Origin of the sequence: Pedobacter sp. SAFR-022, from assembly GCF_051965375.1 — a bacterium.
In the GTDB taxonomy this organism is placed as follows: Bacteria; Bacteroidota; Bacteroidia; order Sphingobacteriales; family Sphingobacteriaceae; genus Pedobacter.
The window spans coordinates 115,343-173,013 of record NZ_JBQCME010000002.1 but is presented as its reverse complement, the minus strand read 5'-3'; the positions used below and the strand labels follow the sequence as shown (position 1 = coordinate 173,013).

The 57,671-nt window shown below is 43.4% G+C and carries 55 protein-coding genes and 1 tRNA gene (2 of these 56 running past the window's edge); 14 read left to right on the top strand and 42 right to left on the bottom strand.

From position 1 onward, the window contains the following. The 5 genes from ACTHQF_RS06585 to ACTHQF_RS06565 all read right to left on the bottom strand — a co-directional run. A protein-coding gene (locus tag ACTHQF_RS06585) for a tyrosine-type recombinase/integrase (protein ID WP_440429197.1) crosses the window boundary here: on the bottom strand, positions 1 to 348 show its start. 1,008 nt of this gene lie to the left of the window's left edge; only the first 348 of its 1,356 coding nucleotides appear in the window; its start codon is at positions 346 to 348; its stop codon lies beyond the left edge, outside the window. 238 nt (positions 349 to 586) lie between these two features. Then, positions 587 to 1,405, bottom strand: coding sequence for an SDR family oxidoreductase (locus tag ACTHQF_RS06580; RefSeq protein WP_440429196.1), 819 nt, complete (start codon positions 1,403 to 1,405; stop codon positions 587 to 589). Between the two features lie 21 nt (positions 1,406 to 1,426). After that, entirely contained in the window at positions 1,427 to 2,110 is a 684-nt protein-coding gene (gene rpiA / locus ACTHQF_RS06575; RefSeq protein ID WP_440429195.1) for a ribose-5-phosphate isomerase RpiA, read from the bottom strand. Positions 2,111 to 2,172: 62 nt separating this feature from the next. After that, positions 2,173 to 3,327 carry a PAS domain S-box protein gene (locus tag ACTHQF_RS06570; protein ID WP_440429194.1) on the bottom strand — a complete coding sequence of 385 codons (1,155 nt, stop codon included), beginning with the start codon at positions 3,325 to 3,327 and terminating at the stop codon, positions 2,173 to 2,175. 129 nt (positions 3,328 to 3,456) lie between these two features. Beyond that, a complete protein-coding gene (locus ACTHQF_RS06565) occupies positions 3,457 to 3,636 on the bottom strand; it encodes a histone H1 (RefSeq protein ID WP_188626020.1) in 180 nt (59 codons plus the stop codon). A gap of 176 nt (positions 3,637 to 3,812) precedes the next feature. Here ACTHQF_RS06565 and ACTHQF_RS06560 point away from each other — a divergent pair, with 176 nt between their 5' ends. Further along, complete coding sequence (locus tag ACTHQF_RS06560) at positions 3,813 to 4,094, top strand: hypothetical protein (protein WP_440429193.1); 282 nt, start codon at positions 3,813 to 3,815, stop codon at positions 4,092 to 4,094. Here ACTHQF_RS06560 and ACTHQF_RS06555 read toward each other — a convergent pair. Then, positions 4,091 to 5,116, bottom strand: a complete 1,026-nt coding sequence (locus ACTHQF_RS06555) for a S66 peptidase family protein (protein WP_440429192.1) — start codon at positions 5,114 to 5,116, stop codon at positions 4,091 to 4,093. The two genes, ACTHQF_RS06560 and ACTHQF_RS06555, sit on opposite strands and share 4 nt — an antisense overlap. Before the next feature lie 30 nt (positions 5,117 to 5,146). After that, positions 5,147 to 5,824: an arylesterase gene (locus tag ACTHQF_RS06550; RefSeq protein WP_440429191.1), complete on the bottom strand. Its 678-nt coding sequence runs from the start codon at positions 5,822 to 5,824 to the stop codon at positions 5,147 to 5,149. A gap of 76 nt (positions 5,825 to 5,900) precedes the next feature. Here ACTHQF_RS06550 and ACTHQF_RS06545 point away from each other — a divergent pair, with 76 nt between their 5' ends. Both ACTHQF_RS06545 and ACTHQF_RS06540 read left to right on the top strand, forming a co-directional pair. After that, complete coding sequence (locus ACTHQF_RS06545; RefSeq protein WP_440429190.1) at positions 5,901 to 6,578, top strand: ABC transporter ATP-binding protein; 678 nt, start codon at positions 5,901 to 5,903, stop codon at positions 6,576 to 6,578. Positions 6,579 to 6,580: 2 nt separating this feature from the next. Further along, on the top strand, positions 6,581 to 9,130 hold the full coding sequence (locus tag ACTHQF_RS06540; protein WP_440429189.1) for an ABC transporter permease: 2,550 nt from the start codon (positions 6,581 to 6,583) through the stop codon (positions 9,128 to 9,130). A 224-nt stretch (positions 9,131 to 9,354) separates the two neighbouring features. Here the strand turns inward: ACTHQF_RS06540 and ACTHQF_RS06535 are convergent, their stop codons facing one another. The 4 genes from ACTHQF_RS06535 to ACTHQF_RS06520 all read right to left on the bottom strand — a co-directional run bounded on the left by ACTHQF_RS06535 (position 9,355) and on the right by ACTHQF_RS06520 (position 13,259). Beyond that, positions 9,355 to 10,089, bottom strand: coding sequence for a hypothetical protein (locus ACTHQF_RS06535; RefSeq protein WP_440429188.1), 735 nt, complete (start codon positions 10,087 to 10,089; stop codon positions 9,355 to 9,357). Between the two features lie 480 nt (positions 10,090 to 10,569). Next, a tRNA-Ser gene (locus ACTHQF_RS06530) sits at positions 10,570 to 10,656 on the bottom strand. Between the two features lie 66 nt (positions 10,657 to 10,722). Continuing rightward, on the bottom strand, positions 10,723 to 12,798 hold the full coding sequence (locus ACTHQF_RS06525) for an HD family phosphohydrolase (protein ID WP_440429187.1): 2,076 nt from the start codon (positions 12,796 to 12,798) through the stop codon (positions 10,723 to 10,725). Between the two features lie 149 nt (positions 12,799 to 12,947). Further along, positions 12,948 to 13,259: a hypothetical protein gene (locus tag ACTHQF_RS06520; RefSeq protein WP_440429186.1), complete on the bottom strand. Its 312-nt coding sequence runs from the start codon at positions 13,257 to 13,259 to the stop codon at positions 12,948 to 12,950. 292 nt (positions 13,260 to 13,551) lie between these two features. On the opposite strand from ACTHQF_RS06520, the gene ACTHQF_RS06515 reads away from it, so the two are divergent. The 3 genes from ACTHQF_RS06515 to ACTHQF_RS06505 are packed head-to-tail and all read left to right on the top strand — an operon-like array spanning position 13,552 to position 19,021. Then, the gene (locus tag ACTHQF_RS06515; RefSeq protein ID WP_440429184.1) at positions 13,552 to 14,283 is read left to right on the top strand and encodes an ImuA family protein; all 732 of its coding nucleotides are present in this window, start codon (positions 13,552 to 13,554) and stop codon (positions 14,281 to 14,283) included. A 2-nt stretch (positions 14,284 to 14,285) separates the two neighbouring features. Further along, entirely contained in the window at positions 14,286 to 15,785 is a 1,500-nt protein-coding gene (locus ACTHQF_RS06510; protein ID WP_440429182.1) for a Y-family DNA polymerase, read from the top strand. Between the two features lie 5 nt (positions 15,786 to 15,790). After that, positions 15,791 to 19,021: an error-prone DNA polymerase gene (locus ACTHQF_RS06505; protein WP_440429180.1), complete on the top strand. Its 3,231-nt coding sequence runs from the start codon at positions 15,791 to 15,793 to the stop codon at positions 19,019 to 19,021. Positions 19,022 to 19,104: 83 nt separating this feature from the next. Here ACTHQF_RS06505 and ACTHQF_RS06500 read toward each other — a convergent pair whose 3' ends face one another. The 4 genes from ACTHQF_RS06500 to ACTHQF_RS06485 all read right to left on the bottom strand — a co-directional run bounded on the left by ACTHQF_RS06500 (position 19,105) and on the right by ACTHQF_RS06485 (position 21,569). Then, positions 19,105 to 19,671, bottom strand: coding sequence for a YdeI/OmpD-associated family protein (locus ACTHQF_RS06500; protein WP_440429178.1), 567 nt, complete (start codon positions 19,669 to 19,671; stop codon positions 19,105 to 19,107). Continuing rightward, the gene (locus ACTHQF_RS06495) at positions 19,655 to 20,173 is read right to left on the bottom strand and encodes a DinB family protein (RefSeq protein WP_440429176.1); all 519 of its coding nucleotides are present in this window, start codon (positions 20,171 to 20,173) and stop codon (positions 19,655 to 19,657) included. The genes ACTHQF_RS06500 and ACTHQF_RS06495 overlap by 17 nt, the downstream gene beginning before the upstream one ends. 150 nt (positions 20,174 to 20,323) lie before the next feature. Continuing rightward, the gene (locus ACTHQF_RS06490; protein ID WP_440429174.1) at positions 20,324 to 20,731 is read right to left on the bottom strand and encodes a response regulator transcription factor; all 408 of its coding nucleotides are present in this window, start codon (positions 20,729 to 20,731) and stop codon (positions 20,324 to 20,326) included. A 100-nt stretch (positions 20,732 to 20,831) separates the two neighbouring features. Continuing rightward, entirely contained in the window at positions 20,832 to 21,569 is a 738-nt protein-coding gene (locus ACTHQF_RS06485) for a phosphatase PAP2 family protein (RefSeq protein WP_440429172.1), read from the bottom strand. Positions 21,570 to 21,697: 128 nt separating this feature from the next. On the opposite strand from ACTHQF_RS06485, the gene ACTHQF_RS06480 reads away from it, so the two are divergent. Then, positions 21,698 to 22,279 (top strand): YceI family protein, encoded by a 582-nt coding sequence (locus ACTHQF_RS06480; RefSeq protein WP_440429170.1) that lies wholly within the window; start codon positions 21,698 to 21,700, stop codon positions 22,277 to 22,279. A 78-nt stretch (positions 22,280 to 22,357) separates the two neighbouring features. On the opposite strand, the gene xseB is transcribed toward ACTHQF_RS06480, so the two are convergent. From xseB to spt, 10 genes are all read right to left on the bottom strand, one after another. Beyond that, on the bottom strand, positions 22,358 to 22,561 hold the full coding sequence (gene xseB, locus ACTHQF_RS06475; protein WP_440429168.1) for an exodeoxyribonuclease VII small subunit: 204 nt from the start codon (positions 22,559 to 22,561) through the stop codon (positions 22,358 to 22,360). Further along, the gene (xseA, locus tag ACTHQF_RS06470; protein ID WP_440429166.1) at positions 22,561 to 23,907 is read right to left on the bottom strand and encodes an exodeoxyribonuclease VII large subunit; all 1,347 of its coding nucleotides are present in this window, start codon (positions 23,905 to 23,907) and stop codon (positions 22,561 to 22,563) included. Before xseA ends, xseB begins: the two co-directional genes overlap by 1 nt. Positions 23,908 to 24,016: 109 nt before the next feature. Beyond that, positions 24,017 to 24,955 (bottom strand): phosphatase PAP2 family protein, encoded by a 939-nt coding sequence (locus ACTHQF_RS06465; RefSeq protein ID WP_440429163.1) that lies wholly within the window; start codon positions 24,953 to 24,955, stop codon positions 24,017 to 24,019. After that, the gene (locus ACTHQF_RS06460; protein ID WP_440429161.1) at positions 24,955 to 25,533 is read right to left on the bottom strand and encodes a sterol desaturase family protein; all 579 of its coding nucleotides are present in this window, start codon (positions 25,531 to 25,533) and stop codon (positions 24,955 to 24,957) included. The genes ACTHQF_RS06465 and ACTHQF_RS06460 overlap by 1 nt, the downstream gene beginning before the upstream one ends. A 48-nt stretch (positions 25,534 to 25,581) precedes the next feature. Then, positions 25,582 to 26,871, bottom strand: a complete 1,290-nt coding sequence (locus ACTHQF_RS06455) for a DUF4833 domain-containing protein (protein WP_440429159.1) — start codon at positions 26,869 to 26,871, stop codon at positions 25,582 to 25,584. A gap of 13 nt (positions 26,872 to 26,884) precedes the next feature. Next, the gene (locus tag ACTHQF_RS06450; RefSeq protein WP_440429157.1) at positions 26,885 to 29,437 is read right to left on the bottom strand and encodes a DUF5686 family protein; all 2,553 of its coding nucleotides are present in this window, start codon (positions 29,435 to 29,437) and stop codon (positions 26,885 to 26,887) included. 1 nt (position 29,438) lies between these two features. Then, positions 29,439 to 29,813, bottom strand: a complete 375-nt coding sequence (locus ACTHQF_RS06445) for a GtrA family protein (protein ID WP_440429155.1) — start codon at positions 29,811 to 29,813, stop codon at positions 29,439 to 29,441. 6 nt (positions 29,814 to 29,819) lie between these two features. Further along, positions 29,820 to 30,269: a phosphatidylglycerophosphatase A family protein gene (locus ACTHQF_RS06440; RefSeq protein WP_440429153.1), complete on the bottom strand. Its 450-nt coding sequence runs from the start codon at positions 30,267 to 30,269 to the stop codon at positions 29,820 to 29,822. Between the two features lie 9 nt (positions 30,270 to 30,278). Next, positions 30,279 to 31,262 carry an NAD-dependent epimerase/dehydratase family protein gene (locus ACTHQF_RS06435; protein WP_440429151.1) on the bottom strand — a complete coding sequence of 328 codons (984 nt, stop codon included), beginning with the start codon at positions 31,260 to 31,262 and terminating at the stop codon, positions 30,279 to 30,281. A 35-nt stretch (positions 31,263 to 31,297) separates the two neighbouring features. Beyond that, on the bottom strand, positions 31,298 to 32,503 hold the full coding sequence (spt, locus tag ACTHQF_RS06430) for a serine palmitoyltransferase (protein WP_440429149.1): 1,206 nt from the start codon (positions 32,501 to 32,503) through the stop codon (positions 31,298 to 31,300). Positions 32,504 to 32,761: 258 nt separating this feature from the next. On the opposite strand from spt, the gene ACTHQF_RS06425 reads away from it, so the two are divergent. Further along, positions 32,762 to 33,448, top strand: a complete 687-nt coding sequence (locus ACTHQF_RS06425; protein WP_440429147.1) for a DUF4397 domain-containing protein — start codon at positions 32,762 to 32,764, stop codon at positions 33,446 to 33,448. Positions 33,449 to 33,695: 247 nt separating this feature from the next. Here ACTHQF_RS06425 and ACTHQF_RS06420 read toward each other — a convergent pair whose 3' ends face one another. The 3 genes from ACTHQF_RS06420 to cls form a co-directional block, all read right to left on the bottom strand. After that, positions 33,696 to 34,985 (bottom strand): NAD(P)/FAD-dependent oxidoreductase, encoded by a 1,290-nt coding sequence (locus ACTHQF_RS06420; protein ID WP_440429145.1) that lies wholly within the window; start codon positions 34,983 to 34,985, stop codon positions 33,696 to 33,698. Between the two features lie 61 nt (positions 34,986 to 35,046). Beyond that, a complete protein-coding gene (locus ACTHQF_RS06415; protein WP_440429143.1) occupies positions 35,047 to 35,673 on the bottom strand; it encodes an HAD family hydrolase in 627 nt (208 codons plus the stop codon). 101 nt (positions 35,674 to 35,774) lie between these two features. Continuing rightward, positions 35,775 to 37,229 carry a cardiolipin synthase gene (gene cls, locus ACTHQF_RS06410; protein ID WP_440429141.1) on the bottom strand — a complete coding sequence of 485 codons (1,455 nt, stop codon included), beginning with the start codon at positions 37,227 to 37,229 and terminating at the stop codon, positions 35,775 to 35,777. A gap of 137 nt (positions 37,230 to 37,366) precedes the next feature. On the opposite strand from cls, the gene ACTHQF_RS06405 reads away from it, so the two are divergent. Beyond that, positions 37,367 to 38,614, top strand: a complete 1,248-nt coding sequence (locus ACTHQF_RS06405; protein ID WP_440429139.1) for a dicarboxylate/amino acid:cation symporter — start codon at positions 37,367 to 37,369, stop codon at positions 38,612 to 38,614. 241 nt (positions 38,615 to 38,855) lie between these two features. Here the strand turns inward: ACTHQF_RS06405 and ACTHQF_RS06400 are convergent, their stop codons facing one another. The 3 genes from ACTHQF_RS06400 to ACTHQF_RS06390 form a co-directional block, all read right to left on the bottom strand. Then, positions 38,856 to 39,059, bottom strand: a complete 204-nt coding sequence (locus ACTHQF_RS06400; protein WP_440429137.1) for a cold-shock protein — start codon at positions 39,057 to 39,059, stop codon at positions 38,856 to 38,858. Between the two features lie 116 nt (positions 39,060 to 39,175). Beyond that, the gene (locus ACTHQF_RS06395) at positions 39,176 to 39,559 is read right to left on the bottom strand and encodes a DUF3037 domain-containing protein (RefSeq protein ID WP_440429135.1); all 384 of its coding nucleotides are present in this window, start codon (positions 39,557 to 39,559) and stop codon (positions 39,176 to 39,178) included. Beyond that, positions 39,537 to 40,334, bottom strand: coding sequence for a HipA family kinase (locus ACTHQF_RS06390; RefSeq protein ID WP_440429133.1), 798 nt, complete (start codon positions 40,332 to 40,334; stop codon positions 39,537 to 39,539). The genes ACTHQF_RS06395 and ACTHQF_RS06390 overlap by 23 nt, the downstream gene beginning before the upstream one ends. Before the next feature lie 286 nt (positions 40,335 to 40,620). Here ACTHQF_RS06390 and ACTHQF_RS06385 point away from each other — a divergent pair, with 286 nt between their 5' ends. Next, on the top strand, positions 40,621 to 41,826 hold the full coding sequence (locus ACTHQF_RS06385) for an inositol-3-phosphate synthase (protein ID WP_440429131.1): 1,206 nt from the start codon (positions 40,621 to 40,623) through the stop codon (positions 41,824 to 41,826). A gap of 90 nt (positions 41,827 to 41,916) precedes the next feature. Here the strand turns inward: ACTHQF_RS06385 and ACTHQF_RS06380 are convergent, their stop codons facing one another. Then, a complete protein-coding gene (locus ACTHQF_RS06380; RefSeq protein ID WP_440429129.1) occupies positions 41,917 to 42,960 on the bottom strand; it encodes an NAD(P)-dependent alcohol dehydrogenase in 1,044 nt (347 codons plus the stop codon). Between the two features lie 120 nt (positions 42,961 to 43,080). Between ACTHQF_RS06380 and ACTHQF_RS06375 the strand changes: the two genes are divergently transcribed. After that, a complete protein-coding gene (locus tag ACTHQF_RS06375; protein WP_440429127.1) occupies positions 43,081 to 44,928 on the top strand; it encodes a glycoside hydrolase family 2 protein in 1,848 nt (615 codons plus the stop codon). A gap of 13 nt (positions 44,929 to 44,941) precedes the next feature. Here ACTHQF_RS06375 and ACTHQF_RS06370 read toward each other — a convergent pair whose 3' ends face one another. The 6 genes from ACTHQF_RS06370 to ACTHQF_RS06345 all read right to left on the bottom strand — a co-directional run bounded on the left by ACTHQF_RS06370 (position 44,942) and on the right by ACTHQF_RS06345 (position 49,979). Continuing rightward, the gene (locus ACTHQF_RS06370; protein WP_440429125.1) at positions 44,942 to 45,193 is read right to left on the bottom strand and encodes a hypothetical protein; all 252 of its coding nucleotides are present in this window, start codon (positions 45,191 to 45,193) and stop codon (positions 44,942 to 44,944) included. A gap of 28 nt (positions 45,194 to 45,221) precedes the next feature. After that, the gene (locus ACTHQF_RS06365) at positions 45,222 to 45,755 is read right to left on the bottom strand and encodes a DUF4142 domain-containing protein (RefSeq protein WP_440429123.1); all 534 of its coding nucleotides are present in this window, start codon (positions 45,753 to 45,755) and stop codon (positions 45,222 to 45,224) included. Positions 45,756 to 45,906: 151 nt separating this feature from the next. Further along, positions 45,907 to 47,793 carry a PAS domain S-box protein gene (locus tag ACTHQF_RS06360; protein ID WP_440429121.1) on the bottom strand — a complete coding sequence of 629 codons (1,887 nt, stop codon included), beginning with the start codon at positions 47,791 to 47,793 and terminating at the stop codon, positions 45,907 to 45,909. Positions 47,794 to 47,887: 94 nt separating this feature from the next. Then, a complete protein-coding gene (locus tag ACTHQF_RS06355; RefSeq protein ID WP_440429119.1) occupies positions 47,888 to 48,250 on the bottom strand; it encodes a helix-turn-helix domain-containing protein in 363 nt (120 codons plus the stop codon). 367 nt (positions 48,251 to 48,617) lie between these two features. Further along, positions 48,618 to 48,815, bottom strand: a complete 198-nt coding sequence (locus tag ACTHQF_RS06350; RefSeq protein ID WP_440429117.1) for a hypothetical protein — start codon at positions 48,813 to 48,815, stop codon at positions 48,618 to 48,620. Between the two features lie 66 nt (positions 48,816 to 48,881). Continuing rightward, positions 48,882 to 49,979 carry an AI-2E family transporter gene (locus ACTHQF_RS06345; protein WP_440429115.1) on the bottom strand — a complete coding sequence of 366 codons (1,098 nt, stop codon included), beginning with the start codon at positions 49,977 to 49,979 and terminating at the stop codon, positions 48,882 to 48,884. Positions 49,980 to 50,147: 168 nt separating this feature from the next. On the opposite strand from ACTHQF_RS06345, the gene ACTHQF_RS06340 reads away from it, so the two are divergent. Beyond that, positions 50,148 to 52,058: an AAA domain-containing protein gene (locus ACTHQF_RS06340; RefSeq protein WP_440429113.1), complete on the top strand. Its 1,911-nt coding sequence runs from the start codon at positions 50,148 to 50,150 to the stop codon at positions 52,056 to 52,058. Here the strand turns inward: ACTHQF_RS06340 and ACTHQF_RS06335 are convergent. After that, a complete protein-coding gene (locus tag ACTHQF_RS06335; RefSeq protein ID WP_440429111.1) occupies positions 52,055 to 53,110 on the bottom strand; it encodes a helix-turn-helix transcriptional regulator in 1,056 nt (351 codons plus the stop codon). The two genes, ACTHQF_RS06340 and ACTHQF_RS06335, sit on opposite strands and share 4 nt — an antisense overlap. 250 nt (positions 53,111 to 53,360) lie before the next feature. On the opposite strand from ACTHQF_RS06335, the gene ACTHQF_RS06330 reads away from it, so the two are divergent. Beyond that, on the top strand, positions 53,361 to 53,966 hold the full coding sequence (locus tag ACTHQF_RS06330) for a PAS domain-containing protein (RefSeq protein WP_440429109.1): 606 nt from the start codon (positions 53,361 to 53,363) through the stop codon (positions 53,964 to 53,966). Between the two features lie 78 nt (positions 53,967 to 54,044). Beyond that, positions 54,045 to 54,452, top strand: a complete 408-nt coding sequence (locus ACTHQF_RS06325; protein ID WP_440429107.1) for a Dabb family protein — start codon at positions 54,045 to 54,047, stop codon at positions 54,450 to 54,452. A gap of 30 nt (positions 54,453 to 54,482) precedes the next feature. Here the strand turns inward: ACTHQF_RS06325 and ACTHQF_RS06320 are convergent, their stop codons facing one another. The 3 genes in view from ACTHQF_RS06320 to ACTHQF_RS06310 are tightly spaced (at most 30 nt apart) and all read right to left on the bottom strand, a layout consistent with a single transcriptional unit that may run on beyond the window. Beyond that, positions 54,483 to 55,406, bottom strand: coding sequence for a hypothetical protein (locus tag ACTHQF_RS06320; RefSeq protein ID WP_440429105.1), 924 nt, complete (start codon positions 55,404 to 55,406; stop codon positions 54,483 to 54,485). Then, positions 55,403 to 56,602 (bottom strand): hypothetical protein, encoded by a 1,200-nt coding sequence (locus ACTHQF_RS06315; protein WP_440429103.1) that lies wholly within the window; start codon positions 56,600 to 56,602, stop codon positions 55,403 to 55,405. Before ACTHQF_RS06315 ends, ACTHQF_RS06320 begins: the two co-directional genes overlap by 4 nt. Positions 56,603 to 56,632: 30 nt before the next feature. Further along, positions 56,633 to 57,671, bottom strand: the 3' portion of a protein-coding gene (locus ACTHQF_RS06310) for an endonuclease (RefSeq protein ID WP_440429101.1). It continues 893 nt past the right edge of the window; only the last 1,039 of its 1,932 coding nucleotides appear in the window; the start codon falls outside the window, past its right edge — the gene reads right to left on this strand; the stop codon is at positions 56,633 to 56,635.

The window sequence follows — 57,671 nt, the reverse complement described above, 5'->3', positions numbered from 1 at the left end:
TACCTCGACTTTATGCTTGTGAATCTTATCAAGTTCAGTTCTGAGGTATTCTTTAGTTACTGGAATCTTGTTTGTCTTTGCGGTGTTGGCAATGTTCTGAGCATCAAGAGCGATTTGTTTAAGATTGGCTCTGATCGCAGATGCATATGGTGCGCTCTCACTGATCAGTTTATTTACATCGCTTTTATCAGTTGGCTTCTCTTTGGTCCCAGCTTTATAAAATTTAGGTTCTATCCGAATGCCAGTATAATACTGCAATCTTTGACCGTAAAACGAATAAAACATATTGATCGCGAGTTTTCCGCTCCCGGTTGCCCTAGGTTCTAAATAAAATTTCGGTAATGCCATAACTGTATGTAAGTATTCAAATATACATACAGTTTTACTGTAATCCTAAATATATTTAACGATACAAATCAATATCTAATTAGCTATAACGCGTTAATTAACAATGATTATCAAGGTTTTTGTGAGATGGTTGTAACTTGTAAAAAGTGTATGCATATCTAAATTATACACCTGTTGGGTGTACGAATACTTAGTTAGAACCCCTGCAATTTAGTTTGCAGGGGTTTCTTTTTACCCTTTATTCCAAACCGGTACCAGACCGTAGCCAAATCTCCCAATTGTTCACCCGGTATGTATAGCCGATATCTTCATTGTACCTGCTTCTCACAATCTTCCAATGCAGCTTTTCAGGAATGAATTCCGGGACTGCTAGGCCCTGCATCTCCGCTGCAAGCATATAGAACGCTGCCCTTGATGGATGATCAGGGCCAACAGCATTCAGACATCCTGGGAGCTGCTCCATGTGCAGCAAACGTTTTGTAACACCGATACAATCATCAAGATGGATAAGATTAACTGGAGCTAAGCCATTCGCTACACCTTTTTTTCCGGCAAAAAACCTTCCTGGGTGTCGCCCTGGGCCAACAAGTCCACCGAAGCGTAATGCAGTTGACCGGCCATCGGGCAATTGCTGTAGTAGAGACTCCATTTGTAGCAAAATTTCTCCAGAGCCAGTCTCCGGATTACAGCTTGAACTTTCATCCACAGACTGCCCGGTATCTCCAAAAACACTTGTGGAACTTATAAGAATCGTCTTCTTTATGTTCTTAGACAGAATAATTTCAATTACCTGTTTTAGGCCGTCAATGTAGCTTGTATTCGCAACCAGCCTCACGTTAGAAGCGATGACTAAAGCATCACAGACCCAGAAATCCGCCGCAGGGTCGAGTGGTTCAGGGCCACCGAGTTTGATTACGCTAGCTTGTATGCCAGCCTTATGAAGTGCTTCAAACTTTTGTTCAGTGGTTACCGAACCATGAACTTCAAGCCCATCTTCTAACAACGACGTACCTAAGGCACTGCCAAACCAGCCATAGCCGAGAATACTAATTTTCATCTAATCTAATTTGCTGTGCCCTTAGAAATATACAACCCAGTCACCATCCCCCATGATCACCTTAGCAGCCAAATCTAGGAAAATACCATGTACCAGCAGCCCCTCAATGTTGTTTAGGGCTGCCGACAAACTTTCAGGGTCCTCGATTAAGCCAAAATCAGCATCAATGATGTAATTCCCATTGTCAGTGATATACAAATGCCCGCTCTTTTTTCGCAGCACCGGACTTCCATGCAGTAGCTTTACTTCTTTCATGACATGATTCACCGCGAGCGGAACAACCTCCATCGGTACGGTAAAAGCACCCAACTGGTCTACCAGCTTTGATGAATCTGCAATAATGATCTCCTGTTTAGTCATTGAAGCCACAATTTTCTCCCGGAACAGCGCTCCGCCCCCACCTTTGATGAGCTTGAGATCTGAGGTGAATTCATCAGCCCCATCAATGGTGATATCGATGGAGTGTACTTCATCAAAGCCCAGCAGTGGTATGCCAAGACTTTCTGCAAGGCTGGCGGTGTTTTCAGATGTTGCAACAGCTTCAATCTGCAGACCCTGCCTTACAAGTTCTGCGATCTGCTGAATGGCATAGTACGCTGAAGAACCTGTACCTAAGCCTACAATGCTTCCGGGTTGCACAAACTTAACCGCCTCGAGTGCTGCTATTCTTTTTTCCTTTTCTTTGTCAGATAATTGCTGTTCCAAGTTGTACGGGTTTAATTATAAAATACCAAGATTGTGCCACATCTAAAATGGCCTTTCAGGTTTTATATCTTTGACGCCTCCTTATTAATTTCATGCAATAAATTATCCAGCTCGCTGGTACATTTCTGCATTCGTTCTATGATCTGGGCACTTTCAACGCTGTCTGTACTTGTTTTTAGCAGTTCAACAAGTGAAATGATAGAAGCCACGGGTTTTCTGATTTCATGAGAATTTAACCAGGATACCTTCTTGAGCTGTTCATTCTGCCGGATGATCTCTGCTTCCCTTTCCTTCCGATCAGTGATGTCTGTGAAGTATACGGCGATACCATCTTGAGTTGGATAGCAGGCAACGTGCAACCATTTCTTCAACTTCCCATAGTAAGCCTCAATCTTTGTTGGCAGCCTTTCTTCCATTGCACGAGTGCCTGCCTGAAAGATCACCGATTCCTGCGCATCGGGAAAAACACTCTTTACACTTTTACCAATTACTTCAGCTGTTGTACCTGTCCTTTCATAAAAATTGCTGTTTGCACTGGTGATCTCCCAATCCCGGTTTACAGTGAAATAGCTGTCTGATATACTGCTTAATGTACTTTCAAGATTGATCTGGCTTCTTACAAGATCCTGTTCGAACACCACGTTTTCAGTAATATCAATTACAAACACCATTATTGCTGGTTTTTCGTCCAATATGGTGAGCAGGGAACTGATGTTCACATAGATCTGTTCACCATTCTTTTTCAGGTGACTCCATTTCCCGAATTCATAACCCGCATCATTAGATTTCGAAAAGAAATGCTTCACTGCCGAAATCTCCTGATCCTGATGAATGTCGAATATGGTCATGTCTAGAAACTCCTTCCTACTATAGCCATAATAGAAACAAGCAGCGTCATTCACCGAAATGAACTTAAATGACTCCGGTTCGAGAAACCATATTGGATAGGGATTGGAAAGGTACATATTCCTGTACTGCCTTTCACTGCTGACAAGGTTATGCTCGAACTTGGAGATCAGCATACCTAAAAGTAAGGCGGTTACAAAGACATAAGTGATGCCTTTGGCAGAGTTCAACAAGGTAAACAGGTGACCCTCTGCATTCAGCTCCATTGACGTTAGTACGCGATCACTTGCTAAAATCCATGCTATTCCGAAGATCATGTAAATAATCGGAATAGCAAAGCGTCCGCTTTTTAGTTTAAAGAATGATTGCATAATCTGGGTCAGTCTAGCAGCAGTTCCGCTGAAGGAATATGTACTTAAATATAAGAATTACAACGCATTTGCTTACGTCTATAAACAAAAAAGGCCCGCAGTTGCGGGCCTTTTCCTATTAAAAGCAGATTACTTATCGCTATTTTTTTTCTCAGTTACTTCAGTACGAATCTCTTGCGCCAGGTTTTTCAATTCCTGCATTGCTTTACGTACACGTGTACCAGCAGCGCCGTTACCTGAGTTATAAAATTTGTCCGCGTCAGCTTCAACTCCGGCAACAAGTTCTTTTAATTTTGAAAATTTTTCCATGCTCTTTTGAAATTAGTTATTTGATTATGTTTTAAAGTTAATAATTATTGGATTTCCTGCAAATCAATTATTCATCAATTGAAGGTTTTTACAACGCCTTTTGGATATTAAAACCATTTACTACTGATTTTGTTAAGTTCCTAAAGTAATAATTTTAACTAGAAAAGCTTAATCCTATGGTAACCAACGATAAAAATCCAAAAGAAAATGCACCCGGTGGAGAGAACTATGACATCAACCACCCACAGAACCTTACCACCCCAGACTACAACAGTACCACAGAACACCGCGATACTGATGACCTTCCGGGCGTCGAAAACCTTAACCAATCCAACAATGGCGATCAACCAATGCCTGACAATGATGGATCTCTAACTGGCACCCCATCTAAAACGGATCTCGGAAATTCTCAGAAGCCCGAAGAAGATAAAGCTGATGATGGCTTAATCGCCACTTAAGCCAGGGACTTCAAGCTTGTCCCACCTGCAAAAACGCTCAATTCATGTATAATACCACATTTAAGCGCAAAGTTACTCCGCTGATGACCCACAGGAAAGTCAAAACAAACCGGGAAGGAATACCCCTTCACTTTTTCCAAAACAATATCATAGATTGTTCTGCCAAAAGCTTCTCCTGGGTCATCAGCTTTAGTTTTGATGTTGCCAATGATCAATCCTTCAAGTCCGTCAAGCATTCCGGAGCGCTTTAGGTTCCAAAACATTCTATCCACCCTATAGAGGTATTCGCCCGTATCTTCTAAAAACAAGATCTTTCCTCGGGTCTGTAATGCAGATTTGCTCCCAGACAAGGTTTCGAGAATACTTAGATTACCACCCACCAACTGACCACGCGCAGTACCCATCCTATTATATGGTTGATATTCGGCCCGATAATTCATCTGCCTTCCCATCAGTGCATCTTTTATAGATAAGATTGTCTCAATTTGTATCGGTTCAGCCTGCTCCCATACATCAGGGAAGCTGTTACACATCTTGGAATGGATCGAGGGCATGTTCAACAGCCTATTTAGATGACTATGGATTACGGTAACATCACTGAATCCAATAATCCATTTAGGTCTTTTTCGAAGAATCGCGAAATTCAAGTCATCGATGATCCGAACCATGCCATAGCCGCCTCTTGCACACATCACAGCATGAATCCCAGGATCATCAAGCATCGACTGCAAGTCAATCCTTCGCTCTTCATCAGTACCTCCAAAGCTGAAATCCCGTTTCCCAATGGTGCTACCTACGAGCACCTTAAAGCCCCATTGCTCCATTTGCAATCTTGCAGGTTGAATCGCCTCCAGGCTGATGTATCCGGCTGGACTGGTGATTCCGATAGTATCCCCAGGCTTCAAATAAGGGGGAATGATATGCTTTCCAGCACTATTCTCAATTTCAGCAGCAAACCCTTGGACGGCAGAGCCGGCTGTCAATACACTTATGGCAGAAAGAAATGTTTTCCTGTCCATCATTATAATCTCGAATTCATGGCTGACAAGAGCTTAGAGCACATCCTTTAACACGGTCCAGACGTTGTCCGCGAGGATCTTGTGCCCTTCTACCGTTGGGTGTATGCCATCACCCTGGTTCAATTCAGGGACACCACCCACGCCTTCCAGTAGAAAAGGAATGAAGGCAGCGTTATTCTTTTTAGCCAGCCTTGGGAATATTCCTTTAAAAGCATCCGCATATTTAGCGCCCATACTCGGCGGAACCATCATACCAGTGATGACAAGCTTCGTTTCCGGGAACTTGGCATGCACCTGATCAATTATAGACTGTAGGTTCTTTTCGGTTTCCTTTACATCCAGACCTCTGAGGCCATCATTTGCACCAAGTTCAAGTACGAAAACATCCATTTGCTGTTTTAGCAACCAATCAATCCGGTTTTTACCGCCAGCCGAAGTCTCGCCGCTCAGACCAGCACTCACCACTTTGTATGGCAGGTTCAAAGAATCTATTTTTTGCTCAATCAGGTAAGGAAAAGCAGCTTCAGGGTCTTCCAAGCCATAACCTGCTGTAAGACTATCCCCAAAAAATAAAACCGTCTTTCTTTTTTCCTCCTGTTTTTTTTCTACTTTAACAGCTTGCGAATCAGCGGTGTTGTTATTACTATTTCCACATGCAACGAGAAAAGTCAGCAACAGGAACCATAGTCTTGAAAATCTGTGTAGTGTCATGATCGCAAAGTAACTGGAAATACCAAAACATATCCAATAGATTTAGGTTTTAAATTTTAAAATTATTAAACGATCTGTGACTGAAATCTTAAGCGTACGCAATCTTAGCAAGAACTACCCTGCTCAGGGCAAATCATTAGGTGTATTAAAAGACATAAACTTCGAAATTCAACAAGGTTCTACCGTCTCCATAGTTGGTCCTTCCGGCAGTGGAAAGACGACATTATTGGGACTTTGTGCAGGACTAGATCGCGCAAGCAGCGGATCCGTGATCCTGAATGGAATAGAGCTGGATCACTTAAACGAAGATGAACGTGCCCGGGTAAGAAACCAGCACGTGGGCTTTATATTTCAAAACTTTCAGCTGCTGCCTACGCTTACCGCACTGGAAAACGTTATGGTACCACTTGAACTAAGGGGCGAAAAGAACGTCAGTGACAGGGCTTTAAGCCTGCTAGATAAAGTAGGACTTGCAAACAGAGGTCATCATTACCCATCACAACTATCCGGAGGCGAGCAGCAAAGAGTTTCCCTGGCAAGAGCATTTTCAAACAGTCCAAAAATCCTGTTCGCCGATGAACCTACCGGTAACCTGGATACGGAAACTGGCCAGAAGGTAGAAAAGCTCCTTTTCGAATTGAATAGAGATGCAGGTACCACGCTAATCCTGGTCACCCATGATCTTGAACTGGCTTCAAAAACAAGCAGGATTATACGATTAAAAGGTGGAACCATATTAAATGACGGCTTATAGCTATGGAAAATAACACCATTAACTTTCCCTGGCTGCTGAAGATGGCATGGCGGGATAGCCGTAAAAACAAAGCGCGCTTGTTTCTTTTCATCTCCTCGATGGTGCTTGGAATTGCGGCCCTGGTCGCCATTTATGCTATTGGCGACAACCTGACCCAGGATATTGACCGCCAGGCTGCGACGCTGATTGGCGCAGACTTAGATGTAAGAACTAACAAGTCGCCGGATGCAGCAGCTCGTAAGTTTACCGACTCACTCAAAAAGCAGGCAGTTTCTTATAGCGAAGAGCAGAGCTTTCCATCAATGATCCTGTTTATAAAAGGCGGCGGCACCAGGCTTGTACAGATCCGGGCACTAAGTGGCGATTTCCCCTTTTATGGAGAGATAGAAACCACACCGCAAACTGCAGCAAAAAGCTTCCGTGGTCAACAGGATGTTCTGGTAGATAAAACATTGATGCTGCAATACAAAGCCAGCGTTGGTGATTCCGTGCAGATCGGCAAAGTAAACTTCCGGATTGCAGGTATTTTAAACCAGGCACCCGGACAAACCGGTTTTTCCAGCACCATTGCCCCTTCGGTATTCATGCCAATGAAATACTTAAAGGCAACGAACCTTGCACAAAAAGGTAGCAGGATAAATTATAACTTTTACTATAAGTTCCAGCAAGGACATGATGTCGAGAAAATGGTTACCCAGCTTACACCTGCTTTTGAAAAGCATGATCTCGACCAGGATACCATTAAATCCAAAAAGGAAAGCACCGGTAAGTCCTTTTCTGATGTCACCAAGTTTCTCTCCCTTGTAGGTTTTATTGCCCTGCTACTTGGTTGTATTGGGGTAGCAAGTGCCGTCCACATCTATGTTAAAGAAAAGATGCAAAGCATTGCGATTCTAAGGTGTATGGGGTTAAGTTCCAGACATGCCTTTTTAATATTCCTCATCCAGATCACCGCTATTGGGTTTATTGGCGCAGTAGCCGGAGCCATATTAGGGTCGATCATTCAACAGGTACTACCTGCAGTTTTTAAAGATTTTCTGCCTTTGGAGTTACAAGTAACCATATCCTGGAAAGCCATTCTTCAAGGCATTCTACTGGGTGTAATCATTTCGATACTGTTTTCATTGTTACCGCTGATATCCATCCGGAAGGTATCTCCTTTAAACACCATCAGAGTATCAGATCAACCGGAAGAAACCGGGAATGATCCTTGGCGCTGGTTCGTTTACTTGTTGATATTTGGATTTATCACCTGTTTTGCGAGGCTACAGCTTGATCGCTGGCGGGATACACTGGTATTCTCTGCGAGTATTGTAATCGGCTTTATTGTACTTTATGCAGTAGCAGCATTGAGCATCTGGCTAATAAGAAGGTTCTTCCCCTCGTCCTGGAGCTACATTTGGCGACAGGGTTTATCCAACCTGTACCGACCAAATAACCAGACCACAATCCTGGTATTATCAATAGGACTTGGAACAGCTTTCATATGTACCTTATTCTTTGTACAATCCATTCTATTAGACCGCATCACCCTTTCCACGAGTGAAAACCAGCCAAATATGGTGATCTTTGATATTCAGTCTAAGCAACGCGAAGCTTTAACGGCGCTGACGAAGGCTGAAGGTCTACCACTGATCCAGGAAGTGCCGATCGTGACTATGCGGTTGCAGGAGATAAATGGCGTAAATGCGGTTGAAAACAAGAATGATTCCACGAGAAAATACTCCAACCGGGCTTATAATAGAGAGCTACGCGTTACCTTCCGTGATAGCCTTACTTCTACGGAAAGCCTGATTGAAGGCAAATGGCAGGGCCAGGTTCAGGGACAGGATACCGCCCGCATTTCGCTCGAGCAAGGTTATGCCAGATCTTCGCACCTCAGCATCGGCGACCGCTTGTTATTTAATGTGCAGGGCGTGATGGTGCCAGCCATTGTTGGTAGCATTCGAGAAGTCGATTGGAATCGTGTTCAAACGAACTTCAGACTGGTCTTTCCGAAGGGTGTAATTGATGACGCCCCGCAATTTCACGTGCTGGTAACCCGCGTTCCTGATGCAGCAGCTTCTGCAGCATTTCAGCAAAAAGTAGTATCCAAATATCCAAATGTATCCATTATAGATCTAGCACTGATCTTAACCGTCTTAGATGAGATTTTAAACAAGATTGGCTTTGTGATACGCTTTATGGCTGCCTTTAGCATCATTACTGGCTTAATTGTACTGATATCCTCTGTATTGATCAGTAAATATCAACGTATGCAGGAAAGTGTACTGCTCAGAACAATTGGTGCAAGCAGTGTACAGGTCTTTATGATTACGGCACTGGAATACTTTTTTCTCGGCGCCATCGCTGCCTTTACTGGTATAATGCTCGCTTTAATTGGAAACTGGGCGCTGGCAAGATTTAGCTTTGAGGTGCCTTTCTCTCCAGACTGGCTAACAGTACTGGGCATATTCTTTAGTATTTCTCTTTTAACAACCATTATTGGGGTGTTAAACAGCAGATCTGCGTTGAACAGACCTCCACTGGAGATATTAAGACGAAACGCGTAGTGGCGGTGTTATAACGAAGCTTTAATCTCAATGAAAATGCCCCTTCAATGGGGCATTTTCATTGAGATTAAAGCTAGACAAATTTAAATTTTAGCTGGTTGTAGGTCCTTGTTATATAGCGTTAAATAGCAAGTAGGTGCTGATAATTCCATCTGAATAGTTGAATATGTCATCTAAGCTACTAATTACTGTCTGCATGTTGATCCTGTCAGTAAATTCGAATCCTACTCCGCCAGCTTATACCTAAAATTGGCAAGTATAATATCGAACGGCCCCGGAAGCGGCTGAGTAGTGGTACTATTACCTATAGTTTTAATTATGATCTCATCAAATGGTAGTTTACTTTCTTTTCCGTACAAAAGAGCTCCCCCAGGCATTCCAAAGGGTGGTCGATTAGTAGGTAGGTTGCCTGTATAACTTACCAGAACTGGAGATATGGTTTTGTTCAGCTGGGAGTTTCTAGCAGTTGTTTGTATTGCCCGCTTTGCCCCTGTGAAAGGAGAGTTGATTTCATAACCAAAGGCGGTCACCATCTTAGATAATCTGATGATTAATGTGCTACCGACGGTAAAAGTGATTACCGGAGGGTGATCTTCAACTACCCATGGTTTATCTCCCCAATAGGCCCATTTGTTGTGACTCTTGCGGCCCTTGGTATCAAATCTTACCGCTATATCGTGATTGCAGATAGAATCCAGCTGCTCACCATTCTTGTACTTCTCTAAATTCAGCGGTTTAAAAGACAAATATTTTGTACCGGCCTGGCCGAAAATTGACACGGAGTCCTCTATAAAGTAGACTTCGCCTTCCGGGAGGAAAGTCAGTCCATCACCATCTGGGTCTTCGGTATTTTGCAAACTGGTTACCGGCTTCGTGTCTGCTAGTTCCTCTTTAGAGCAGGAACCTAAAGTCGCAAGCAAGCCAGTTGCAACTAAGGAGATAATAAAGATCTTTTTCATGTTAGATAGTTTTTGATTATCTAATTTACCTGATTATCAGTCCACTATGCGTCCGCTGCGAACTGTTGTTACTCCAAATCAACGTTATGGTTAAACATGGGAAATAGTGAGAAGTCGGAATGAATGATGCGTTTGCCTCTCAGAAATAAAGTGACATAAAAATGCCCCTCATTTCTGAGAGGCTTTGTTAATCGTTTACGTCTTACTTAGCTAATACATACCTAAGTCCGGTAACATATACCTCTAATGGTCCGACAGGTGTTGGAGCTTGATCTGGATTATACTCAAATCTTATCCTAAGAGATGTGCCAATCCTGATAACATTTCTTCTTAGATTTTATTCCTTATAGCAACAAAAGGAATGATTAAAGGAATCTTTCTGTTTCACTAAAACACCTCTTAAAAAGTATCCCTTTTTACTATTTGTACATAAAAAAAGCCTCTAGCGATATGCTAAAGGCTATATTCTCATTTTTGATGCGGAGAGGGCGGGATTCGAACCCGCGGTACCGTTGCCAGTACGACAGTTTAGCAAACTGTTCCTTTCGGCCACTCAGGCACCTCTCCAATCGTCTTCGCTGTATTCTGAAGAGGTTGCAAATATAGTAATTCAAACATGTTTGCAAAAAAAAATTACACTGTTTGTGGATAATCTATACGCACATGATAGATGCTCATCAGCATCGTCTTGAATATCAGCTTAATAGTTTCCAGGTCTTTTAGCGTTAAATCGCAATTGTCCAGCTGTTTTTGTTCAAGTTTGTAGTCAATGATCCGTTCAACCAGGTCATTTATCCTTTGCGCATCCGGATTTTTCAGACTTCTTGAAGCCGCTTCCACCGAATCTGCCAGCATAAGCACACCAGTTTCTTTAGAAAAAGGGATTGGACCAGGGTATCTGAAAATGTTCTCATCAACAAACTTCTCTGGTGAATTCTTCAAAAAAGACTGGTAAAAGAAATCGACACGTGTATTTCCATGATGCGTTTTAATGAAGTCGATTACGCTTTCCGGGATCTGGTGCTTCCTGGCGATTTCTATGCCTTTATGGACATGTTTAATGATGATCTGAGCACTCTGCTCGTAAGGAAGCTTGTCGTGCGGACTCACGCCTGTATTGTTCTCAATAAAGTATTGAGGATTCTCGATTTTACCAATGTCATGATACAACGCACCCGCACGAACCAGCAAGGCATTGCCTCCGATCTTAAAGATTGCTGCCTCGGCAAGATTTGCAACCTGTAAAGAATGCTGGAAGGTTCCTGGCGCTTTAAAGGCAAGTTCCCGAAGTAGTTTGTTATTGGTATTGGTGACTTCAATAAGCGCCACATCCGATGTTATTCCAAACACCCGTTCAAATGCGTAGATCACTGGATAAGCAATCAGTGACAACAATACACTCACCACAAAAGGTGCAAAGTTAATCCACTCGATTTCATCAAACGTCCCCTCTCTTAATAAGGCCACGCCAACATAACAGATAAAATAAGCAGAAAGGATAAATAAAGCAGAAAGCAAAAGTTGTTCACGCTTTACCAGATTACGAATACTGTAAATGGCCACCATCCCTGCTGTGGTTTGAAAAAATACAAACTCAAAACTATTTGGAACAAAAAAGCCAGCAATCAGAATCACCAGTAAATGCAGGTAAAGCGCCAATCGGGTATCAAAAAGAATCCGGATAATGATGGGTACAATACAGAAGGGAATGTAATATAAACTGGGCAGATCAATTTTAATCGCCCAGGTTAGGGCCAGTAGCATACAGATGATCACCAGCAGAATCAGCGAAAGTTGCCGGTTATCTGCAAAAATGTCCTTACGGAACATGTATAAGAATACCATCAGTAAACTTACAATAAAGCCTACCAGGATGATCTGCCCTAAAAATACCAGCTTGCTATCACCAATGGTCTTGGTTTGCACTTCGTAGGTCTCTTTAAAAGATTGCAGCTTTTGGAATGTCTCATCGTCAACTACGTTTCCGTTTGCTACGATCAACTCTCCTTTCTGTACCATCCCCCGGGTAGTCGACAAGCTGTTAATGGTGTTTGTCTGTACCACAGCTGTCATTTTCTCATCAAACAGAATGTTCGGCTGCAGATGATCCTCCACCAGATTTATCACCAGATCCTTAATCCTGAGGTCTGTAGCTTTAAAATTGTCTGTAAAATATTGAAGTGCTGTTTGAACAGTAAATACGTCCTGACTACTTACGACTTTAGAAACATTGTTATTCAATAATGAAAAGTCGTAATATTTAGCGCCTTTCTGGTGTTTTGGCTGTGGCGCAAGAATACCTTTCTGATAAATATACTTTAATAGATTTACTGCACTTTGGCGAACCTGCTCCCGGTCAGTTTCTTCAAAGGTTGCACCACGCCATTTAACCTCAAATTCATTTAAAAACGCATCTTCAACAACATTGATCAGATCAGCATTGTATCTGTAAATCGGCAGCAAGTTTTCCAGCGCATCCCGCTTATCTGTACTTACCTCTGGCTCTGTCTTTAAAATAGCAAAGCTGAATGGGGAGATCAAATCCTTGTTCATCCAAACCTTACCTTTTTCAAACTCATAGCGAAACCTGGGTTGTTTTGGCAAGAAAAAAGCAATAAACATCACCGTAAGGAACATCATAATATATTTGATGTTATACGAGTATTTACGGTACAGGACTTTGTGTGAGTTCTTTTTGATTTTAGCCAAAACGATTGAATTTGATTTATTCAAAATTAACACATTATAATCAATAATGATTTATAATCGTGCAACCAGGCAATAAAGCAAATCCCGTTTGTCTAATTCAGCTTTGTGGTATGCCATACGATTTTATGCATACCCTATGCTCTTTGATGTTATTTTGCCGAAATCTCTAACACCTCGATCAACTCCGGCCCAGCTTCCAATGGATATCCTGATACCTTTGTTCCTTTAATCGTAACAGGCTTTTCTGTATAATCGTTCAGATTTATCTTGCTACTTTTCAAGGCATAAGTCTTAGCTTCTGTTTTGATCTTATGAGTTCCATATTGATAGCTCGTCATTCCTGCTTCTTCAATTGTGCCGGTTAATGTCACCATTTCAGCCGTAGTTTTATTTTTCATTGTACTGCAGCCGGACATACCTACTACAAAAACGGACAATACAAGTAAAAGTGTCTTTTTCATATCGTTTAAACGAGCTGCGTTGCAACAATGCTACAAATGATAAAAATATTAGTAAGAAGATCTTGTAATTAGCCTTGTAATGAAGCAAAGGTTCACAAGACCTTGACAAGGGGTTAACAGGGGGTTGACAAGGGGTTGACAGGGCCAGTTACCTTGTTAACCCCTTGTCAATGCCAGGTGTACCCCTTGTATACCCCAACAATAAATCAAACCAAACCCTGTGTTGATAACTATTTTAGCATTTAATTATGTTAGCTAAATATTTTAGCATTAATTTTGTTGCAAGTAGTTTATGGAACAGGAGAAGTCGAAGAAGGATGTCATTGCCAAATTGCAAAAGGAAATACTTTTGCTACAAGGTTTTAAGCCAGCATCAGTTGCTGAACAAAGCATTGGATTGGGTGCTATTGAAACTGCTTTCCCCAATGCAGTATTCCCTACTGGGGCCATACACGAGTTTTTGTGCGTTAAACCTGAGTGTACGGCCGCCAGTCAGGGTTTTATTGCTGGCTTATTGAATGTATTGATGCAAAAGGATGGAATATGCCTGTACATCAGCAGATCCAGAAACTTATTTCCTACTGCTTTATATGCCTATGGCGTAGAACCCCATCAGATCATCTTCATAGACCTTGACCGTGAAAGGGATGTCTTATGGGCAATGGAAGAAGCACTTAAATGCAAGGAACTTGCCGCAGTGATCGCTGAAATACGCGACATCAGCTTTGCGCAATCCCGTCGCCTGCAGCTTGCGCTGGAAAAAAGTCAGGTTACCGGCTTTATACTCCGTACTGCTGCAGACCGGATAACCTCAACCGCCTGTGTAGCGCGCTGGCAAATCACACCTGTAGAAAGTGAATCTAAAGATGGCATGCCTGGTCTTGGCTTCCCCCGCTGGCAAGTAGAACTGCTCCGGGTCCGGAATGGTAATCCCGGCACATGGCAAATAGAATGGGCAGCCAGCAAATTTGAAGTAATTCCCGAAGCTGCTCCGCAGGAGCTGCCTAAACGTAAAATCGGATAATCATGAGGCGTTATTTATCCATATGGTTCCGGTATCTGCTTACCGACTGGCAAACCATCCGAAGACCGGATCTGGCGGGTAAACCTTTTGCCTTTGCCGTACCTGAACGCGGAAGAAAGATCATTAGCGCCATCAATCCGGCAGCGGAATCTGAAGGTGTTCTCACAGGAATGAATGTGGCGGATGCAAAAGCCATCTTCCCGGGCCTGGAGATCATTGATGCTAAACCTGGCCGGGAAGCAAAACTGCTGAAAGGTTTAGGCGAATGGTGCATCCGCTATGCGCCTATTGTTGCGGCCGACCAGCCCTATGGCTTAATCCTAGACATCACCGGCTGTGCACATCTCTGGGCTGGGGAAGCCGCGTACCTTAAAGAGATTGTTACCCGATTGGAAAGTAAGGGCTATTATGCAAGGGCTGCTATTGCAGACACCATCGGTACGGCATGGGCTATTGCACGTTTTGGAAGAACGAAGCCCATTATTGAAAGTGGAGCAGAAGCTGATGCCTTGCTAAACCTTCCCCCGATAGCGCTCCGGCTGGAAATGCCCGTACTGGAACGGCTGCATAAGTTAGGCTTAACTACAATTCAAAGCTTTATAGGCATGCCACGACAAGCTTTACGCCGCAGATTTGGTGAAGGGCTGCTTCAAAGGCTTAGCCAGGCATTGGGTCAGGAAGTTGAGTATATCCAAGCCATACAGCCACCTGAGCCTTTCCAGGAGCGACTGCCTTGCCTCGAACCCATTCGTACCGCTGCCGGAATTGAAGTGGCCATCAGCCGCCTGCTTGACCCTCTTTGTGAACGATTGCAAAAAGAAGGCAAAGGATTGCGCAAAGCGGTATTAAAATGTTTCCGGGTAGATGGAAAGATGGAACAGGTTTGCATTGGAACCAGCAAAGCTTCCAATCATGCACAACATCTGTACAAGCTTTTCGAACTTCATATCTCCAGCATCAGGCCTGCCTTTGGCATCGAACTTTTCCTGCTCGAGGCTACACAGGTGGAAGATGCACCATTAACGCAAGAAGCATTATGGGCAGGTAAGCAGGGGCTCAAAAAACAGGAACTTGCAGAACTGCTGGACCGGCTGGCGGGTAAAGTTGGCGCAAATGCCATTCACCGTTACCTGCCCGCTGAACACTATTGGCCGGAGCGCTCCATTAAGCTGGCTACATCGCTGGAGGAAAGACCTGCAACTAAATGGATTAAAGATCGTCCCCGACCTACCCTGCTGTTAAAACAGCCTGTTTTAATCGAAGTTACCGCCCCCGTACCTGATTATCCGCCCATGTCATTCCGGTATCAGGATAAGGTGCATTATATTGAAAAATCTGACGGCCCGGAACGGATTGAACGGGAATGGTGGGCAGACAAAGGCGAACACCGGGATTATTACCAGGTAGAAGATAAACTTGGGCAACGTTACTGGCTCTTCAGATTGGGGCATTATGGAAGTGATACCCCTTCACAGTGGTTCTTACACGGATTTTTTGCTTAATATTTATGAGCTACTCAGAATTACAGATCACATCGAACTTCAGCTTTCTAAGAGGTGCCTCCCACCCCGAAGAACTGGTGGAACAGGCTGCCGCTTATGGTTATAAAAAGATTGCAATTACCGACCGCAATACCCTTGCGGGGATTGTCCGCGCACATGCTGCAGCAAAGGGCAAAGATATCAGCATCATTCCCGCTTGCCGCCTTGATCTGCTGGACGGCCCTTCCCTGCTGGCTTATCCAACCCATAAAGCCGCATACAGCAGACTTTCTGCCTTACTTTCCACCGGCAATCTCCGCACTGAAAAAGGTTCCTGCCATCTATATAAAAACGACGTGTTTGAACATGCAGCAGGCATCAAGTTTATTGTTATCCCCCCGGATACGCTGAATGAGCAGTTCGACTTTGAACCTGAATTTGAACAGCAGCTCCGGGTTTATAAAGAGGTATTGGACAAGGAGCTATATCTTGCTGCAAGTCGTACCTATCAGGGTGATGATCATAAAAAACTGTTCCGGCTTGCCCAGCTTGCTGACAAGTTAAATATCCCTTTGGTTGCAACTAATGATGTACATTACCATGTCCCTGAACGCCGGGAGCTGCAGGATATCCTTACCTGTGTGCGGGAAAAGTGTACCATCCATACGGCAGGCTTCAGGCTGCACCCCAATGCAGAGCGGTACTTGAAGCCTATTGAAGAGATGATCCGTTTGTTTGCTCAATATCCAGCGGCCATAAAACGCAGTGAGGAGATTGCAGCAGCATGTACATTCTCCCTTTCAGAGTTGAAGTACGTGTACCCGGATGAGATTACAACGGAAGGTCGTCCGGCGCAGGAAGAACTTGAGCTGCTTACCTGGGAAGGTGCTAAAGAACGTTTTAAAGACCATGGCGAAATACCTGAACAGATTATCCATGCCATTCATCATGAAATGGAATTTATTAAGGAAATGGATTACGCACCCTATTTTCTTACCGTTCACGATATTGTCCGCTTTGCGAGAAGCAAGGGTATTCTCTGCCAGGGTCGTGGCTCAGCGGCAAATTCCACCGTATGCTACTGTTTGGGTATAACATCTGTAGACCCGACAAAATTTGAACTTCTATTTGAACGTTTCATCTCTTCTGCCAGGAATGAACCGCCTGATATTGATGTTGATTTTGAGCACGAGCGACGGGAGGAGGTTATCCAATACATTTACAACAAATATGGACGTGATCGCGCCGCCATTGTAGCTACCGTTACACAACAACATCAGAAAGGTGCCATCCGTGATGTGGGAAAAGCTATGGGCTTATCTGTAGATACCATCAATCGGCTTTCTGCCGCCATCTGGGAGTTTACAGACGAATGGTTCGAAGAAGCACGCATCCTTGAACAGGGTCTTAACCCTGAGGACCCCCACTTGCGGAAAGTTCTACAACTCACTGCACAGATGATGGGCTTTCCACGACAACTGGGCCAGCACACTGGTGGCTTTGTGATCACCCAGGATAAGCTGAGTGACCTCTGCCCCATCCTGAATGCCCGCATGGAGGATCGTACAAATATTGAGTGGAACAAGGATGATATTGATGCACTTGGCTTTTTAAAGATCGATATTCTGGGCTTGGGTATGCTAACCTGCATCAGGAAAGCCTTTGATCTTGCTAAACAGCATTACCAAAAAGACTTTACTTTAGCCAGTATTCCTCAGGATGATAAGAAAGTTTATGAGATGATTAGCCGGGCAGATACCATTGGGGTTTTCCAGATTGAAAGCCGTGCACAACAAACCATGCTCCCTCGGTTAAAACCAAATTGTTTTTACGACCTCGTTATCGAGGTAGCCATCGTACGCCCTGGTCCCATTCAGGGCGACATGGTACATCCTTATCTGCGCAGACGTAATGGAGAAGAACCCGAGGAATACCCTTCAGAGGAGTTAAGGGATATTCTGAGCCGCACAAAAGGTGTCCCACTATTTCAGGAACAAGCCATGAAAATTGCTATTGTTGCTGCAGGATTTACCCCCGCAGAAGCAGATGAATTGCGACGCAGCATGGCAACTTTTAAACTGAAAGGCCTGGTTTCCAAGTTTGAAGTAAAGTTAATCAAAGGCATGACAGACAAGGGTTACTCCATAGAATTTGCCAAACGGATTTTCAAACAGCTGGAAGGTTTTGGAAGTTATGGCTTCCCCGAAAGTCATGCTGCAAGCTTTGCGCTACTGGTTTATATCTCTTCATGGCTTAAATGCTACTATCCGGATGTATTTGCAGCAGCACTACTCAACAGTATGCCTATGGGCTTTTATCAGCCTGCACAGGTGGTTATAGATGCCAGAAATCATCATGTGGAGGTTAGATCTATTGATGTAAATCACTCCCATTGGGATAATACCCTGGAAGAAAAATCAGGTGAATACCGGGCACTGCGTTTAGGCTTCCGGCAGATCAAAGGCATTCGTGAAGATGAGGCCGCTACCTTAGTGATGGGCCGCAGGGAAGGTTATCAGTCCCTCACGGAATTGAGGGATGCCGGGGTATCACAAGCAACACTGGAAAGACTTGCTGATGCAGACGCATTCCGTTCTTTAGGCATGGACAGAAGAAAGGCACTTTGGGAAGTCTCCGCTTTGCAGGACAGACCTATTGGTTTGTTTGAAGGTCAGGAACATGCAGACCAAGCAGAGGGACAGGTCAGCTTGCCATTTATGAGTACAGCAGAGCATGTGGTACATGATTATGCTACGACTGCGCTATCTCTGAAAGCGCATCCGCTGAGTTTTGTACGTGAGAAGCTCAGCTTGCTTCACATCAGATCTTCTAAAGAGCTGGCTGATGTAAGAGACGGTGCATTGGTGAAAGTTGCGGGCTTGGTATTGGTACGGCAACGTCCCGGAACCGCTGGCGGGGTTTGCTTCATCACCATTGAAGATGAAACCGGTTTTTCCAACCTGGTTATTTTCCAGGGCTTATTTGAGAAATACCGCAGGGAAATACTGGGTGCTAAGTTATTGATGGTTGAAGGGAAACTTCAGCGCGAAGGTACCGTAACCCATGTTATTGTACGGCAATGTTTCGATCTGACTAAATTACTTCAGGTAAATAAAGCGCAGGATGCAGATAAACTTCCCCTGCTTACCTTGTCCCGGGCAGATGAGCGAAGCCCTTTCCCTATTAAAAATAAGCGACCCCAGATCAGGCAACATGCAGCGGAAGAACATATACCTAAAGCCAGGAACTTCAAATAGTTTGCTTCAACAAAGCCAGCCTATCACAAAATGAGCTTAAGCCTGATGGAAAGCCCTGCTCAGACCAGGCTTGTCTCCACTAACTAGCAGTTCTTGTACTTGTCATTCAGGCCTTGTCCAATCAAGATCATTGGTATAATCTTCTGCAGCCTTGCTTGTCGCGTTTCTAAGCGTTTGGCCGTAGACAGGTATTCGATATAGTCTTTCTGTTTATAGGGACTGAGCTTTTCAAAAGCGTCCCGCAAAGCATCATCCTGCTCCAAATGCTGTAGCAGCAGGTCAGGGACTGCTGGCGGAGGAAGCTTTTCTGGTTTATAAATTTTACCTTCCTCAACAAGCTGCATGGCTTCCTGCACATAGGCTAAAACCAAGGGTTCATTGATGTCGGCTTTAGCATAAAACCGCCACTGTCTTAGAGCCTTTGTCTTGCCTTCCTGAGAATTAAACAAGACTTCTTGTTCGTCTTTCAGAAACACGCCATTGTAAAACCATAAGGTAAAGAATTCCTTGAATCCAGCAACCCCCACTACATTCTTCCCCTTATGGGTAAAAACATCTGTACCCCACTTGATGGTGCCGGTTAAGCCGGTCTTTGAAATAATTGCGACCAGTAGATCCAGTTCTTCTTTCCACTTATTTATTTTGTCCATACTGTAGCACTTTTACGGTAACCATTAATTGCCCAACATGTCTCATCGTATGTTCGGCCCCATGCACCAGCAGGCCAATTACCGTTGATGGTAGGCCAGCACGACCTACGCCGCGGTATGCTGGGAGGATCTCTTCAGGTGTGGATTGAAGCTGCTCCATGGCAACATCAACCTGCTTGTTAAACCTGTCTACAAGTGCAGCAACAGTCAGGCCTTCAGGGAGGTCTTTCCCTTCTGCATCAAGTTGTTCAAATTGGAAGGCATTTAATTTCTCCCCTCTGGCGTAAGTAAATACCCGGTCGAGCACACCACTTAAATGTTGCAGGTGAAAGCCCGGAGAGGCTAGTCCTGCAGGTCGCTCCCACAGCAATGATGTTGGAAAACCTTCCATATAGCGGTAAACTTCTTCCCGTGCCTGCAAGAGCGCATGCCCTACAGGTTGCAGCATTGGTATTATGTTAGGTAATGGTCCACGTTGCCATACCTCTAGTTCTTCAGCCATAATAGTTTTTTAAATTTCAATTAATGAGATAAACCAGGTACAACTAACAATATGAACTCAGCGTGCCCCTGCTTAGATCAAATTTAAGCACTAAACGATACAAAAAAGCCTGCATCAATGATACAGGCTCTTCAATATGATAAAATCAGCTTAGGCAATCTCTTCGGCTGTTGAACCAGGATTTGCCTTTGTGCCTTTCTTGTCTAATAGTTGATCAATACGTTTAACAACATCATCAACGTCAAATGGCTTACTAATGTAATCGTCAGCACTTGCTTGCGTACTCAGCTGCTTGCTTCTTGGATTTGCAGACATTACAATCACAGGAATATGTTTAGTAAAGATGTCGTTCTTAAGATCAGTACAAATCTCAATACCGTTACCATCCGGAAGCATAACATCAACTAGAAAAAGATCTGGTAAAGAATCTTTCAACTTACTTTTTAACTCACTGAATGAAGAAGATAATTGTAACTCATATCCTTCATCCTTTAACAAATATTCTATAACATCTCTGATGTCACTGTCATCCTCAAGTACATGTATTCTTCTGATCATATTCGAAATTAACATTTTTATTTTTTGTACACAACTATTTTGCCACAAATCAGGAAAGCCAAACTTAAAGTAACCAGCCCTTATTTAAAGTTAAGCAAAATTAAAATGAAGCACTGAAATTCAGGCCTATACGATTTTGCTGGTAAGCTGGCAGAATCGTATAAGAAGAACTACTTTTCCCTTTAAAGAGCTTTTTAACCTCTGGGTGCAACAGGTATGCTGCCTTTGTAGACAAAATGCCGAAACCTGCTCCAGCCACCACATCTCCGAACCAATGCTTGTTATTCCGGAGCCTTAACACCCCGGTGGCAGCAGCCACGGTATACCCCGCATACCCGTACCAGGGCGAAACATCCCGGTACTCCTGCCGCAAAAATTCCGCAGATGCGAAGGCTGTGCTCGAGTGCCCCGAAGGAAAGGAATGCTCATCCGACCCATCTGGTCGCATATGCTTCGTGAGCTGCTTGGTCGTCTTTACAGACACGCCCATAATAACGTTGCTGAGCAAGTATATTCCAGAAGCATCAACCAGGTTGTTCTTGCCTTTAATCCCTGCGAAGTTGAGCCCGTACACAAATGCGGCCGGCGTATACCGGAGAATATCATCTGCGAGCTCCGAAGGGTTCGGATTATTACTATTCATGCGACGCTGAATGCTTTGATCAAAACGGTTGAGGAAATTGTCGCTTTTGGCCACAATGCCATAGCCGATAAACGCAGCAGGAACAATAAATGGTTTAATCCCCGACTTTTTCGCTAAGTAGCTAGTATCAAGTTCCTGAGCGGAAATACAGAATGGAAAACAAAAAACAAAGATCAACGTAGCTATTTTAGTCATATTTCCTTAAACGTAGAGATTCATCAAGCTATATAATAGCAATACAAAAAACCATGAATAATGTTTCTTAACATACATCAATACAAGATGAAACTTTTTATTCCATATTTGTGACAAATTAAATTCAGATGAAAAAACTATCATTATTATTTGTACTTGTTGCAACTACATTATTCGGTTTCAAAGGTATTCAATCTACTACTTGGTTAGTAGACAAAGCGCACTCAAAATTAGGATTTGAAATTACCCACCTGATGGTTTCAGATGTGGAAGGCTCGTTCAAGAACTTCGACGCAAAAATTACTGCTTCTAAAGAAGATTTCTCCGATGCAGTTGTTGAGCTAAGTGCAGACATCGCTTCCGTAAACACTGACAATGAGAAAAGAGACCAACACCTTACCAGTGAGGACTTTTTTGATGCAGCGAAGTACCCTAAATTAACCTTCAAAAGTACTTCTGTGAAGAAAGTAGGCGGCAACAAATATAAAGTTGCTGGTAACCTAACTTTTCATGGTGTAACCAAGCCAGTTACTTTGGATGCGACTTTGAGAGGCGTTATCACTAACCCACAATCTAAAAAGACTATTGCAGGCTTTAAAGTAAGTGGCACAATCAAAAGATCTGATTTTAACTTCGGCGCAAAATATCCAAATGCCATGTTGAGTGATGAAGTAGTTCTTAACGCTAACACGGAGTTTGTTAAACAATAATAAACAGCTTAAACAACAAAGAGGGGATGATATCTAGCATACATCCCCTCTTTGTTTAAAGGTACATACACCTTGTGATCACTTCGAATCGCCTTCCATTTGCCGGATGATATTTCCAACTTCATCTTCGGTCTGCCGAAGTTTCTTCTGACAATATTCGATCAGGAATGAAGCACGCTTAACCTTCTCAGACAGAACATCTACAGAAACTGCCTCATTTTCTATTTCTCTTGTTATTTCTTCCAGCTCTTTAAAAGCGGATTCGTAAGTCAGGTTTTCCATTATCGCTTTGTGGTTGATGATACAATTGCTTTGACTTCTTCTGTGGCACGTGTAATGGTAATTTCCGCGCCTTCTGGTAATTCATCCTCGTTACGGACGATCTTGCCATTGATCTTGATCATGGCAAAACCCTTGTTTAAAATTTGCACTGGGTCCATTAATCTAATCATGGTTTGATAAAGCAGTAGCTTCGCCTGCTGTTGCTGAATCAGATTCGCGGTATGTGAAGCCAAGCCTCTTTGCAACTGTTGTAGGCTCCGTTCCTTATTCTGCAACAGCATTCCGGGAACAACAAACATGGCGCCGGAAACCCTCGAAAGGGTGCTTTGTAAATGCTGCAGCAAACCAAGCACATCACTTACAAAATACGACTTAAGGGAGGCAAGTCTCCGTTGCTGGAACTGAAAGGTTTGTTGCGTCTTGATGATGACTCGTTTCTGAGTCTGGATCAGCCGCTCCTCGAAAAGCCGGTTATTCGCCAGGATGAACTCTGCCACTTTAGTTGGCGTTTTAAGGGCGGTGTTGGCCATGAGATCAGAAATGGTTTCGTTCTTCTGGTGCCCTATTCCAGTGATAACTGGAATAGGAAACTTCGCGATTGCCCTGCTAAGGTCGTAATTATCGAAAATCAGGAAGTCCGTTTGCGCCCCTCCTCCTCTAATCAGAATGACCGCATCATAGGCCTTCCCGGATTCGTAAATATCTACCAGTCTGCTTACTAAACTTCGAGCATTTGCCTCTCCCTGTACCGGAGTAAAGTAGTCATCAATCCGAAACTTATAGTTCCATGGATTATGCTCCAAAGTATGTCTGAAATCCTGGTATCCCGCCGAAGTGTCTGAACTCAGTACCGCAAGATGTTGAATCACCGGCCTGAGCACATGGCTCTTGTTCCGCGTGTGATACTGATCTCCAACCTTTTGAATGAACTCCGGATTACGGCTCAACAGCAGCTCCAAGGTTGCAAGCCGCATTTTTTCGAACTGTCCCAGGGTAAAGCTGGTATCAATATCAAGCAAATTCAGCTGCAAGCCGAATGCGGGTGTATATTGCACCATGACCAGTACCAGAACATGAACGTTATTGCTAAACCGTTGACCTGTGCTTCGCTCGAAGTTGGTTATTCTAAGCGCACCTGCACCCCAGGCTCTGCCCGCAATCTTCGCAACAATCCTGGAGGACTGCGCTTCCTTTTCGACAAGTTCGAAGTAATGATAATTGTTGGAGGCCTTATAGGTATGATTGGTCACATCGGCAACTACCCAAAAAGCATGGCTACCGAAAGCATCTTCGATATTCCTTTGAATTTTTGTAGTAAGCTCCGAAAGTTTGATGTGTTTTTCCAATACCTGGCCTCGATTACTGCTTCAATCAAATCTAAATATAATAGATCAGATTGGACATAAGAAAACTAAAAATAATAGCAATATCCGTAAGCGATATTATGCCTGTTGATTAAGCAATTGCCTTCGCGTAACGATCTAGCAACCGCTTTAAGCCAGAATTCGCAATAAGGTAATTGAACAACCAAATTGCAATAATTGCACAGCTAATCCCGGCAATTACATCTAAAAGATAATGGTGACTGGTGTAAATTGCGGTAAACCAAATGCCAAGCATTACGACGGTAAAGAAGGCATTAAACCATCCTAAACGGTTTTTAATGCCATAATAGACTACAATTACCGGATAGGAAGAATGTAACGATGGCATCGCAGCAAAGACATTCGAGCTTTTGCTATAAATAGATGCAAAAATCGGTGCGTTAAAAAAAGCATCAAACCGCGCCAAACCGGCTGTATTACCTGGCGTATTGGCGATAAACTCATAACCGTGCTCCTGAATGTACCATGGCGGTGCCGCGGGATACAAATAGTAGATTACAAATCCGATCAGGTTAACCAGCACAAAGCTTAGCGAAAAATAAAGAAACTGCGTCCTGTTCTTAAAGAACAGAAAGGCTGCAAACGCTAATGGAACAGGTATCCACATCAGGTAAAAAAAGCCACTCACCACGTCAACAATGGTTAAATGATGTAGCTTAAAATACTCGTTTGGTGTAAGTACCACCCCACCGTCCCGGATGCCAAATAAACTTTTCTCCAGATTGTATAACTCTGCCGTACTCACCTCGTGAAAGCGGTAGTTCGGCAAGGCCTTCATATAGTCGAATATAATCCAGTAGACTATAAAGATCGAAAATCCAAGGATGAACTTCCGGGTAAATACCGAGGCGTAGTAACAGACATTGAAGATCATGATCAGGACAACCTGGTCAGACTTAAAGCCAATAAGAAAATAGGAAATTACCAGATAAGCTAACGAAAGCCCGGTAGTAACTAAAAAGTCTTGAATTGAGTAGAGGGTGTTCCTGCTGGAATAAGTTAGCGACATTATTTCTTAATAAAATTTGACCCGAGGATCTTATCCCAGAAATCAGAACTCACACCATACCCTTTGGTTGAATCTGAGTAATGGTGAAGCATGTGGTGCTTTTTCAGCTTCATCCAGAAAGGACTCTTGAAGCTTGCATGATGCAAAGCATAATGTGTCATATCGTAAATCAGGTATCCAGTGATGAAACCCAGAAAACATGCAAATACAATTTGTTCAGGCAAAAGGTAGTAGAACAAAGCAAAGAATAACGCTGCAAGTGGGATACTTGCCGAAGGCGGCATTACCAATCGTTTTGCGTCATTTGGGTAGTCATGATGTACACCATGGAAAATAAAGTGTATACGTTTGCCGATCTTTGAACTCGGATAGAAATGAAATACATACCGGTGGAGTACATATTCTGTGATTGTCCAGACGAACAAACCGAGTAAGGTATATCCAATAAAGGTAAGTATGCCCATATTTTGCACGAAGAGCGCCTCCCAAGTTAATATGCCGATTACCGGAATGAACACCACCAGTGGTACCCAAAAGTGGACTTTTGATAAACTTTCTAAAAATCCATTTTTAAACATTCTGACAGATTCAGAAGAATTTGAAACAAAATTCCTTTTCATTTTAATCTATATTTTCAATCTTTCAACAATAGGCGCTTGGGTCTTGGCGTTCATGCCGGTAAGTTCAACATATCTGACGTTTGGTAACCAGTATGATCCGCCCTCAATGCGTACAAATACACGATCTAGCATGATCCTCTTGTTATTAGCATCAATGTAAACGTGATACTTTTTATCTAAAGGAGAACGCTTCAGGTATAAAGGCAGCTTTTTATGAGACACAAATCTTAATTCATATTCGTCATTTCCCAAAGCTTTGGTCTGCAAGCCGTAGGCGAACTTGCGTTGCACGTAACTTAGATCTTCCTTCTGGCCTTTGTCTGCATAACGCAGCCAATAGATATTCACTGGCTTTTCAGGATCTACCTTACCATCCTCTTTCAAATTCAACTCGTAGATAATTGTATTCGTATTTGGATCCCGCTGTAGGTGAAAAAGCTCATGCGCTACGCCTTTCGGCGTAGGGAACTTTAATGGAGATGGATTACTATTATCTGCGGTCTGGGCAGCTGCAGAACCAGCAAACATCCCAGCAAAAGCAATTAACACGATCGCCACAACTTTCGAAAGTGGTGCTTTACTTTCCTGTTTTTCTTGCAGGTCTAAGGCTTTCTTTGCATCCCTGAGCCTGTTTATGGCAGTGATGTTAGTCATGAATGCCATGATTGTAATTGGAATGGTAAAGATCGACATCGTTTCAAAAATCTGGACAGGAAGGCCTGGGATATAGACTTTGTAATCTCCGCCAATAATAGAGCCCACAACACCACAAAGAATCGCACAGATCCCAATGGTCACTACCCGCTCCGGCCGCTGCATCAAACCACCCTTGCATTCAATGCCGAGTCCTTCAGCCCTTGCCCGGGTATAGCTCACCATCATCGAACCAATCATTGCAATAAAGGCGAACAAAGAACTCAAGAAGTAATGGTGTGAAACCAGATAATAACAGATGCCCAGAAAAAGAATCAGTTCACTGTAACGGTCGAGCACCGAGTCGTATAATGCACCGAACCTGGAACTCATATTTCCAAGGCGTGCAACCTGGCCGTCAAGCATGTCGAACAAGCCGGCGAACAACACGAGTGCACCAGCCCAACCAACGAAATCAAGATCTCCACGATTGCTGCGCTCCGCCCCGAACACAAAAATGACCGCTACGCCAATATTTAAGAAAAGGCCGATGGTAGTCACCGCATTCGGTGTTAAACCCATCTTGATTAAGCCCTTAACAAATGGATTTATCACCAGGTAAATTCCCTGTTGTAAGCGATCTCTGGTTGATACTGTTTGCATTATTGTATTTCTTTTAAAAGTCAAATTTAACCATTGCGCGGATACCATATTCGGATACCACTGGGTGATCCAGATAACTGAAACGTTTTACAACATCTACACGGAAAAGTTTAAAAATGTTTCCAATTCCTAAACTGCCTTCCATGTAAGGTTCCCTGTTCAGCGAGTAGGTTGTTTTAACGCCTTCGCTATTTACTGGAAACTGCAGCAATGATGCATCACGATTCGGGTTGTTCTCGTCTCTTAAACCACCATAGATGATTTTAAACGAAGCGATTTCCCGTAATTTCAATTTCTTCAGCAAAGGTACTTTATTAAAAAAGAAACCATTAAAATTATGATCAATATTAAGGCTCGCATACCGGTCACTCACAAACTCCATAAAGTTCATCAAATTGTACGACCTAAGCTGGAAAGCGTAGGTTTGGTTTGCGCGATGGATGGTGAGCAGCGGATACGGCAACTTACCGAATATGTAACCACCCTCAACAATAACATCGGAAAAGCCTAGTTGAGAAAGATAAAAACGCTTCTCTATACTTGCATTAATATTGTGATAGCTGTAATCCCCTCCAAGTACGTCATCTAATCCAGCTGCATATCTTAGGTTATAGACCGGATATTTGTCGATGATTGGTGTACGGTATAACTTCCCTTGATAAAACTTCTCATTAGGCGCATACCGAAGTGAGATCCCAACCTCGGAAGTTGTAATATTGTCAATCAGATTCGGCTGGCCATCGAGGAAGTTCGTAAACGCCAATACTCCACCCGGGCGCTGCGTCCACTTTTTAAGTGTCACATTGTATGAAAAGTGGTTTTCATATTCTTTCATGTATTCCAGCCGGTAGAAATCATTATAAAGCAACACGTTGTTCTCTCCCCGTTTAAACGATAACAAAAAGTTATTCTCCTGCACAAATTGTAATTCCTGACCTGGAATTTTGGTGTCTCTCTGGAAACTTGCTCGCACATAATGTTGTGGGAAGGTGTAAACGGACTTATTGTTCAGCGAGTATGTCCCACTTAAGAAATATTTCCACTTTTCATCACGAAGACCGTAGGCTGCATAAGTCTCGAAATAATAGCGCTTGCTTAAAGCTGTAGTGGTTCGACCTCCAAGGCGTAGCCTTAGCCCTTCCACGTCATTGAAACTATAAAAGGTATTCACTGGACCTACTTCAAATGGTCCAAAGTCTTTGTAGCCTGCAAACAGTAAAGTTACCAGATCCATCGTTTTCTGGAATGACTTCATGTTGTTTAGGGTATCAATATTTTGGTATACTTTCAGGTTAGCTTCAGACAAAGTGTCGGCGCGGCTGGAAGCCCAGAACTCGTCTGATTTCTTAGCCGCTTCAGGCGCAACAACAACTGCATCTCCTTGAAAAATCTGCTCGGGCTGTGGAGTGTTAATCTTATATTTTGTATAAGCCACAGTACGCTCTCCTGTAAAACCTCCACCCTTGTTCTGATTTATCCCAAAGTCAACAACAAGATTACTCTTCCCAAGGTGATAGCGGTTGTCGGAGTTCTTCTCGAAATTCAACGTCGCTTCCAGTGCACGAACAAAGTTCAAATTGATGTTTTTGTTTACCGTCAGGTAAGCATTTTTAACTGCATACGTGCCATCAAGCGTAACATACATCTTACCTTCAAACAGGAAGTCCGTATTATTCCTTGGAATAAAAGACAACTCTACCAGATTAGGCTGTTGCGTTTTAATGGTATCGGTTATGAAGAACTTGTAAAAAGTTGGAGAGGCATCTGCAATGGGACTTAAAAACTGATTGCTCAATAAGGAAATGTTGTTTGCGTAGATGTCAATATCCGCGTACATGCGCTCGAAATATTGGCTTAGACCCTTGTTGTCAATCAAAGCATTATCAAAATTCACCTGCTTATTGGCGAGTACAATCGTCTTTTTCTTATCCGGATCGCGCTGCAGATAATGCTGCGACAGCTTCTCTTCCATATAGACTGGTAGAATATTCTTACCTCCTATTTTGGTCGAATCCTGCTCTTCAAATAAAAACTGATAATTTCTGAAGATCCGCTTTTTCTTGAACTTTTCAGACAGGTTACTAAGCGAGAACATCATGCGCTCGTATTGTTCAAATTCGATAGCCTTATAGCGCTCGCCCCGGTTAATTGCTTTATTGTCGATAACCTTGCGGATCAACTCCACTGCGGGGTTTTCTTTGTTACGATATCTTGGACGTTTGCCTGCAGTCACAACCACTTCATTCAGGTTGGTGGCTTCTGGCATTAGTTTAACAGAAATCTCCTGACTTTGTGCAGGCGTGATGGTTACGAATTCAGGCTTGTAGCCTACGTAGCTAAATTGTAGGGTATTGTGGGAGGCAGTGCTGCTGATAGTGAAACGTCCATCAGCATCTGTTCTGGTCATAATCGATGTTCCTTTAAATAGGACAGTAACATAAGGCAATGGGTCCTTATCTTTTGCATCAGTTACAATACCCTTGATTACCGTGGTTTGCGCTGAAACATTTATCGCTAAGAAAGATAGTAAGAACGTAAAGACGAAAATTAATCTAATATTTTTCATTTTATATGAATACAAATTTTTTCTGCATCAGGTAATTATAGGGAACACCTATCACACCTGATACAAGGATCTTTGGAAGAACATAATTACTGAGTTGAAAGTAATGCGTGACCAGATAAACCCCTGATGTTGTTAAAACCAGATTACCAAACCATACAATGAAGTATTTGATCGCCTGATTTTGAATTTTCCCCTGTTTAGAATCAAAAACCCAATTCCTTCCAATTAGAAAATTCGCAATTCCCCCTACTGTCGTTCCTGTACCACTCCCCAGTATGACGCCAAAGTTAAGCACATGTTTACAGACTATTGTGGTAAGAAAGTCAAGAATTGAAGCGGATAAAGAAGATACCTGTGCTTTTACGAATGTTGCCACGACGATTTAGTTAAACCTGATGAAAATTTGCAATACCATATTGGCATAAATGCCAGCCAGTACATCATCAAACATCACGCCCCAACCACCTGGCAGAGCTTCCATTTTTCTAATAAATAATGGTTTCAGAATATCGAAGAACCGAAAGAGTATCAGTCCGATAAGGATATTTAAGGGTGTTGCAGGAACCCAAAGCAAGGTGATGCACATGCCGGCCACCTCATCGATAACAACCCGGTTATGATCTTTACCCCAAACTGGTTCTACCACATTGCCTGACCAGATCCCCAATGCGATAATCATCACCGTTGCCAAAAACGCAGGCAGAAAGCCTTCAAAGCCCAATGTGGATATACCATACCATACAATAGCGGTCACAACTGCAGCTGCAGTTCCGGCCCCTTTGCCGATATACCCAATACCCAGGCTCGTTGCCGATAGTTTATGAAATAACATTTAATTAATTTATAGCCATTGATGCTCTTTGTACCACTTCATGGTTTCTGCCAGACCTTGCGCTAAATTATACTGCGGTACATACCCAAGCTCCATCCGCGCTTTTTCCACATCACATATCCAGTTCACCGCTGTCAGCTCTGCCAGCTTTTCCTTGTTCAATGCCGGAGTGGCAGTACTTTTGGCATAAAGTGCATCCAGCAAGGAAGCCAGAAGCCGCACCAGGATCAAGGGTATATGAAACTTAATTGTCTTTTTTGAAAGAAGCGATTTCGCATAATCTGCTAAGGCAAACCGGTCGTAAGCCTGACCATCTGAGATGTTATAGCTTTGCTGCGTTAACGAAGACTCAAGGGCCCTTAAAATTACAGCAGCAAGGTCTTTCACGTAAACAAAACTCAAACGTTGGTCAAAACGGCCTATGTATGGTTCGAGACCTTTGTTTATACTGTTAAAAAGAATGAATATATCCTTCTCACGTGGGCCATAAACTGCAGTGGGCCGAATCACCAAGAGCGGCAGGCCGTCAATCTCCTTTAGGTAGCGCTCTGCCTGAAGTTTGCTGACCCCATAACTGGTTACCGGTTTTGGCGACTGGTTTGCAGTAATGCGGCCGTTAACATCTTCCAACGGACCAATAGCAGCAAGGCTACTCACAAAAACAAACTTTTTAACCTGCGTACCCACCGATGCTAAAGCCAGATTCCTGCTGTATTCCGCATTAATTAAATTATAATCTTCAAGGCTTTTTGCTTTGGTCGTACCGGAAGCATGAATGATGTAGTCGTAGCCATTTTCAAGGATATCCTTACGCATTGCCTCTACGTCTCCATAGTTCAGATGCGTATAGTTAACATCAAATGCTTTTAGATGATCTACTGAACTGGATCGTCTTACTGCTGCATAAACGTTGTAGCCGCAGGCAAGTGCCTGCTCAATCAAATGATAGCCAACAAATCCGCTTGCACCAGTAATTAATACCTTTTTTTGCATAGACCCTGTATAATGGTATTAATTCAAGATCAGCACTAAATGCTCACTTTTGCCATAGGCACTTCTACCTGTTTAAATGCATCGTAGAGTTTTGCAACAGCCTCTTCAATCTGCTCAAAGGTATGAGTAGCCATTAGCGAAAAACGAATTAATGAAGAGTCAGACGGTACCGCTGGAGAAACAACCGGGTTCACAAATATGCCGTTTTGGTGCAGAATATTGGTGATCTGAAATGTCTTATCATTATCGCGGATATACACAGGAATAATCGGACTGTCGGTTGCACCGATATCAAAACCAGCGTCTAAAAGAAGCTTTTTAGCATAGTTGGTATTATCCCAAAGTTTATCGATACGCTCTGGCTCAGACTCGATGATATCTAAAGCTGCAATAACACTGGCAACCGCAGAAGGCGGCATACTAGCGCTAAACATCAGTGAGCGCGCACGGTGTTTGATATATTCAACAGTTTCTTCAGAACCGGCAATGAAGCCACCTAAAGAAGCCAATGACTTACTGAAAGTACCCATGATCAGATCTACCTTATCTACAAGATTGAAGTGAGATGCGGTACCTGAACCATTAAATCCAATTACACCAAGCGAGTGTGCATCATCCATCATGATGTTTGCACCAAACTCTTCAGCAATTTTAACGATCTCCGGAAGGTTTACAAGATCCCCTTCCATACTGAAGATACCGTCGGCTACGATCAGCTTTGCCGATTCTTCAGGTAGTCTGCTTAGCTTTTTACGAAGATCATCCATGTCGTTATGCGCATATTTGATCGATCGTGAGAAGGAAAGCCTGCTACCATCTATGATAGAAGCATGGTCATATTCATCCAAAATAAGATAATCGTTACGGTCAAGCAGACAGGAGATCACACCCAGGTTAACCTGAAAGCCAGTACTAAAAAGTACCGCCGCCTCTTTACCAACGTAATTTGCCAGTCTTCTTTCCAGCTCCAAATGAATGTCCAACGTGCCGTTTAAAAATCTGGATCCAGCGCAACCCGTGCCGTATTTATCGATAGCTTGCTTTGCAGCTTCCTTAATCTTCGGGTGATTCGTTAATCCTAAATATGAATTAGACCCAAACATTAAAACTCTTTTGCCATCAATGATCACTTCGGTGTCCTGAGCTGATTCTATTGACCTAAAGTAAGGATATAAACCCCTTTCTTTAATTGCTGTCGCATCTTTGAATGACGCGATTCTATCTTGTAATTTTTTACGCATGCTTGAACCGTATAATACTGCAGTTGGAAAAATATATCTAGTAGGCCCGTTAATCAAGATTAAACACGTCCTGCTTGAAAGCTTAGACTAAATATATTAAAAATATGTTAAATTATGAGGTACAAAAGTAAGGCATTCTGCTACCATTTCGACGTATAATTAATAATTTTTTTGTCAAAAATAGGTTCTGCCTGGCTGTAAGTTTTATAACTAAAAGAAAAATCCATTTATTGCTACCTTTATGGATTAATTATTAACATGAAAAAGACATTAACTTCCGTACTTATACCCTTTATCGCATTTCTCAGTTTTCTTTTGGGTTCATGCAAAAAAGAAGCAAATTTTTCCCGCCCGATTTCGTTTGTGGCAGTATACAATGCCACAACTAATCCCTTGAGTTTTGAAATTGGTGGTGAAAGCGAAAATAGCAGTGCCATTACAGCCGGAGGAGCAAGTGCGTACATTGGCGTTTATGAAGGACCATGGAACTATCTTGCTACCCTGGCGAGCGATCCGCCAGTGACAGCAACAGCGAATGTCAACCTTGTTGGTAATGAGCATCAATCCATTTTTGTATTAAGGTCTGATTCCTTGGAATTCTTTACGCTTAAAGATGATCTTAGCATCAGGAACCCCAACCGGGCATTGGTAAGGTTCATCAACCTCTCTCCAGATGCAGCCGATTTAACGTTACAGTTGGTGCTGCTAGATACAAGTCCAACATTTGAGCATGTGGCATTCAAAGCGCCTACACCATACCAGGAATTTGATGAGAAAACCAGCTATACCGTGACGCTTAGGAATGGCCTTACTGGAACTGATGTGCTGCCCGAAACATCCTATACTTTTGAAAGAGGAAAAATGTACACCATCTGGGCAAGTGGAAATCTAGCCGGTACTACCCCTGCAGACAGAATTAAGCTGACCTTAACGGAGATGCGATAAACATTACCGCCTACCCTGCTTAAGAATAAAGGCGACCAGAATTATGGCGACTGCCAAACCCGATATACCCGGGAAAAGAATAAATAGATAAAGCAACCCGCTTATGGCTATAACCACTAAAATAAACAGCAGCCCTTTAACGAAGGTCTCCATTTTAAAAGCTGCGATCAACGCAAATACGTAAAACGTAATGGCTAGTAGATTTATGAACATAATGCAAAGATGCTTTATCTATGTTAACTCAATGTTAAGTTTGATCTGAATTTTCATGACCAGGTTTAACAATAACCCTTAAAGACTGGTCTTTCGTCGTGTAAGATACGAACCAGTTGTAAAAAGTTTTGACTTTATTTCTGAAATTGATCAAGGATACCAGATGAACAAATAACCAGGCCATCCATGCAATGAACCCGTTGAAGTGTATTTTTGGCTTAGGCAGATCGGCTACAGCCTTAAATCGTCCAATGATCGCCATAGATCCTTTATCATAATAGACAAAAGGCTTAAGTGCTTTACCTTCTGCTACGTTTTTTAAGTTTTTTCCAAGATTAATGCCCTGCTGAATGGCGACCTGAGCAACCTGGGGATGACCACTTGGAAATGCCGGATCTGTGGTCTGAAGACAAGTATCGCCTAAAGCATAGATATTCTGTGTACCATCAACCTTGTTAAACGCATCAACAAGCATTCTTCTGCCACGTCCATAAGATTCTTTCTCAATACCATCAAACACGCTTGCGGTAACGCCTGCTGCCCAGATTAAGGTCTTGGCCTCGATGGTTTCGCCGGTACTGAATTCAACCACATCATTATTAAAATCTTTAACCATGCAGTCGAGTTTAATGTTCACGCCCATCTGCGTCAGGGTCTCGTAAGTGTACTTTTGAGACTTTTCGCTCATAGGTGCTAAAACCGACTTTAAACCATCTACTAAATAGATTTCGCCGTTGCTACCGATGAGTTCCGGGTAATCTTTAGGGATAACCAGTTTTTTCATCTCTGCGAACATTCCGGAAATTTCCACTCCGGTTGGCCCACCACCCGCAACAACAATGGTTGTAAGCTTCTTTCTGATCGCTGGATCCGGTTCACGGGTTGCCTTTTCTAAACGTTCAAGCAAGGTGTTACGCATGTAGATGGCGTCCTGAACGGTCTTCATTGGAATAGAATTCTTTTTTACGTTCTCCATTCCAAAGTAATTCGTTTCCGTACCTGTCGCAAATACCAGGATATCGTAGTGTAGCTCACCAGTATCAAGAACCAGCTTGTTCTCTGCCTGTACCACCCTGATCACGGTGCCCATCCTGAAATTGAAATTATTGCTCCCGCGAAATAACTTCCTGAAAGGATAACTGATGTTTGAAGTTTCCAGGTACCCCGTTGCCACCTGGTACAGCAGCGGCGGGAAGAAGTTATAGTTATTTTTATCAACCAGGGTGATCACATAGGAATTATGTTTTGCCAACTCTTTAGCAAGATTCACCCCCGCAAATCCACCTCCAACAATAACTACCCGTTTTAACTCGGTATTAATCATAAGTATTCTATTTTAATATATCTTTATCCAAAATCGAACCATAAAGCCCTTCGCCCCCGCATCAGAATAGGGATGACGACTGCTGTAAATTCAACAGGATTTCCTTAGTCGATTCGAAACTGGTGTGCTGGAAAGCTTTGATGCCTAAATTTTCTGCAATTTTAACAAACATTATCCGGTCGTCAAAATAAACGCACTGCGCTGGCGTAGCTTGTGCAATGCCCATGGCCAGTTTGAATATCGCAGGATCGGGTTTGCGCAACTTTACCTCACAGGACGAAATGAAGGCATCAAAACACTTGTGGAGCTGAAATTTCTCCACCCGGTAGTCGTTTAATTCCTTGCCTTCATTATTGATCGAGATGATTCTAAAGCCACAATCCTTCTTCCATTCTTTGAGCCAGGCCAGCATATCCGGAAGTTCAACTGACTGGGCATAAATGAATTCCTTGAAGTCCTGCCTGGGAAAATTTCGGGGCTTATGAAAGATCACGGTGTCCAGATAGTCGTCTAAGCTGATATGGCCAATCTCGTAAACATTAAATATGAAATTATGCAAGGCGTTAATTTCATCGTAATCGAGACCGAACTTTTCAGCGGCTGTTGCTCTGGATTCATGGCCCCAGCCATTTGATAATAAGATACCGCCAATGTCGAAAAATAATATTCGTAAATCTTGTTTATCCATAATTGATGACTTGAATGGGAACACATTTCAGCTTTCCACGTATTTCTGCTGCCGCATATAAAACACAGATGTTTTATAACAGTTTCGAAAATCTCAACAGATTACAATAATGGCGAAAACAACCTTGCTACTTTCTCGGGAAATTGTTTTAGGATGCTACGATGCTGCCAGGCTTCAAGGTTAATCCGCTCGGCGTCAAGCAGATCCTGATAGAACACTTCGGTAAGCTGTTTGCCGATCCGGGTATCATAAATAAGACTATTCACTTCGAAGTTCAGGTCAAAACTTCTATGGTCCATGTTTGCTGTGCCGATCACCGCCAGCGACCGATCAGCAACCAATGTCTTTGCATGCACAAACCCTTTCTTATACAGGTAAATTTCTACGCCGGCACGCATTAGGTTTTCATAGTACGACCGTGCTGCCAGGTCTACCATCTTCGAGTCTGACTGGTTTGGCACCAGCAACCGCACCTTTATTCCACTAAGTGCAGCTACGGTCAGGGCATCCAGCAAAGTTTCACCGGGGATAAAGTATGGCGTCGTAATCAGAATCTCGCGTTCAGCTATTCCGATCGCTTTAACGAGGGACAACATAATGGTTGGATCATCGGAGTCGGGGCCACTTGCTGCAATCTGGACCAAAGCACCCGGCTGCTCCGGAACATCGCTGTTAAAGAAATCGCGGTCGGGGTCAAGCTCCTGATCAGAACAGAAGTTCCAGTCACATATAAAAAGATATTGCAGGTAATACACGCCTGGGCCGGTTATTTTAATATGGGTATCCCGCCAAAAATGCTCTCTGGCGGCACCTGGCTTATTGATATAGCGATCGCTGATGTTGATGCCGCCGGTGTAGCCAACGTTGCCATCTATAACAATGATCTTCCGGTGGTTCCGGTAATTGAGCCGGTTTGCCAGGGCGATAAAAAAGATCCGGTAAAAGGGATAAGCTTTCACGCCTGCTGCCAGAAGCTCCGGCACGATGGTCTTCCGGATTGATCGGCTACCAAAATCATCATAGATAAACCTTACCTCCACCCCTGCCTTTGCACGCTCAATCAGGACATCTTTTATGGCATTTCCGATCTCATCGTCTTCGAAAATATAGTATTCCATGTGTATGTGGTTCTTTGCCGCCTTCAGCGCTGCAAGAACAGAAGCAAACTTTTCTTCACCATTCAACAGGATCTCCACCTGATTGTTGGTGCTCAGGCTGCTCCAGTTGCTGTTCAACAGTAAGGTAAAAAGCTTTTTATATTTTTTCAATTCTGGGCCCACCGTTTGCCAGCTTTCAGCTGAGGTGCGGAAAATGCGCGTTTTAACTGTACGCATCAAAGCTTCATCCTTGAAAATTTTCTTACTATAAAGCTTACGCTTGCGGTAATTTGTACCAATCACGAAGTAAACAATCATGCCTCCAATTGGCACGAAGATGGTCAGTAATAAGTAAGCAAGCGTTTTGCTCGTAGATTCAGTTTCATAAATGATTCGGAGACAAACGGCGGCAATTCCAAGAACGTAAACAATCTCTGCAATTAACAACCAGTTTAGCATGTGTCGGCAATAATATTAAAATGACTAATCAAAAGTGTATAAAATCTAAACAGTCGCAAATGCTGTTATTAAGCGTAAAATTCTACATACATTAACTTGAAAAAGGGCAAAACAGTTTTCACATCTTATATTAGGCTATGAACCAATTTTATCAGAACTACAAAGGCATCATTTGGCTGCTCAGCGGCATCATAGCTGGAAGCGTCGCAGGGTTAATCTTCGGAAAGCAAGTGGAGATTCTTAAACCTGTCGGTGATATATTCCTGAACCTGCTGTTCACTGCTGTAATACCACTGGTGTTTTTCGCGATCGCTTCTGCCATTGCAAGTTTGAGTACTTCGAACAGGCTGAACCGGATGATGGGCGTTATGGCTGCAGTTTTTTTGTCGACAATCATCATTTCCGCACTTGTTACCATTGTAGCCGTAAAAATCTTCCCCTTGCACGAGAACGTGCAGCCCATACAGCTTACAGAGTCGATTGAAGAGAAACCCTTCGGAGATCAAATTACGACCATGTTTACCACCAACGAATTTTATGAGCTGCTATCACGGAAAAGTATGCTTGCCATGATCATCTTTTCGGTGCTCATCGGTTTTGCATGTTTGCAGGCCGGTGAAGCAGCAGCATCATTTAAGCGTTTGCTCCTGAGCGGCAATGAGGTATTTAAGCAGGTGTTCATTATCATCATGAAGATTGCCCCGGTTGGATTAGGTGCCTATTTCGCCTATCAGGTGGGCGTATTTGGGCCCCAACTCTTCGGCACCTATGCCCGCTCACTGGGCGTATACTATGGCGTTGGTGCCTTTTATTTTGTTGTGTTCTTTAGCCTTTACGCGCTTGTTGCAGGCGGCGCAACTGGTCTACGGGTATTCTGGAAGAACAACATCGTACCTTCCGCTACTGCTGTGGGTACCTGCAGCAGCATCGCTACCATACCTGCAAACCTCGAAGGTTGCAAGAACATGGGTGTGCCCGACTATATCGCTAATGTTACCATTCCCTTAGGGGCTACCTTACACAAGGACGGATCGAGCATCTCCTCGATCATAAAGATGGCGGTCGTGTTTGCAATGTTTGGGAAAAGCTTCAGCAGCGCTGACATCATTATCCTGGCACTTGGCATGACCATACTGGTCAGCATCGTTGAAGGTGGTATACCAAACGGGGGCTACGTAGGTGAACTTCTTTTCATCTCTGCCTATGGCTTTCCACCTGAGGCCTTGCCAGCGGCTATGATCATCGGAACACTCGTGGACCCCATGGCGACCTTACTTAATGCAACTGGAGACAATGTCTGTGCGATGTTGGTTGCCCGGTTTACTGAAGGGAGAAACTGGATGAAAGCCAAAATGGAGACAGCTGCGGGTCAAACGCACACCTAACACACACCTAACGCACACCAAACCCACACCGAGCACACATGAACTGTGCGTTTGGTGTGCGTTAAAGGTGGGATTGCTCTGGCATTTATGTGCAAGCTTGCCGAAGCTAAAATACCCCGAAAGTTTACGCATAATAAAAGCCGCCCTTGTATGGAGCAGCTGCATACCTACGAAAATGTCAGTCAAAAAAAAACAGTCCATATCTACGATATGAACTGTTTCTCAAATTTCTAATAAAGCCTTACAACTTCACAACATTCTTAGCCTCCGGACCTTTCTTGCCTTCTGCGACTTCAAATTCAACCTGATCACCTTCGGTCAGGCCTCTTGAACCGCCAGCAATAGAGGTAGAGTGTACAAATATATCTTTGCCTGAATTCGCGTCAACAATGAATCCAAACCCCTTGCTTTCGTTAAAAAATTTAATTGTTCCTTGATTTTTCATAGTATTCTAATAGTTGTTGATTTAATTTGATTAAAGCTACATAGCCCAATCCTTTATTCAAAATAATTTATGAATTAACTTTAGGTGTATACTATTTGTTTTAAGAAAATTACAATTTAAAGCACTAAAGTTTGTTTCAGTCGTTCAAGTGCTTCGTCAGGCTCATCACAAAAACCAGGGTGAACCTTTGAACATTGTACGACAGTACTCCTGGTCGCGGTAAGCCACCTGAATCTGGATGCTGCATCAAGTTGTCCGATTGGCCCGGCATTTTTACCACCTGCGCAGATGCGGGCAAAGGCATCTAAGTTTAACCCGAGCTGCTCCAGATCGAGTTCTTTACACAGCGTTCCAATTTTCACCGCATCAATTACATAGCTGCATTTCAAAAACTTACGCTTTGAACAATATAAAATCACGCCTGCATTTATGAATTCTTCACGTTCTACCCTGGGTACAACACGAATAACTGCATACTCAAATAAGTTTTTGTCTTGCATCGTTTGCGGCATTTGTAAATACATCTGAACTGCTTATTCTTCGGAGCAGAAACTCCCGGTATACATTCCGCTGCTGCTCGGCCAAGTCCGGAGCACCATCCGTTTGTAACCACGCATCTGGAATAAGTGAAACGATCTGGTTGATCAGCCTCGGGTTTAACCGCTCGCGAAAATCTTTGTTAACTGCATCAAGTTCAGTAGCACGAGGTAACAGCACATGATCTTTCACCAGGAAAAAGGGTTTTATCGCCTGCTCTTCCCAGTTTTGCATGGAATGATGAAAATATAAGGATGCGCCATGATCAATCAACCAAAGCTCTTTATGCCACATCAGCATATTGGTATTTCTGGCAGTACGGTCCATATTGGTGAGCAAACAGTCGAGCCAGACGATTTCTGAAGCCAGGCGCTCATCTACTACGGTTACGAGCGGGTCGAATGTTATGGCACCAGAAAGATAATGCAGCGCCAGATTTAAGCCAACACTGGCCTTCAGAAGATCCTGAATCTCCTCATCGGGTTCCGTTCTGCCGAATGCTTCATCGAGGTTTGCGAATACAAGCTCTGGAACACGAAAGCCGAGAGCACGGGCAAGTTCACCACCAATCAGTTCGGCAATCAAAGCTTTGATCCCCTGCCCCGCACCGCGAAACTTTAAGACATATAAAAACTCATCATCGGCTTCAGCGAGTGCTGGCATTGAGCCGCCTTCCCGAAGTGGCGTAACATACCGGATCACGTTTACGGTCCTTAGTTGATGTTCTTCATCAATCATATTTCAATTTTCTTAGCCTGCATTTATTATTATGTTTTTCAAAGCTAAATTTAAAATTGCATTTAAAAAGATCGGGCAGCTAAATTGGTTGTGGAATTGTCAAACTTTATCCGGGGCGAACTTTTGGAGTATAATTTTTATTCCTATATAATGAAATTGACGAGAAGAATCAATATTTTTGCGGGATATAATAATATTTTTACCATTAAAAAGTAAAGACAGAAAAGGCATATTCAGGTGCAAAAGCCGGTAATTGCCAAGTCAACTAGTTAATCATAAATCAATAATGCAAAACCAGGAAAATAAAATTAAAGTTGCAATCTTAGGTGTTGGTAATTGCGCCAGCTCGCTTGTACAAGGTGTAGAATACTACTCAAAATTCACAGATAAAACTTCTGGCTTAATGGCCGATAATATTGGCGGCTATACAGCAGCTAACATCGAGTTTGTATGTGGTTTTGATGTTGATGAAAGAAAAATTGGTTTGCCAATCAAGGAAGCAATCTTCGCACAGCCGAATTGCACATTGGTGTTAAATGATGATATCCGTTGTGAAGCTTTAGTTTACCGCTCGCCGGTTCTTGATGGGGTGTCACCAATGATGGCTGCCTATCCTGAGGCAAATAGGTTTGTGATTAAAGAGGAACTAAAAAATACTGATCTCCTTACTATTGGTGTGGATTACAACAAAGACCTGGTTGCAAAACTTCGTCAGGAGATCGTAGATAAACTCATTGAAACCGAAACCGAGGTATTAATCAACTACCTTCCAGTTGGTTCACAACAGGGAACTGAATTTTTTGCAGAGATCTGTATTGAGTTGGGCATTTCACTTGTGAATTGTATCCCGGTATTTATTGCTTCTGACCCAGTTTGGGAACAGAAATTTATTGATGCAGGTATTCCAATTATTGGCGATGATATGCGTAGCCAGTTTGGTGCAAGCATCGTTTCGCAAATGCTTCAGGAGCTTGCATTTGAACGTGGGCACCACGTGAAAGCGCACATCCAAAGAAATGTTGGTGGAAATACAGACTTCCTTAACATGGAAGATAAAAACCGCTTGAAGTCTAAAAAGATCTCTAAAGAAAACGTAATTCGTGCACAAAACGATATAAGAGGAATTTCTACGCAGGACAGCTTCCTTCATGCAGGTCCATCGGAATACATTGCCTACTATGGTGACAATAAAGTAGCAAACTTCCGTTTAGAACTTGAAGGCTTTATGGGCGCTCCAGTGATTTTTGATGCACAGCTATCTGTACAGGATTCTCCGAACTCCGCAGGTGTTGTAATCGACGCGATACGCTACGTTTATGTAGCTAGAGAACTAGGCCTGGTTGGTGCATTAAGAGGACCTTCTGCTTCTACGCAGAAAACTCCACCGGAGCAGATGATGTTCAGTGATGCCATCAACGAGTGTCATGCGCTTGCAAACAGACAGCTAACGGAATCTACCACCAAACAGTTTAGAAAAAAAGAACTGGTTTAAGCCATTCTTCATCGATAAAAAGAAAGCCGCGAATGATCATTCGCGGCTTTCTTTTTATCAGGTGTATTCTAGGCCCAATAAGCGAGCGTGTTACTTCAATGATTTCATGTCGATTACAAAGCGATAATGAACATCTCCGGCAAGGGTGCGCTCATAAGCTTCATTGATCTGGTCAATATTAATCATCTCGATATCTGAGGTAATATTATGTTCGGCACAGTAATCAAGCATCTCCTGTGTTTCTTTAATACCACCTACCAGCGAACCAACGAGGCTTCTGCGGCCGCCGATCAATTGAAAAGCACTAACATCTGATGGGGTCGGTGGCACGCCTAACAGCACCATAACACCGTTGGTGTTCAATAATGCCAGATATTCATTGTAGTCGTGTTCTGCCGAAACGGTATCTATAATAAAGTCGAAAGAATTCGCCAGTCGCCGCATATTATCCTTGTCGGTTGTGATCTCAAAATGATGCGCTCCGAGCTCCTGGGCATCTTTTTCTTTGCTTTTCGAGCGACTAAGCACAGTGACTTCAGCGCCCATAGAAGAGGCTATTTTTACAGCCATGTGCCCCAGACCACCTAAACCCACTACGGCAAGTTTATCCCCGGCTTTAACATTCCAGTGCCGCAAAGGCGAGTAAGTCGTAATACCTGCACACAATAAAGGAGCTACTTTTTCGAGTGGCAGCTTATCTGACACATTCAACACGAACTTTTGTGTAACCACGATGTGTGTTGAATAGCCACCGTAAGTGATGGTTTTTTTGTCTTGAAGCAAAGAGTTGTAGGTTTGGGAATGGCCGTTTTCGCAATATTGCTCCTGGTCTTGTTCACAGTTTCTGCAATGTCCACAAGAATCAACAAAACAGCCTACGCCAACGGTATCACCAACTTTAAATTTAGTTACCCCATCGCCAACCCGGCTAACTTTTCCTACAATTTCATGGCCCGGCACCACCGGATACATCGTACCTCCCCACTCATCCCTGGCCGTGTGAATGTCGGAGTGACATACTCCGCAATACAGAATTTCAATTTCTACATCATCACTGCCTGGTTCCCGACGGTCTAACTGGTAAGGAGCCAGGGGCTCTTTGGGGCTATTTGCCGCGTATGCTTTAACGTTCATATTTGTTTTTTTAATGGTAACAATCCGGAGTATCGGAATGATTTACTTTTTATTCAAAAACCAAAGTTAAATGCATTCGGTTGTATATAAAATATTACCAGAAACTTTAATGAATAGCTTATGACTGAGAGACCTAAACATCCTAATTATAGCCTTACAAAGAGCAGGGAGGCTATATATTTTGATGATGACACCTATTTAAATCCCATCCCGCGGGCGGTAATCCGCCCAAATTCATCAATTTTGCTGGACGGCGAATGGAAGTTCGCCTTAGATAAAGACAACCGTGGTTTAAGTGAGAATTGGTTTGTCGCCCATAATTACACTCAGACCGCCAACTGGCCAGGCAGCGTTGAAGCCCATATCTCCAAAGTGGATCCTGGCAGTGACAAATATTGGCACGATCAAGTGATCGTATGGTACGAAAGAACTTTCCCCCTGCCAAAACCTGTAGACACCGGGGTCAGTGGCTGTAATCAATTGCAACTAACTTTTGGGGCCTGTGGCTATGAAACCAGGGTCTGGCTCAATGGCATACAACTAAAAACTATTGAAGGTGAGTTTGTACATATCGGAGAATATACATCCTTCTCCTATGAGTTGGACGAAACGATCCTAAAAGAAGAGAATAGACTTACCATCCGGATCATGGCTACTATGGATGCTGATACTACCCGTGGCAAACAGGAGTCGGCAGTTTATAAACGTGGTGGCATTTGGTACCAGACCTACTCCGGCGGGGTACGCAGCATTTGGCTGGAAACTGTAGAAAAGAACCGCCTTCGATCCCGCGTCGGTGTCGTAAGTTATGTAGAAGATAATCTGGTACGCTTCAATCTGACCACAAGAATACATGATCCGGGGGTGTACAAGATCAGACTTTATGTTTATAACAGGTTACAACAAGATAGAACACCGATTGCCACAGATGAGTTTACATTGACCCTTGAAGCTGGACAGAAAAACCAGCGGTTGGTGCTTGAAGTTCCGGATGCAAAAGTCTGGTCGCCGGAACAGCCGCATCTATATCGTCTTATCGCACAGCTGGTAGATGAAAATGGTTATGTATCGGAGATTGAAGCACACTTCGGACTACGTAAGATCGAATCCCGGGGAAGCGGCATTTACCTGAATAATAAAAAGATATACTTAAACGGCATACTTTACCAGCCGGGGCTCGCTAGCTATGAGCAAATTAAAAAACACATGCATGCCATGAAAAGGCTGGGTTGTAACCTGGTGCGCATACATATCGCCGGGGTTGACCCCAGGATCTATAATCTTGCAGACAAGTTAGGGATACTGCTCTGGGTAGAGGTGCCGAGCCCGCACCGATCTAATGCAACCAGTCGTTCTAACCACAAAGCTGAGCTGTTGCGGATGTTGTCCTTGATCGGTACGCACCCTTCAGTGATTATCTGGAGCTTGTATAACGAAGATTGGGGTGCCCAGGACATCGCTACCAGTGTCGAAACACGATCGTACATCATGGACATGTATCATTATATGCAAATTGCGCATCCTCAGTTTTTGGTTGTAGATAATGATGGCTGGCAGCATATTTCCTTTGAGGGCCGACTGAAGAGTGACATCCTGACTGCACATTTATACACCCCAGACCTCGAACGCTGGAAGGAAGTTTTAGATGGCTTGGTTAAGGGCGAGCAGACGGGAATAGCAGCATTTCCACTTGTGGTGGGTGATCCGTTTTTCTTTCGCAGGCAGGTCCCCTTAATTGTAAGCGAATGGGGTGGCTTCGGTTTTGCGGACTATGGAGGTCCGGCAGACAATGAAGAACGTGCAGAGACGATCCGTGCCTTCAAGAAAGAACTTCGGAAACGACCAATCGCAGGAGATATTTACACTCAGGCAACGAATATCGAAGATGAAAAAAACGGATTGATTGATTTTGAAACTGGCGAATTGAAAGTACCAGATGGCCTTTTGGGCGACGTCCATCCAGAATAATAAAAAAGGCGACCTAGGTCGCCTTTCCTTTATGTTCCCAATGATCCTTAATAACTTTGCCATCAGGATCAATTTTTAACCTTCTGGCATAACGTTCGCCCTTGATGTTACCAAGTTCGTCACGCTTACCAATAAATAACAATATCGGTCTCCCTTCATCATCTGTCTTAAATGCCAGATCATAACGCTTAAACGTCGTTTCGATAAGGGTTGATGGCTCATATTGCTTAGCCAGAATCTTTAGAACAGGTTCCTTTAAGTCCATAAGTTAACTGGTGACCATTAAACAATTGCTACTGCGCAGCAGTTTGCAGCGCTTGCGCCTCTTTAAGATGTTGCTGTAAGGCAGGCGTCTTTATTCCTGCGAACTGTCTTAGATCTGCGCCTGGTACACCCGTGTTGCTGGCCGCCTGCGTAAAGAGCTGTACAGCTTTCTCATGGGAAGCTACCATCATTCTAGTAAATTCCTTGTCAAAAGTAGCACCAGTATACAGTCCAAGTGCATTGATGTTATCCTGGTCTTGCTGCTCCAGGTTTGTAGGGATGCTAAGCTCCATAGATTTTGCAAGGTCAGTAAGATCTACACCCATAGCGGTATGTTCAGAGATCATTTTTCCTGCAAACTGTTTGATTTTCGAATTTTGCGACTTTGATTGTGCCAACGTTGCAGCAGCTACCTCAAACTTATTATTCGCTAATGCCTGCGTTACAAACGCCTGGTTTTCCATTTGGTAATTTGCGTCATCGTTGTCAGACGTACAAGATTGGAGGGCAAAGGCAAGAAGCAGAAATGCGAAAAATAGTTTTAGATGGTTGAGTTTTTTCATTTTGGTTGGTTTAAATAAGTTGTTTGTAAATGAATAAACAACAAAAGAGCGAAATTATTTTACAAAATTTGTTTTATTCCTGTTGCTCAAGCCATAATGTGTAATGCATCACAGCCGCTAAAGGCAACATTAGAAAGCTTAAAATGCAAGATTAATGTGGTTGGGGAACACTGAAGTGAAACGTACTCCCTTCGCCGACAGTACTTTCTACCCAAAGTTCTCCTCCATGTTTGGCAACGAAATCATAACAAATACTCAGGCCTAGCCCGGTGCCTTTTTCGCCCGAAGTACCATAAGTTGTGTAGTTAACATTCTTGTTAAACAATTGTTCGAGCTTATCAGCCGCTATGCCTAAACCCTGATCTTTAACAGAAAATTGGATCAGCCCATCTACTTTGAAGGCGCTTAAGATGATTTCGTCCCCTTTAACGCTAAATTTTATGGCATTCGACACCAGATTGCGGACGATTGTCTCCAGCATGCCCACATCTGCGGTAATACCGAGGCCTTGCTCAATGTTCAGGAACAAGCCGACACCCTTGTTGATCGCCATGGGTAAGATTTTTTCTACGCAATTCCGCACCATGCTACCGAGGTCATCTGTATATACTGGATTGAAGTTAAAAGCATTGAATTGAGCTTTTGCCCAAGTCAACAAATCTTCAAGCAAGGCATTGGCGTTACTTAGCTCCTGTTTCATTTTAGACAAATAGGTATGTACCTCCGTCGCAGAACTGGATTCATAATCCATCAAAGTAAGATCCAGGAGCTGCAAACTTCCGGATATAGGATTCCGTAGATCATGTCCTATGATGGACAGTAATTTGCTCTTCTGTTCATTTGATTCCTGCAATTCTGCATTCAGCGCCTTCAATGCATTTTCTTGAAATTTTCGGGTCGTGACATCCCGCATGCTGCCTTCTATGATCGTCTGGCCGCCTTGGTCTTGAATCATCCGGGCATTCACAGACGCATATTTCAGCTGATCATCACGTGTTTTCAGCCGTACCTCAAAGTCGATCACCGCACCTTCCAGCTTCAGCAGTTCAACAATCCGGTTACGGTCATCCTCATAATAGTAGAAATCTGAAACTGGCCTGCCAATAACTTCTTCGCGGCCATAACCTGAATAAAGCTTTATAGATGGCGAAATCTCCGTAACATAGCCATCCATATTCGTCTGATAGAAAACATCCTGCACATTTTCGAATATTGTCCGGTACTTGGCTTCACTGAGAATAAGGTTATCTTCAATTTCTTTTCTGTTGGTGATGTTCTCCATGTGTGAGACATAATACAATGGCCCACCTTTACGGTCTTTCAGCATCGTAGAGGCCAGCATTACCCAAACAACAGAGCCATCCTTATGAATGTACCGCTTTTCTAATTTGATGTTGCCCTGGGAACCATCGCCAAGACCACTTAGCAAACTAATGCTTTTATCCAGATCTTCCGGATGAGTAAGCTCCTGTATAGTCATCTGCTGCAACTCATGTTCTGTATACCCAAGGATTTGACAAAGGCTTTCATTTGCACGCAGCCATTTGCCTGAGGTGCTTACCAGCGCCATACCAATCAGCGAATGTTCGAATGCCTGCCTGAAGCGCTCATCATTTTGATAAAGATGATCTTCCAAATGGGTGTTTTTCGCAAGGTCGAAGTTAAAAACACGATCCTGCCGGGGCTCGTTTTCTAAAGATAATACCAAGCCGCTAACCTGCTCGTCGACTTCCATTACGGCCTTTCCCTGGCATACATAGGTAAATTCTGCAGCTTTGGTTCTAAACTTAATATCGGGTATTTTCTCCTCCCGGTTATGTAAGAGTATATCAAAAATGCTTGTACAGTCAACGTTACCCAAAATTGGAACGTCGTAAAAGGACTTACCTGGAAAGAAGTCCAGGGGCTGACGCATTAACTCAGCATATCGGGTTGTCACACCCAGATATATTAAATTTCGGTTCAATAAAATAGCTACACCAGGCATATAAGGTAAAGCCAGTGCAATGGCGTCCAGGTTGGTTGTCATAGGGATCATAAGCCAAGAAGCTTATAAAGACAAATATAAGAAGCTCTTATCGCAATACTAATGATAATGAGATAAATAGCTGCGGCGACAACATCGGCAAATGTTAGGTCAAAGAGACTTTATTAGCTAACAATTCGTTGTACCGCTCTAACAGGTCGATGTATTTATCTTTCCAGTAATGCTTGTTCGCCGGATCATCTTGAACCTCTTCTTTCGTTGGTACCACTATCGTGCGGTTTTTCTCCTTGCTAAAGTCCTCCGCTGTAAAAAGGTGTGGTAATTCGACTGAAAAATCGTGATCTATGGCACAGCCAATGCGGTAGATAATTTCCGGTTTGAGATGTGGTTGGTTAAACCAATTATAAACCGAGCGCCTGTTCACATTGGTGAGCCGCGCGACGTCACTGATCGAGTGACCGTTTCTCCTTACTACCCGCTCTAAAATTTGTCCGTGATGAATCAGCATTTTTTTTTTAGTTAGTTGGCTTGTTTATGATCAATTAGTAGCGTTTACATTCACCCACTTTGTACAAAACTGTGTAATGAATTTCACACTTGTGGAAATTTGTACTCAGCCATTTCCCAGTTCAGGACAACAATTCACTCAAAAAATGTGACTTAAACTGCTTTGGAAGCTGCATGTACGCAATCCTACCAGATATAGGTCAAATTTGATACCCATGGCAGGTACGCTGGTCGGAATTACCTAGACTACCACAGGTACAAGCAGCTGTTCAGGAGGCATATCGCCGATTATCTTCCACATGTTGGGTAAAACACTCAGCAAAGAACATAAAAAAAAGCGCATATTAAATGCGCTTTCATTCCGGTAATCAAACCTCATCGTCGGGCTTGATCTCGGCCCCTTCTTCATCAATCCTCATCCGGTCATTGCCGGTATTATGTTCAGGATCCGACTTATGACCGCCGGATGATGTAGATTCATTACCAACCTCTTGAGATTGATTATTTGCAGGGTTGTTTTGTTCTTGGTTCTCGTTCGGATTGTTTTGTTCTTCCTGATTTGCCATAGTATTGAGTTTTTGGTACCATTCTATAACAGTCAAAGCAAAATTTAGTTGCAAAAATTGAAGATCTTATTGCCCTTTACCAAACCAGCTTTTGATTTTGTTCAGAAAACCCTTGTCTTCCTTTTTGTCCTCACTGCCGATCAGGTAGGCAAAAGGCTTTAAGGGCTCGATATGCTCGAAAACAATTTTTGTAATCCCCAACAAAGGTATAGCAAGGATCATCCCCGGAATGCCCCAGATCATCTCACCCGCAACCAGACCTACAATGGTGAATAAAGGATTGATACTGACCTCAGCGCCCACAATCAGCGGCTCTAACAGGTACGTTTGTATGAACTGAACGAAGCCGTAAACCAGCAAAATACCGATCACCATATTCATGTCCCCACCCTGCACCAGCGACATTGCAATGGTGAGAGCAGTTCCGGTAAGGTTCCCAACAAAAGGTACAATCTCCAGCAAACCACAAAGAATCGCAAAAAAGATGGCGCTCTTTACGCCAAGCAGGCTAAAACCAATACCGTACATCACCCAGAGACATACAATCATCAAAAACAATCCGGAGAGATACTTCACGGTAACCTGCTGCGTATCGTTCAATATTGTCATGGCATTACCCCGATCAGTCAGCGGAACGAGTCGAATAATAAACCCTTTTAGCCTGGTACGCAGGTACATAAACAAATAAATATAAACAAAAACGAGTAGTGTGTCAGTGAGAAAGCCAGTTATTCCCGACATTAAACTTGTGGCCATTCCGCTTACTTTTCCACTGGAGGACTTTTGTTGCTCTTTGATCAACTGATCCTGTTTTTGAGGAGAGACACCTAGCTTTTCGCTAACAAAATCTTTTAGCTGTTCATATTTCTCCGTGGCGGTCTGCTGCAGCTTGGAGGTATTACTGGCAATATCTGACATCTGCCATCCGACAAAGAAGAACACTATTGCGACAAATACCAACAAGAGTGTGATCGCTGCAAGCGTGGAAAGTGCTTTGTTTACCCCTTTCCCTTCAAGCCAACGTGCAACTGGCAGTAACAACATCGATAACAACGCGGCAAAAGTTAGTGGCACCAGAAAGGGCTTACCGAAAATGAGTGCAACAACGATCAACAGGATCAGTGCGACGATTGCGAGGGCTTTGAAAAGTCTTGGGTTCTGCATACATGAAGATTAAATGATTGGACGTTAAAGACCGGCAACGGCTTTAATTAAAAGACAAATTGCGAATTTTTGTTTTACGAGGGATGCTGATTAATACTAGTGGGTTCTAGTTTGTTCAGAATAATCTCAACGCTGCTATTAGGAAAGCAAGATGTACCTTTGCCGCTAATGGAATATTTCGAGGCATTACAAGCAGCACTTAAAATTGAGCGGGACGAGGACTTCAGGCAATATCAGGTGCTTACCGAGCGTGTTCCGGTGGCAACAAGAAGGGCAAATGGATTGAGCTGGTATCCTGTAGCGATCAGGGCCACCGAACTTAGCCGTGGTGATTACATGAATGTGGAGTTTGAACGTACCACAAATCATGAGCTCAGCCATCAGTTCCGGTTTGGTGCAGCTATTGCCCTTTTTTCAAATCATGATCGTGAAGACCGACTAGAAGGGACGATCACCAATATTAGTGGAAACCGCTGTAAGATCAGCTTTCGGGTAGATGAACTGCCAGACTGGAGCAAAGATGGCAAACTTGGTCTCGACCTGCTGTTTGATAATAATAGTTACAACGAGATGGAGCGGGCGATAAAAGCTGCAAGCGACATGATCAACAGCCCCGAGGCAAATGACGAAGGGCTGGTCACCTTACTTACTGGAATCCGGAGACCTGTTTTTAACACTGCTACATACACCTACCCCATCCCATTGCTTAACAGCAAACAACAGGAGGCTGTTCAAAAGATCCTGACTGCTGAAGACCTGGCGATCGTTCACGGGCCCCCAGGGACTGGGAAGACCACGACGATCGTACATGCGATACAGGCCTTATTGAAGAAAGATCAACAACAAATTTTGGTTGTTGCACCGAGTAATACCGCTGTAGACTTACTCACCGAAAAGTTGTCGGAGAAAGGGATAGATGCTTTACGCATCGGCAATCCCGCCAGGGTTTCCCAGCGCCTGCAATCGCTTACCATGGACAGCAAAATGTCTGCACATACCCAAACAAAGGAAATCAAGGCCCTGAGGAAACAGGCTGCGGAGTTCAAAAATATGGCGCATAAATACAAGCGCAATTTTGGGCGGGCGGAGCAAGAGCAGCGCAAGGCCTTGTTTAACGAGGCGCATAAGATTATGAAGGAGGTTGAGCAGCATGAACAATACATTTCTGATCAGGTGATCAGCAGTGCTGAAGTCATCACGGCAACTCTGGTTGGCGCCAATCATTTCACGATCAGAGATCGGAAGTTTGCCGCCGTGTTTATTGATGAAGCGGGTCAGGCACTGGAGCCAGCCTGCTGGATAGCGATTCTAAAAACCAGAAAACTAATTCTCGCAGGTGATCATTGCCAGCTACCTCCCACTATAAAATCCAGGGAAGCTGCAAGCAAGGGATTAAGTATCACGCTCATGGAAAAGGCTGTACAACGATATCCCGAGGCAGTGACGCTCCTGGAGGAACAGTACAGAATGCATACCGACATCATGACGTTCAGCTCCAGGATTTTTTATGAAGCGCGGCTGCGGGCAAATGAAAGCGTTGCAGGCAGGACCTTGTTTTCCGGGGACGAGCCTTTCACCTTTATCGACACCTCCGGCTGTGGTTTTGATGAAAAACAGGAGGAAAACAGCATCTCCAATGAAGAGGAAGCATTGTTCCTTTTAAGACATTTGAAGACTTATGTTAATGCAATAAATGATCATTTCAAATCAGCAGAATTCCCTTCTATTGGCGTGATATCACCTTACCAAGAGCAGGTTAAAACGTTGACGCAATTGTTTGAAGCAGATGAAGCATTTCAGACTTGCCGTCAAAACATAGCCATAAACACCATTGACAGCTTCCAAGGCCAGGAACGAGATATTATCTATATCAGTCTGACAAGAAGCAACACATCGCAGCAAATCGGCTTCTTGGCCGACATTAGGCGCATCAATGTAGCCATGACAAGAGCTAAGGCGAAACTTGTGATCATCGGAGATGGAAGCACATTATCTAAATCGCCATTTTATTTAGATTTAATGAAGTATGCTGAAGAAATTGGTGCATATCATAGTGCCTGGGCATTCATCACCGACTAGTCGGGTTGGCGGAAGTCATTGTAGACTAGCTGGTCCGATTGATTCACTTCCCGTATGGAATTCATCTGTTCCATATGATAGTCTTTTAGTATCTGCGGTTGTATGATCTTTGCATGCCCCATCCACATGTACGTCCATCCTATTAGTTCACGATTGATCCCGCACTTTAAATGCAGGCGTACATTTCCGTCTGGAAGTAACTCAAAAGTTTGAGAATGATGCCATACGTGTGACTTCACGAACTCTCCGGTTAGTGAAGCAAATTCGATGATCACGTCGTAAACCTCATCATTAATGTTTTGACCCACACCAAAACGTGCTTTTAGGTTCCGGTCTAAAATTGAGTTTTCTTTTTTGAAAGGAAAACTTTGATTGCTTAATTTGAAGCCCGTCATCTGGTATAAGTCAAGCACCAGGCAACGTTTCGAAGCTTCTATAATGCCTGCTACAAAAAAACTGCCCCGGTGATAAAGAATTTTTAGGGGATGAAAAATAAACGGAAAGCTGATCGAGCGATACATGGAAACGGAGTCACCCTTACATGAAATGATTTCCACTGCACGGTGATTTGATACGCTCCAAAGTATCTGATTGAACTTTTCCTGGAATTGATCATCAAACATAATCTCATTGAAATGCGTGTTCTGCATAGAAGAACCGTCCCAATTAGAATTGTGTTCTACCCTGCTGCTGTTCAGATGATTTGCAAAAATATCACGAAACTTATCAAGCGAGCTCTTCCGACATGTCGAGATCCCCAAAGGGATGACCAACTTGTTTAAAAAGTAAGTGTCGATATCGTAGTTATTAATGGTGACGGCACCAGTATGTCGGTTTATCACGTAAAGCTTTTTGTTAAACTCCTGATTTTTAAGCTCCAGGCGCTCCTGATCCCGCAAAAAATATTTACCTACGTCTTCGAGGTCACGATACAATTGTCGGTTACTCACCTCCGCACCAAGCGACTTTAGAGCGGATTGCAGCGAGTCTATTGTCTGTGGTGCATGACTCAACAAACTATAAATATGCTTTAAACGTTCCAATTGCTTCATAGTTGACATATTATGACAAGGTGTAGAATATTTCCGACTCAAACCTAAATAATATATTTTATCTTCGAACAAGTATTAAACAAATGATTAACCGGATTTTGTTTTAAATAAGTTATTTAGCCCCAAAATATATATCATAATGTCTCTCTTAGGCAGTCTCAAGAAGTTGTGGCTGCCTTAACTATTTAAAAATCAGTTTAACCGTTAGACATATTTGTATCTTCAATATTAAATTGGACTTTTGTCATAAATGAATCATTTCGACCCGATAAAACAAATTCTTGATAATTCAGGTGTCTATTACCTGGTCATGGTAGATATGAATAGCAGATATGCTTATTTAAACAAAAAATATCTGCAAGCATTCGACGGCATTCATGGGCACCTGATTGGGCAGCACTATTCAAAAACAATGCATCCGGATGATACCGAGATTTGCATGCGTGTCTCGCAGCAATGTTTTGAACAGCCCGAGAAGATGTTTCCGGCCACGATTCGAAAACATGATGGAAAAGGCGGTTATATTACTACACAGTGGGAATACAAAGCCGTGTTTGATGCTGATCACAGTCCTGTTGGAGTCTTCTGCATCGGCAACGATATTTCGGAGTTTGTTGCCACCCGTTTTAATCTTGAGCAGACGATGAAATCGCTTAGTCACGCGACCTTGACGTTGGAGGAAATCGCACATATACAGTCCCATGTCATCCGAAAACCTATAGCGAATATTCTTGGATTAGCGACGATTCTAGAGACCATGGATACAGATGAAAGCTTAAAAGCACTCGTCGAGATGATCAGCAGCAGCGCAAAAGAGTTAGATGCCGTTATAAAAAGTGTATCCAGTAAGATCTAGTCACTGATTTTTCGGTACTCCTACCGGATACCTGGGATTTTTTTTAGCTTTATGATTCTAAATAAAAAACCTAATTCAATGAACAGCTTAAACCGAAAAACATTTTTATTAAGTGGCGTAGCCCTAGCCGCTGGTACCGTGGCTTCCGCAATGCCTGCGGCACCAGTGCAAAAAAAATACCCTGTCGTTCACCATGCATTATTCTGGTTGAAGAACCCTTCCTCCATGGAAGATCGTGCAAAACTTGTTGCAGGCGTTAAGACTTTAGCTAAGATTAAAACCGTTAAAGAACTACGTGTGGGTGTAGTTGCAAGTACTGAAAAACGTGATGTTGTAGACAACAGCTGGGGCGTATCAGAGCTGATGTTCTTCGAAGACCTTGAAGGTCAGGCCAGCTATCAGACAGATCCAATTCACCTGGAATTTATCAAAAACTGCAGCCATCTCTGGGATAAAGTTATTGTATATGACGCAATTGAGGCGTAAACTACCATCTAAACATACCTGAAACGGCACTTACTTTTGCAGGCTAAACGTTGCAAGATAAAAGTGCTGTTTCTTCAAACCTAACGCAGGATCAGACCCATAGTTAAAAGACACTCCGAATGAAATTCGAAGGGGCCTGGTTAGCAAATAATAATCTACCCCAGCTTTCATTAACTGCGTAAAGTCCTCTTCAACAGCGGTTGAATTCAGCACTGCATACCTTGCGGTATAATCAAAAGACGCCTCCCATGTTTTGTCGGGTGAGATCATCTCCACAGGTGATTCTTTCAGTCGGTTGCCTGCAAGTGCATATTGAAATTTGACCAGGGGCCTGAATATCGTGCCGTTGTTGTCGTCTTGCCTTGCAGAGAAGTTATGTTGAAATTCAACACCGGGATTTAGCGCAAACAGTTGAATCAGCTTACGGTTTCCCCTTACGGTATAGGTATTTAAGTTGAGTCCCTTATCTCCAGACCTGAAGGGAATGGCATCCATATTAAAGAGTAAAGCACTGGCAGTATCCCTTAGATTTCTAGAGAACTTCAATGTGGGGGTAAAAAACCACTGACGGAATGTTGTCAGGGCATTATTCCTTTTGATGTTCGTGCGCAATGTACCTGACAGTCCGGTTTGCCAGTTGTGTTGTTCCTCATCAATCAGCGTGTTACGATGATACTCTCCTATTATTTTACCTTCCATGGTAAGGCTGTTCCCGACTTTGAAGTTGGTGACTGGAATACCAACACCGCCGTCAATCAGGTACGATGTTTCCGCATGCCTGGGTATCGTAATTTGAAAACGGACAGGTGAATTTCTGGTACCTGCCGATCCGAAAGACTGACGGAGTTCCAGCCGGTCTAAAAATCTGGAAACTAAGGATGGTTGCTCCTGTGCTGCCAGGGAATTTGTCAACAACAATGCACCAGCAATGAGTGTAAACTTCGCGCCTTTCATAACTTCCCCTCTACCATGTCTACACAATCCATAACGGTGTCCACCCCTGAAACATCGGCAATGCGCACTGATGCCCCTGCATTATGGGTTTTCACAAGCTCATCCAGCAGATCCGCCAAAAATTGGTAAGCGTAATCGGTCGGCAAGAGGTTGCCAATTACAAGATGATCGCCGAGATTCTTGGGTTCCTCCCAAGATTGGCCTGCGGCAACCAGAATGGCCTTTTTCACTTGAAGATCAAGGCTAAGCTGGGTGCTCCGGATATAGGTATGCCGCATGGCAGCCGCTGTGCTAAGGCTGTTTACCCGTGCGTTAAGGTATTGGTATTCCCCCTCGCTAAAAGCATGCCCGGCTTGTAAGAGGTGTGTGATGTTCCCCTTGCGCTGCAAATTCTGCTCCTCAGCTGCGGATTCATCAAATGGATATGCTTTGGCTGCCATGATTTTATCCTGCTCTGATAAGCTGGTGGGTTCCTGCACGTAGCAAGATGAAGCAGCACCGCTCAAAAACATCCAGTCTGGAAAAGAATAGTGCATGATGGACTGTTTATCATGCGGCGAATAAGTTAGCCCGCCTGCCGGCATTTGTTTGAGGTTGTAATCGACCTGCTCTTTCGACCAAAAGTTCGGGGGACCGGAAAGATACGCGTACAAACGCTCCCAGTCGAAGTCGCAGTTTGCCGCTGGCGACTGATGTTCATGATGGAAGCCTAAGGCATGTCCGAACTCATGAAGGACTGTTGTGCGCCAGTTTTCAGGCAAGCTCAGATCAAATCCTTGTAGGTTCAAGGTGATGTCACCAGGCTGGCATATATCCGGATCCTGACTGTCTGTACCGACAAACGACCAATAACCAGGATGCTCGAAGCCTACTCTTATGGATGAAGTATCTCCGGGTTGCCATATCCTGTAAGTTGCCGCAACCGGATTAAATCCAAAATCGAATTCTATGTTCCCATACTTGCTCCACTCAGCAGCGGTTTCTGCGATTTTGCGGTGTAACTCAGCATCGCCATTTTTGAAACTCACGATAAGCCTGCGCTGGTCCCACAACAACAGGTCTTCCAACACAAGTTGTAGCGGTTGGCCGTTGAGGTTGGCTGGGAGCGCTTTTCTACGTCGCTCTTCCCGGAGCATGATTTTCCGGATGATTTCCTTCGGGAATCCTTCCATAATTTGGATTGTGCGGTTTTCCATAGCTTCAACATTGAAATGAATACACTAATTCTAAGCCCTAAATTCCAGGGTAAACACGAGTTCCGGATAGTCAATGAAAGGATTCCGGTTTCCCTGCATCAAAAATATTTCTCTATTTCTATGCTTTTCATATAAACTGACCGGCTGTTCCTTAGACCAGTCTTTAAGTACCTGAATGGATTCGTGATCATAGACTGCTATTGCGCCCGGATATCGAACAAGAAAATACAATACCGCACGCGCAACAATGCCCTTATTGTGCTCGGGCTCAAAAAAGCCACTTTCTACATTTCCGCAGTCGGATCGTATCTTTTCAGATTCGGTTTGTGGGTAGTTAGGCAGGTCTCTATATGGAAAGTTGTTTCGAAAGCTGTTACAACGGGATTCACAGGCGAAAAGATGGTGAAGATCGCCGCGCATCGGTTCTTGTTTGTTAAACCAGGACTGACAAACGACGTGCTCACAATTGTATGGCAATGCAGCCTCCAGCGCTTCTACCGCTGCGTCAAAGTCGTTCGAGCCAATCAGCTTCTCCGTTTTAGAGATTTCTATAAATCTGAGTTGCCGATCAATATCAACCTTCTGATCCGCAAGAATGAGTTCCTGTACACTGAAGGCTTTGTTCGAGTAAATACTTCTGATCTGTCCGTCCGGGTGAAGGTCAACAAGTGGGTAAACGTACTTCGAAGGATTATAATTGTGGTGTTTGGTATGGGTATCCGCCAGCAGATCATGTAGCTCCTGGAACGTCGCAGCAGTGATATTCTCGAGACCTGCATAATACTTCTGACGCTGTACATTATCCTCTTGCTCGGGATAGTAGTTGCCTGTATCTATTGTATCGATGCTGATACCCATGGACTTTCTGATATCATCTACATTGCGTATGGGTTGAAAGTAGTTCCAGAGCAGCGGAAAACGTACCGCAGCAACCGTCGTAATATCATAAACTATACTGCTGATACGGACGCCTTCATTTTCAAGCCAATCAACCTGAATTTCACCCTGCGATTTATCCCATACAGCTCCTGAACGGTTAAGGATTTTACCTTCTGCATTATAGCGGGGT

Bases quoted from the DNA above. Each gene is read 5' to 3' on its own strand.
- ACTHQF_RS06385 (WP_440429131.1), top strand. From the start codon at position 40,621: ATGCAAAACCAGGAAAATAAAATTAAAGTTGCAATCTTAGGTGTTGGT.
- ACTHQF_RS06520 (WP_440429186.1), bottom strand. From the start codon at position 13,259: ATGAAAAAGACACTTTTACTTGTATTGTCCGTTTTTGTAGTAGGTATG.
- ACTHQF_RS06335 (WP_440429111.1), bottom strand. From the start codon at position 53,110: ATGAAGCAATTGGAACGTTTAAAGCATATTTATAGTTTGTTGAGTCAT.
- ACTHQF_RS06320 (WP_440429105.1), bottom strand. From the start codon at position 55,406: ATGAAAGGCGCGAAGTTTACACTCATTGCTGGTGCATTGTTGTTGACA.
- ACTHQF_RS06415 (WP_440429143.1), bottom strand. From the start codon at position 35,673: ATGGATAAACAAGATTTACGAATATTATTTTTCGACATTGGCGGTATC.
- ACTHQF_RS06510 (WP_440429182.1), top strand. From the start codon at position 14,286: ATGAGGCGTTATTTATCCATATGGTTCCGGTATCTGCTTACCGACTGG.
- ACTHQF_RS06395 (WP_440429135.1), bottom strand. From the start codon at position 39,559: ATGCAAGACAAAAACTTATTTGAGTATGCAGTTATTCGTGTTGTACCC.
- ACTHQF_RS06455 (WP_440429159.1), bottom strand. From the start codon at position 26,871: ATGCAAACAGTATCAACCAGAGATCGCTTACAACAGGGAATTTACCTG.
- ACTHQF_RS06380 (WP_440429129.1), bottom strand. From the start codon at position 42,960: ATGAACGTTAAAGCATACGCGGCAAATAGCCCCAAAGAGCCCCTGGCT.
- spt (WP_440429149.1), bottom strand. From the start codon at position 32,503: ATGCGTAAAAAATTACAAGATAGAATCGCGTCATTCAAAGATGCGACA.
- ACTHQF_RS06495 (WP_440429176.1), bottom strand. From the start codon at position 20,173: ATGGCTGAAGAACTAGAGGTATGGCAACGTGGACCATTACCTAACATA.
- ACTHQF_RS06355 (WP_440429119.1), bottom strand. From the start codon at position 48,250: ATGCTGATTCATCACGGACAAATTTTAGAGCGGGTAGTAAGGAGAAAC.
- ACTHQF_RS06350 (WP_440429117.1), bottom strand. From the start codon at position 48,815: ATGGCAAATCAGGAAGAACAAAACAATCCGAACGAGAACCAAGAACAA.
- ACTHQF_RS06345 (WP_440429115.1), bottom strand. From the start codon at position 49,979: ATGCAGAACCCAAGACTTTTCAAAGCCCTCGCAATCGTCGCACTGATC.
- ACTHQF_RS06375 (WP_440429127.1), top strand. From the start codon at position 43,081: ATGACTGAGAGACCTAAACATCCTAATTATAGCCTTACAAAGAGCAGG.
- ACTHQF_RS06565 (WP_188626020.1), bottom strand. From the start codon at position 3,636: ATGGAAAAATTTTCAAAATTAAAAGAACTTGTTGCCGGAGTTGAAGCT.
- ACTHQF_RS06425 (WP_440429147.1), top strand. From the start codon at position 32,762: ATGAAAAAGACATTAACTTCCGTACTTATACCCTTTATCGCATTTCTC.
- ACTHQF_RS06325 (WP_440429107.1), top strand. From the start codon at position 54,045: ATGAACAGCTTAAACCGAAAAACATTTTTATTAAGTGGCGTAGCCCTA.
- ACTHQF_RS06540 (WP_440429189.1), top strand. From the start codon at position 6,581: ATGGAAAATAACACCATTAACTTTCCCTGGCTGCTGAAGATGGCATGG.
- ACTHQF_RS06580 (WP_440429196.1), bottom strand. From the start codon at position 1,405: ATGAAAATTAGTATTCTCGGCTATGGCTGGTTTGGCAGTGCCTTAGGT.
- ACTHQF_RS06465 (WP_440429163.1), bottom strand. From the start codon at position 24,955: ATGTCGCTAACTTATTCCAGCAGGAACACCCTCTACTCAATTCAAGAC.
- ACTHQF_RS06535 (WP_440429188.1), bottom strand. From the start codon at position 10,089: ATGAAAAAGATCTTTATTATCTCCTTAGTTGCAACTGGCTTGCTTGCG.
- ACTHQF_RS06365 (WP_440429123.1), bottom strand. From the start codon at position 45,755: ATGAAAAAACTCAACCATCTAAAACTATTTTTCGCATTTCTGCTTCTT.
- xseB (WP_440429168.1), bottom strand. From the start codon at position 22,561: ATGGAAAACCTGACTTACGAATCCGCTTTTAAAGAGCTGGAAGAAATA.
- ACTHQF_RS06560 (WP_440429193.1), top strand. From the start codon at position 3,813: ATGGTAACCAACGATAAAAATCCAAAAGAAAATGCACCCGGTGGAGAG.
- ACTHQF_RS06435 (WP_440429151.1), bottom strand. From the start codon at position 31,262: ATGCAAAAAAAGGTATTAATTACTGGTGCAAGCGGATTTGTTGGCTAT.
- ACTHQF_RS06315 (WP_440429103.1), bottom strand. From the start codon at position 56,602: ATGGAAAACCGCACAATCCAAATTATGGAAGGATTCCCGAAGGAAATC.
- ACTHQF_RS06330 (WP_440429109.1), top strand. From the start codon at position 53,361: ATGAATCATTTCGACCCGATAAAACAAATTCTTGATAATTCAGGTGTC.
- ACTHQF_RS06460 (WP_440429161.1), bottom strand. From the start codon at position 25,533: ATGTTTAAAAATGGATTTTTAGAAAGTTTATCAAAAGTCCACTTTTGG.
- ACTHQF_RS06570 (WP_440429194.1), bottom strand. From the start codon at position 3,327: ATGCAATCATTCTTTAAACTAAAAAGCGGACGCTTTGCTATTCCGATT.
- ACTHQF_RS06550 (WP_440429191.1), bottom strand. From the start codon at position 5,824: ATGACACTACACAGATTTTCAAGACTATGGTTCCTGTTGCTGACTTTT.
- ACTHQF_RS06490 (WP_440429174.1), bottom strand. From the start codon at position 20,731: ATGATCAGAAGAATACATGTACTTGAGGATGACAGTGACATCAGAGAT.
- ACTHQF_RS06555 (WP_440429192.1), bottom strand. From the start codon at position 5,116: ATGATGGACAGGAAAACATTTCTTTCTGCCATAAGTGTATTGACAGCC.
- ACTHQF_RS06370 (WP_440429125.1), bottom strand. From the start codon at position 45,193: ATGGACTTAAAGGAACCTGTTCTAAAGATTCTGGCTAAGCAATATGAG.
- ACTHQF_RS06515 (WP_440429184.1), top strand. From the start codon at position 13,552: ATGGAACAGGAGAAGTCGAAGAAGGATGTCATTGCCAAATTGCAAAAG.
- ACTHQF_RS06500 (WP_440429178.1), bottom strand. From the start codon at position 19,671: ATGGACAAAATAAATAAGTGGAAAGAAGAACTGGATCTACTGGTCGCA.
- cls (WP_440429141.1), bottom strand. From the start codon at position 37,229: ATGCTAAACTGGTTGTTAATTGCAGAGATTGTTTACGTTCTTGGAATT.
- ACTHQF_RS06340 (WP_440429113.1), top strand. From the start codon at position 50,148: ATGGAATATTTCGAGGCATTACAAGCAGCACTTAAAATTGAGCGGGAC.
- ACTHQF_RS06405 (WP_440429139.1), top strand. From the start codon at position 37,367: ATGAACCAATTTTATCAGAACTACAAAGGCATCATTTGGCTGCTCAGC.
- ACTHQF_RS06360 (WP_440429121.1), bottom strand. From the start codon at position 47,793: ATGATCCCTATGACAACCAACCTGGACGCCATTGCACTGGCTTTACCT.
- ACTHQF_RS06440 (WP_440429153.1), bottom strand. From the start codon at position 30,269: ATGTTATTTCATAAACTATCGGCAACGAGCCTGGGTATTGGGTATATC.
- ACTHQF_RS06390 (WP_440429133.1), bottom strand. From the start codon at position 40,334: ATGATTGATGAAGAACATCAACTAAGGACCGTAAACGTGATCCGGTAT.
- ACTHQF_RS06505 (WP_440429180.1), top strand. From the start codon at position 15,791: ATGAGCTACTCAGAATTACAGATCACATCGAACTTCAGCTTTCTAAGA.
- ACTHQF_RS06485 (WP_440429172.1), bottom strand. From the start codon at position 21,569: ATGACTAAAATAGCTACGTTGATCTTTGTTTTTTGTTTTCCATTCTGT.
- ACTHQF_RS06480 (WP_440429170.1), top strand. From the start codon at position 21,698: ATGAAAAAACTATCATTATTATTTGTACTTGTTGCAACTACATTATTC.
- ACTHQF_RS06420 (WP_440429145.1), bottom strand. From the start codon at position 34,985: ATGATTAATACCGAGTTAAAACGGGTAGTTATTGTTGGAGGTGGATTT.
- ACTHQF_RS06400 (WP_440429137.1), bottom strand. From the start codon at position 39,059: ATGAAAAATCAAGGAACAATTAAATTTTTTAACGAAAGCAAGGGGTTT.
- ACTHQF_RS06450 (WP_440429157.1), bottom strand. From the start codon at position 29,437: ATGAAAAATATTAGATTAATTTTCGTCTTTACGTTCTTACTATCTTTC.